This window comes from Robertmurraya dakarensis (genome assembly GCF_900156875.1).
Classification (GTDB): Bacteria; Bacillota; Bacilli; order Bacillales; family Cytobacillaceae; genus Robertmurraya; species Robertmurraya dakarensis.
In genome coordinates this window covers 1,630,187-1,672,590 of record NZ_LT707408.1, presented here as the reverse complement: position 1 = coordinate 1,672,590, position 42,404 = coordinate 1,630,187, and the positions used below count along the sequence as shown (strand labels likewise).

The following is a 42,404-nucleotide window of genomic DNA, read 5'->3' as shown; positions in this document are numbered from 1 at the left end:
TAGGTTCAATCCCGACAATGACTTCCGTTTTTTCGTATTCTTTCATTGCAGCCAAAATGCGTTGATAAAAACTCTGAAAACCATCACTAGATTGTAATACTGAGAAAGATTTTTGGAGCACCCGCCCACGATCATCTACAAAGCAAGCGAAATGTTTTCGCTTAGCAATATCGATTCCGACAACGAGTGTTCTTTCGGTGACTTGATTTATTTTCTGATTTTGTTTAAAATCCACTTTGGAGTCCTCCTTGGTTAACTAAGTTAGGGGTCATTTCGCGCTACGATTTGACACCCCGTAATCATACCAAGAGGGCTCTTTTTTGTTCAAGTCCCCGAAAATCCTTCTAACAGGAATGCTCCTATAAACATTTTTTGGAATAGGCTATTTCTTATACTACGGTCAAAATGAAATAAACTCTTCAATATTAAGTAGTTTACCAAATCACAGCCCTTAATCATGTCTTCACTGCTTTTCCTAAAAATAATAAAAAGGCGATTGCTCTAAGCAACGCCCTATTGAATGCCCCCTATTCTTCCTCAGACAACCCAATTTTCCAGGCTTTAATACTTAGATCTAATAAAAATAAGTCATCCGGGTTAATGAGTGAAAGACCTGTCAGCGATTCAATTTTTCTCAAACGATAAAGCAATGATTGTCTGTGCAAATTTAAGACTCGTGCGGTCTGACTAACATTTCCTTTACATTGATTGTAGGTGCTGAATGTTCCGATTAGATCCATTCTCCGCTGTGAATCATACTGAATCAACGGCTCAATCGTAGATAAAATGATACTTTTTATTTCCGGCGTTTGCGCAATATGTAAGAGCAGCCGGTCCACTCTCGTCTCTTCGTACATTAACCGATAGCCTGCCCCATATTTGCGTCTGCCGATATTTAAAGCAATATTAGCATGGTCATAGCTTCCCTTAAATCCCATCCCTGTTTCGTGATATTGACCGATTCCCCATGAAATGACCACTTCCGGAAGCAAGTTTCGCAGCCTCCGTTCAACCAGGTCAAGAAAGTTGGAGGGATTTTCATTTTGCTCAATCTCCAAAAAGATTAACAGTTTTTCGCCCTGTGATGTCATCATAATGCTTCTTTTTAGTGACTGTGCTGCATAATAAATTTCTTCTTCAATATACCGAATCATATGGTCAAGCCAATGGAGATATGAGTCGTATTCTTTTTTACGCTTCTGGAATAGTAAGTCTAGGTTTTCGGGAAATCCAACAATACAAATATAAGGAAGATGAAGATTGTATCCTAGTAATTTCGCTCTTGAAACGGCTTGGTCCCAAGAATAGAACTCCCCTTTTGCAAGTTCCTGTACAAAATCACTGCGAAGCCGAACCTTCGTTTCTTCAATAGCGTTTTTACGAGTTAGCCATAGGGCTATCGTAGTTACAGAATGCTCCAGCACATTGACACGAAAATCATTTAGAAAGGTTTCATACGTTATATTATGGGGTAATAAGACATAAAGATAACCTTGCGCATCACCTGAAGCTTGTAAAACTGGCAGTTGTAACACAGATTGTTGATTTAAGTACATATTTTGTATCTTCCGAATCATCGGATCATGCTCTAAAATATATTCTTCTTTTCTACATGGAATAAGACCCTGCTGAATATATTGATTCCAGCTTTCAATCATGCTCTTTTGGGATTGATTACTTTTTCCGATGATCATTCCCGCTTTATCCGTAATTACAATGGGGCATCCTAGCTGTCTCTGAATAAAATTTGAAATTTTATTCAGGTCATAATCATTTAAAATCAGCTTTAAGAGCTCTTGCTGCACTCTCTCTGATTTCTTTCGTTCTAAATTATGAAGATCATTTAAACGATTCATTACTCTTTCAATGATATCTGAAAAACGTACTTCCCATGGAATCTCAACAATAATGAATTCTTCCTTCTCTGCTAATTCAATAACCTCTTTCGGGATGTCATAAATATGTCTACCTAAAGCAATCATAAGAGCAGAGGCTTCTGACTCAATGATATCTTGAACATATGCTTTCAATAGCTCAAGATCATGCCCGCAGCCAATTGCGGTACTGAGGACTACTTCATTTTTACGGACAAAATTTTCAACAGGCATTTCAATGGCAGAGACCCACTGGACATATCGATCTGCCAGCACCTCTTTACCCGTTCTTACCCTGGCATTTTCCAAAAAATTAAAATTCAAGACATCCTTGACTGTAAGGATCATTCTTGCTTCACCTCATCCCCCTTTGTTCTTTTCAAATGACTGGATGATTTGCACAAGAACGGAAAAGTCTACGTTGTTTCCAGTAATAACAACGACCACCGCCCCATCTTGATAAGCTAATTTTTCCCCCAGCACAGCTGCCACTCCGGTTGCTGCCGCCCCTTCAATGATCATGCGATGTATATCGATCATAAAGGACATACTGCCGGCAATTTCTCCCTCTGATATAAGAAGGATATCGTCCATATATTTTTGGACCATTCTGAACGTATATTGATTTTGAAGTCCAATTCCTCCTAATAAACTGTCAGCTAGAGTTGGTTTCTCCTCTAATTTTACTGGCTTCCCAGCTTGTAAACTTTCAAACATCACAGCAGAATTCTCCATGGAAACACCTGTTACCCTGATTCCTGAATCAAAAGATTTTAATGCTAAGCCAACACCCGAAAGCAAACCACCGCCAGAAAGGGGAATTACCACGTCACTTACATCCGGGATGCTTTCTAATATCTCTAACCCGATTGTCCCTTGTCCGGCAATGACATATGGATCATCAAAAGGATGAATCACAGTCATCCCTTTTTCTCTTTCTAATTCGTAGCAGTACTCCCCAGCCTCATCTTGGCTATCGCCATATATTTCAATTTTAGCTCCTAACCTTTTCAGCGAATCCACCTTAGCCTTTGGCACATGTCTAGAAATACAAACACGGGCATCGATTCCTAGTCTTTTCGCCAAATAAGCAACCGCCATCCCATGATTTCCCGTTGAAAACGTGGCAATTCCTCTTTTTTTCTCTGCTTCAGTTAAACTTAGAATTTTATTGGCTGCCCCTCTTACCTTAAAGGCTCCTATATCATGGACATGTTCGAGCTTTAAATACACAGGGCGGCCAATTCTTTCAGATAAAACGAAAGATTGGATAAAAGGCGTTGCCGATATAAGCGGGGATATGACCTTTCTAGCTTTCCAAATATCGTGAATACTCATTTCACTTTGCCTAGAATTCTTGTTATCGCTCAAAATTCCCCCTCCTCATTCTTGATAAGACATGGGGATTAGCTTGCAATCTATTATTAATTCATGCAGCACTCTATAAAACATTGATACTCCGTCAGCGAGAGCTTACTCCCTAAATCTGCTATAAAACTAAGAAGGGGCAACCTTGAATTGATTCATAGGTCCCCCTTTACACACATATTTTTCACTTACAAAAAGGATTTATTTATTACAACTTTATGTTATAGGTTTTGAATTATTCCTTAAATCTAGATTTCTTCTAATGGTTTCCGTGAAGATCTTTAACACTTTCACACGGGCATACCATTTATTATTTCCTTCAATTAGTTGCCATGGCGCATATGAAGTGCTCGTTTTTTGAAACATATCCTCTGCTGCCATCTCGTATTCTTCCCACTTTTCGCGATTACGCCAGTCTTCATCAGTAATTTTCCATTTCTTAAAAGGATTTTCCATTCTTTCTTTAAAACGGGCAAATTGTTCGTCCTTTGATATATGCATCCAAAATTTAATGATGATGTAACCATCGTCAGTCAGCCATTTTTCAAATTGATTGATTTCATCATAGGCTCGTTCCCATTCCTCTTTACTGGCAAAGCCCTCCACTCGTTCGACAAGTACTCTACCGTACCATGAACGATCAAAGATTGCCATCTTCCCTTTATAGGGAAGTCTTTTCCAAAAACGATGAAAATAATGATGGCGTTCTTCTTGAGAATCTGGTGCGGATATCGCATGTATTTCAAATAATCGGGGATCTATTCTCTCTACGATTCTCTTAATAGTTCCTCCTTTTCCAGACGCATCCCATCCTTCAAATACTGCAATGCATGGGATTTTTAGATTATCTAGCTCTTTTGCTAATTTTAACAACTCTAATTGATAATTTTTTAATTCCTGCTTGTATTGCTGTTTATCCTCTATATTCTTTGATAAATCAAGCAGTTCCAGCATGAACGATCCCCTTTTCTTTAATATATTCATCCAGCTTTTTCAACAAACAGCCTCTTCGATCTCCATCCACCCCATTTAAAATAGGAAAAAGCAAAGATGCTGCTAATGATAAAGCTGATTCCCATCCCCAGTGCAATCCCATTTTGTCCGAACAAAGTTGAACAAAAATAGGTGAGCGGATATCGCAGAAGCCAGAAAGAAAGAATGTTCAGCACCAACACCTGATACATAGCCCCAGAACCTCTGACAATTCCGTTTAGAATAAAATTGAGACCAATAAAAGGGTAGAAAAAAGCAATCAACTTTAAATAATCTGTTCCGAATACAACAGCGTCACTTTCCTGAATAAACAGAGACGTCAATGGTTCTGCAAAGGCAAACACAATCATGGCAACCGTTATCATTATGATAAAATTATAAACTGCACCTATAATGGCAATTTCGCGGACACGGTCCCAGCGCTTAGCACCGATATTTTGTCCAGCCATGCTATTAACGGCAGTCCCTAACGCCATCGCTGGCAAAGTAATCAAGCTATCGATCCGCTGCGATGCACCGAAGCCCGCAACAACAGCTCCACCGAAAGTATTCACGACTGACATGATCGCTGTTATACCTGCAAAAATAACGGTCATTTGCAGCCCAGCTGGAATACCAAGCTTGAGAATGAGCCACACTTCCGTTCTGCTGGGTATAGTTGGCAAAGAAAACGGAACAAGTTTCAAATATAATGTGTACACCAAACCGGACAAGAACGCGATTCCTTGCGAAAAGACAGTTGCCCAAGCTGCACCTTGAATGCCCCAATCCAATACAGAAATGAAAAAAGGATCTAAGATCGTATTTAAAATGGCTGCGACCATCACAAACTTGAGCGGTGTTTTGCTATCTCCTAATGCTCTTAGTACCGTGCTGATAAAATTGTAGCCAATTAAAAAGAGTATTCCGATGAAGTTAATTCTTAAGTACGTTTGAGCGTCCCCTAACATCTCAACAGGGGTATTCAACATCACTAATATTTGCTGTGAAAAAACAACACCAAACACCCCAACCAAAATCGATAAGGTAGTAAGCAACACGACAAAAGCGTTTAAATATCTTTTAAGTCCATTAACATCCTTTCTTCCTCTTTGTTGAGATAATATGGTCAGAGTAGCATTATTGATCCCGATAATAAAAGCCAATACAGTGGTTACGACAGTAGAAGCAATGGTAACTGCACCAAGGGCGTTAGCCCCAAGGAGATTTCCCACCCATAAGCTGTCAATAAATTGGTAAGATACTTGCAAAAGATTGGTCAGCATAATCGGGCCTGAAAAGAAAAACAACTGCCGGATTATGCTGCCATTCGTAAAATCATGCTGCGACAAAAGTGAAACACTCCCTTATTTTTTTCAAGTATCGATGATATAGTTATCTATAACCAAGGATAAAATGAATAGGTAATTTTTACAAACATAAAGACGTACTTTTCGATCTCAATAGATTCGTAGAATATCTTAAAATACTTATTTCACCTTATAGGAGCTATATTATGTTACGACTAAAAGGAATTATCATGATCATTTCCGGGTCGATGTTGTGGGGAGCAACTGGTCCGCTCATTCAAAAGCTATTAGAAACAACGGATTTATCCGTTCCTTTTCTACTTACCCTTCGCTTGATCATAGCAGGGGTGTTCTTATTAGCATATTTACTTTCTAGGAAAATAGATATTTTTTCAATTCTAAAGATCGCTTCATGGCGAAACCAACTCATTTTGTTTAGTCTTTTTGGCATGCTTGGCATCCAATATACATTCGTCGCTGCTATCGAAGAAAGTAATGCGGTGGTAGCTACATTATTACAATTTTCAGCGCCTATCTTTGTCGCAGTATATGTCTCATTCACACATAAGAAATTTCCCCCGCGCTATCAAATCATTGGCATAGTTGGAACGCTTGCTGGCCTATTTTTATTATTGACAAACGGCTCTTTTGATACTTTGTTAGTCAGCAGAGCAGCTTTGCTTTGGGGTGCAGCTTTAGGTCTCGCCTTTTCTTTTTATACGTTGTATCCTGCCCGTCTTATGAAAGAATGGAATATTTTAATTGTTGTAGGCTGGGCCATGCTTATTGGCGGGATCGTACTAGGCGTGGTTAATGCAGTATGGAATTCTGCAGAATGGCCGATTGTTGCAAAGCCTGAAGTTTCATTAATGCTTGGAATTATTATCCTTTTTGGTACCATTGCATTTGTATTATTTTTAAGCAGCATGAAGTATATAACAGCGGTCGAGACGAGTATTTTATCAAGTGTCGAACCTTTAACTGCTATGGTGATTTCGGTTATTTGGTTCGGTACCATGCTTTATAATATCCAGTTATTAGGCGTGATGATTATGCTGATCTTCGTCACATGGCTGTCTGTAGGAGGTAAGAAACCTGCTCTAGGGAGAAAAAGTAGGAATGCCCTATAAATAACACCCATAAGTTACGTTGCTCGATAACTTTTGGGGGTTAGGAAGGCTTGAACTGACCTACTTTTTAAGCAAGCCAGCAAACTCATCTAGTGTGGTGGAATACTTCACATAAATGCGGGGCAGCAAATAAAGCTCGTCTTTAAGCCCCGTTTCCTTGTATAAGGTTGGAGTTGTTGTCAGACCGAACTTATAATATTTTTTCGTTTCTTCGACGATCTTGCTGTTGAAATTCCCATAAGGATACGCTAATGCGATAACGGGTTTCTTTGTAATAGCTTGGATTTTAGCTTTAGAATCCGCCAGTTCATTTTCTAACACCTCTAATTTCGTTAAATCAGGATGAGTCGCTGTATGTGACTGTATTGAAATCAATCCAGAGTCGGAAAGCATTTTCATTTCCTCTTCTGATAAACGATTCGCCCAGCCAATAAAATCAGAAATGACGAAAATCGTACCCCTTGGTTTAAAATATGGAGTCTGCAGTTTTTGATAAATCTCATATGCATTTAGATTATTCTTATATCCATCATCAAAAGTGATAAAAATTGGCTTCTCTACTTTATGAATATCCTCCCACTGTTCAAAAGTTAATAGAGTATAGCCTTGATCCCGCAAATATCTCACCTGTTCTTCAAAGCTCTCCGGCGTAACATAAAGTTCCTTAGAACCTATCCCCTTGTATTCATCAATAAAGTGATAGACCAATATCGGAATTTCTTTTTTAGCTAGCACTTGCGCAGGAATGATGATATAGAACAAAATCAGAAACACCATGATAGACTTCTTCATATAAATCCTCACTTTTCGCACATTATTTTTTCTTATTCTCCCACCTTAAGTTCAATTTTATTGCAAATAAAAAGCTGATAGAGGAATGCGATCTCCTTATCAGCTCTAATGTATTTAATTTTCTAAAAGCCTATTTATACTTACTCAAGCTTTCCTTATACTTCTCTAAATAATCTTTAATGGGGAAATCCTCAGTATGATTTTCCTCTACCCATTTTTGCTGAAAGCCTTCCCCGATTTCCGTCCATTTCTTCTGTTCTTCTTCCGTTAACTCCACCATCGTTTTAGTGTCCATAAATCCATCAATAATTTCATTCGAAACATCATCATAAATCGGACCGATTGCCTCGGTAACTTCTTGCCCTGCTTGAATCATCGCCTCTTGAATATCAGGAGAAAGACTGTTCCACACCTGTTCATTAATAATTAAACTTTGCAAACTAGTTCCCCAGTGCGGAAAGACTCCGTGAGTTACAACTTCCTCAACACCAGAGGTTCTCAATGGTAATGCATCAATGCTCAATGCGTCTACAACACCTTTATCCAGTGCTTCGTACATTTCCGGGAACGCTACTGTAACAGGAACAGCTCCAAGTGATTGAAAGAACTCATTCGTAATTCCGCCAGCCGTTTTAATTTTTAGCCCTCTTAAATCTTCAGGATCGCGAATTTCAATATCTTTAGACCAAATTTCATATGGAGACGAGAATAAAATCCCTAGTGGTCTCACACCATTATTTAAGTAATCTTTTTCTAAAATTTCCGGGTTACTTTGCAGCAAATCCCAATATCCCATTGTTGCCTGCTTTGCCGATTGGGCTACTCCAGGCATATTTTGCAAGGAATTACTGATCGGCATTTCCGAATTGAAATAGATGGTCGGAAGCATCGCAATATTCATTACATTGTCCTTCGTCAACCCCAGCATATCAGCGGTTTTCCCTAATTGTTCAGAAGGATAATAATCAAACTTTACTTTCCCCTCTGTTAATTCTTCTACTTTCTCCATCCATGGGTTTACAAAGTTGGTATGTGTATTGGAAGTTTCAGGGAAGAACGTAGCAACTTTTAAAGTAATAGGTTCATCTCCTTCAGAAGCTTGCTCTGGGTCTTTACTATCGGTCGAACTAGAGCTTGAATTGCATCCAACTAAAGAAATAATGGCAATAAACATCAAAAAAATAAAAAGGCTCTTAAGTTTGATCATCTCTTCATCTCCAATCAAAAAATATATTTACATCTACTCAGCGATATTAATACAGAGAGAATAGCATAATTTTATAATAATAGTCAAATAATTTTGAATATTTTATTTATTATTAAACACTGTCTATTCACCTGAAAAATCCCAATATTCAAAAGAACAAAAACAAAGAGCAGCAAACCCTTTTCATAAAGAGTTTACTGCCCTTTTTACACTTAGCACCATCTTATATATTGTTCTAGTAGAAATTCATAAGGTAAGTCTTCTAAGTTCGTCTCCAATCGTATCGGCCCCGCCTACGCCAGATACCACGATGGCCACGCATGCCATCCAACCTATTTTTAGTATATTTGAAAACGCTTTCAATTTCAAGGCTTTTTATTCTTCTAGTTTCGACACTTTTCTCAGTTAACGCGTTACTAATAAGAATCCACCTAATTCCTAAAGTCCTATTATCAGGTTCATAACCTGGATCGACTGTCTTTAAAAAATGATTATGTTAAATAAGGACCTAACAAAATCCCTATAAAAGCTAATAATATTCCCCCAGCGTAAGTGATTAATTGATAAATGAAAAATTCTTTTTTCTTATTGCTCAAATGCAACTGTATACCCTCTAATTTAAATGTCGAGAAGGTCGTGAATGCCCCCATAAAACCTGTGCCAATTAATAAGAAGGAATACTCTCCAACACCCATTCCGATTAATAAACCAAGAAGAAATGATCCTAATAAATTAATAAAAAGTGTACCAATGGGAATGGATGCTGAAACCCTTTTATTGATATATTGACTTACAAAAAAACGCGAAATCGCCCCAAAGAACCCGCCAGCTCCCACTAATAAAATTTGAAATATGCTCATCACACTGCTTCCCCTTTACTAAGACTAAAGCCTACCCGGCTCATCACTAATCCTCCAAAAACACTTACTAATACATAAATCAACGCTAGGACCAGATCACCATTTCTAACAAGGGTGACCGTTTCAACACTTAAGGCAGAAAAAGTGGTGAACGACCCAATAAATCCTGTTCCTATCGCAGCTTTAAAAAGCGGTGATAATGAAAACCACTTCACTATACCCGTTGTAAACCAAGCTAACAGAAAACTTCCGATAAGATTAACAGTTAAGGTAGCAAATGGAAAGACAACACTTTCATCGTATAAAACAACACCAGTCATATACCTTAGAATAGCCCCAAAGGAACCAGCTACTCCAATAAAAAGATAAATCATCACTACTCCTCCGAATACAGCATAAATAAAAAAGACTCAGGCCAGTTAAATATTCTGACAAGAGTCACTAGTCTAATTGGCCATCAAAATTGTTTTTCATCACCTGTAAAAGCATACACTATCGTAAATTATAAATTAACTTGACTTAAAATTATAGACCATTATCACAAATCAAAAATCTAATGGAAGGTGCAGGCACCTTCCATTTTCTTCCATCTTCATGATTGGGTTCCTTCTTTTGGTTTTCTTTGACGCAAATAGCGTTTATCATGCATAAATAAGCTCCAAAAATAAATAAATCCAGGAAACAGGATTGCAAAGCCTACGATGTAGGTGACAAATACAGCGCGAAACGAATTGGGATCGGTAAACGCGGATTCAATCGTCACGTTAGGGTAGACAATATACGGAAGATGGGCCTTTCCATACACGTAACCTGCAGCCAAATACTGAATAGTCACTGCTATCATCGCAAGCCGCGGCATCCCGCGGACCCCTTTTTCAAAAAATGAGGGGAGAAATAATCCAGCGCCACCAAGTAAAAAGAAGAACAATGAAAACAAAAGGAGCGGGAAATCTTCCATCATTTTTTCATACAACCAAGGCGCCTCACCACGTAAGGTCAACATAATTAGGAACGCCATCGCTAATGAAATCGGACCAAATATTCTTGCATCGCGAAGATACACTTGATATGCATCCATTTCATTTGAGACCTTTGAATAATCCGCAAGCAAAACAGACGATAGAAATAGAGTACTGCTAATGCCAAACCCAATAAACGCATATACATTAGCATTCGTAAATAATTCTTCGAGATTAAGCTGTGCAAATCCCGATCCATATTCAACAAATTCCCCATGTGTAATTGGGAGCACACTGATTAACAGTCCCGGAATTAAAATCCCTGTAATGCCCGAAATATACGTTAACGGTTTGCGATATTCTGTAGCAATATTAGAAAAGACGAGAAATGCACTTCTTAAAGCAAGTAATAATAAAATCATACTTCCAGGAACTAAAAGAATCGTTCCGAGCGTATAAGCAGCTGCCGGAAACAAGCTGTATACCGCCACGACCAATGCAACAATAAACGTATTCGTAACTTCCCATGTGGGTGATAGGTAGCGGTTGGCAATGTTCGTTGCTTTTGTTTTTTCCCGGTTAATGTAAATCATCGACCAAAATCCTGCACCAAAATCCATTGTCGCCATTACAGCGTAAATAAACACAAACCCCCAAAGTACTGTAATTGCAATTAGTGCGTCCGTCATAACGAAAGCCCCCTAAGAGTTAGAACTAAATAATTGAACATTTTTGTCTTCCGCCCGTCTAATATCATCCAAGACCGTATTTTTCTTAAAGTAATAAAGTAAGACCAACACAACAGCAATCGCGAGGATAATGTAAACCGTTATAAATAAAATAAATAACAAGCCAAGGTCAGTCGCAGTAGTAGCGGCTTGCGCAGTTGAAAGAATACGATAGATTACCCAAGGCTGGCGTCCAGTACATGCAAAAATCCAACCGAATTCAATCGCAGCAACAGCTAACGGTCCCGAAGTGATCAATAACCATAAAAACCATTTTGGAAAACGATCTTTTTTTAGTAACTTTTTCCATACAATCCCAGCAAACGCAATCAAAATCAATAAAGACCCAATCAAGACCATTGCATTAAATAACGTATGTATGAACAAAGGCGGCCACCATTCCTCAGGGAAATCGTTCAAGCCGACAACAACCGTATCAAAGCTGTTTCCAGCAAGGAAACTCAAGGCCCAAGGAATCTCAATTCCCCATTTCACCGATTCCGTTTCGCGGTCGGTAAATCCACCAATAGCTAGCGGAGCATGAGATTGTGTTTCAAATAACCCTTCCGCAGCTGCGAGTTTTTCTGGTTGGTATTCATGTAAATATTGAGCAGCTGTGTGTCCGTTTAACGCTGTTGCAAAAGCAGCAATGCCCCCAACAACTAGACTAATCATCAAAGCTTTTTGATGAAACTGATACAATCTCGAGCCGTACTCATTGCGAAGCATTTTTACCGCAGCCACACTCGCAACAACGAACGCCCCTGTTACATAAGCGGATAAGGCGACATGGCCAGCCGTTACGAAAAAGCTAGCATTGAAGAAAGCAGCCCATGGATTAACATCCACAATGTTGCCGTCTTCAATCCGGAAACCGGCCGGTGTTCCTTGAAACGCATGAACATTGGTAATTAGCACAGCCGATGCAAGCGCTCCCAAAGCCACTAAAATCAAGCTGACAATCCGCATCCACGGAGCAATTCGTTCCGCCGCATATACGTAGATGGACATAAATAAGGCTTCAATAAAAAAAGCATAAATTTCAATTTGAAACGGCAGCGGCATAACTCGACCAATCACTTCCATAAAGCCCGGCCATAATAACGATAATTGCGTACCAGCAATTGTTCCTGTAGGAATCCCAACTCCTAATAACACGGCAAACGCTTTCGTCCAGCGTTTGGCCATCACCACATATTCTAAATCCTTTGTTTTTTGATAAAGGAGCTCTGCTGTCAAAATCATCAGGGGAAGTCCAACCCCAATGGTCGCAAAAATAATATGAAAGGCCATTGTAGTCCCAAACAGGGAACGGGCAATCAATAAATCATCCATATGTGTTCCGTCCTTTCAGGAAACTTTTCCTTTCATATAATTTCCAATAAGGAGATGGTTATGTAGGCTTTTAAAGAAAGACCCTAATTCCTTGCTATACACAAAAAAGCACAGTGCACCTGCTTGAGGTGACTGTGCTCGGAAATTATTGGTCAAATAAGGGAGTGATAACAGACTTTATTAATTAAATATCCGGATGAGGAAGCCATTTTCCTCAACGTTAGGATAGAAAAAGGAAACTCCATAACTTGCTGCAACAGCAGATACAATCGTCCATAACACTAAACTGACAATCATCCACACAGTCACCAAGGTTCTCTTAGCACTAAAGCTCATGGCCATAAAAGCAGAAATATGTGAGCCCACAAAAAATGGCCCGATAATCGTTAATCCAGGCAATCCATATTTTTCAAATAGTTCTCTTGCCCGTTTTTCTTTCTTAGTTTCCGGTTCCACCACAACCTCTTCTGATTCCAAATGGTTATCACCATCGCGGACAATCACTGCGGCTTTTTTCTGTTTTTTTGCTTTCCTCCATAACTTAATTCGATCAATGAAAACAATTAGCAGAAGTACTGTTAGTAAATTCCCTAAAAACCCTAAAATGGAAACTGGAACAGGAGAAAGTCCACCAATAATGGCTAATGGTACAACAGCAATGAGTTCAAATAACGGAATAGCAGCTAACACAAACACGAGTAAATACGAGACAAACATTGTTTCCCCACTTTCTTTTTCAGTTAAGAACCTTTCTCACTATCATAAACTAACTTTGTATATTAATATATGGTTCATGAGAACTTTTTAAAAATCTCAACATTAAGACAAGTCATCTTCGGTACATTCCTTTTGAAAAATAACTGAGAGCTGTTAAGAATTTTAACTCCTCACCAGCTCTCACCTTGATTCAATTCATTTAACTTTTTGCAATTGTCCTTCTTTATTAATAACTCTTATATTAAGTAACTTTTTGTACCTCAAATAAACATAGCAAGCTGCGAAAAAACCTATAGCTGAAAGAACACCATCGAACACAAATATAATCGAAATCGCCCCTCTTTTCGCCATGGCGCCAGTCACGATCGGCATCAGAATGGCTGCAATTCCTGAAGCAGTTGCTAAAATTCCCGTTACTGTGCCTTTGCGCTGCCAAAATAGTTCAGACATAACCGTAATCGCTAGTTGAAAAACTCCAGCTGTTGAAAAACCAATAAAAAAGGCTGTGACTGCAGTAACGATCGGTACTTTTATGGTCAAAATTATAACAATCGATGCCAAAGTAATCATCGGATAAATTATCATAACTGTAATCGGACGCAGAAATTTGTTTAACAAAAAAGACAGCACTAAAACCGAAATAAGTCCGCCGACACTATAATAGCTCAATAACTTTAACGAATCGTTTACCGCCATCCCCACTACCTCTTGACCAAAGGTTGGCATCCAAATTTGTGAAACAGTAAACAAACCTGTCGAAGTAAATCCAATTAACACTAATGCTAGACCTTCCTTGAAGAATATCGGTTTTGTATGAAATTTCCGGTCCTGAGAGTTATCCCGGCTATTAACTTTTTGCATATTTCGATGATCTGGGAAGGAAACAGTGAATAGTAAGATCATATTTACTAAGAAAATCACTGCAGGTACAAAAAACGCATATCCAAAATACATATTATTATTTGAGAAATACAAAATCATGACTGGCAGCAATGTTGCCCCAGCAGATATAAAAGCCTTTACTAAAACATTAGCAGACCCTGCCGACTTCGGGAACATTTCTGTCAAACCAGGGTATGAACTAGCATCCATTGCTGAATTGCCTATTCCTGCAATTAAGGCAAATACGAATGCAAATTCATAGCTTGGAGATAGCGGCGTCCCAATTAAGAAGACAGCCATTGCGATTGTGGAAAAAATGACTAATGGTTTTCTCCCAATTTTGTCTGATAATATACCCGACAACGCATAAGACAACAGCTTTCCGACCCCGATCGCGGAAATTATAAAGCTGATTCCTGCTGCATCTGTATCCCATTGCTCTGTTAAATATGACATATTGGAAGCCAGCATAATATTAACCATTCCAAGCAGGAAGTAATTGATATATACAGCACTCGCTGTTTTCATGTATGAATTTTTCATTGTATGCCCCTAACAAAATGATGATCATTATTATTTTACTTTCAATAATATCACTTTTTTGTGATTGACAACATTGTATTCTTAAATTTCATGTCTCTTGATTATAATAAACCTTTTCATCGGGTGCCAGAAAGCCATAATGTATTACAGCATTACCTTAATTTCACAATAAAAACTATAACATCCAGACTATCTGAGATCTCATCTACGGTGAAAAAACTCATTAATATCGATCTATTTGCTAAAACTAACAGGAAAAAGGGCTGCTCCGTCCGCGTGTGCAGATGGCTCCTATCTTATAGAAACAAATGGAGGAGAAATAATGCTGAACACCCTTCAGAGATGGTTTTATCATCCTAAATACTTTCGATACATGTTTTTTATTCTATTCTTGTTAAGCATTACGATTAATGGAATTATTCTTAAGAAAGACGGAAGTTCCTACATACTCTACATATTTTGTGCCATATTTCTAGGTCTTGGCTTCTATAACCTTTCCCCTTGGGTTATAGCAGTTCTTGCCTTTATGATCGTCGTCTCTAGATTCATGCTGATTCCAGAACCCGCTTCAGGTGCAGGAATATTTATCGCATATTTGTTCACTTATCTATTAATAACATTTATCACTGTTGGCTTAATGAAAAACCTGCAGAAAGTGAGAGAGGACTCTATCGAATTCACTAGAGCCCTTGCAAAAGCGTTAGATTCTAGGGATGCTTACACAATGCACCATTCCGAGAACGTTGCAACATTTTCTGCTGCTATCGCAAAAAAGATGAATCTATCAAATGAATTATGCGAAATTATTCACATCGGAGGTTTACTGCATGATATTGGGAAAATTGGGATTCCTGAAGAGATATTAAACAAACCAGGTAAATTAACAAACGAGGAATATAATATCATCAAAACTCATCCAACAATCGGCTACGATATCGTTAAGCATATTTCTACTTTCAAGGAAAACGGAATACACGACATTGTTTTATACCATCATGAAAGATACGACGGGAAAGGATACCCTAACGGTTTAAAAGGAGAAAAAATCCCCCTCTTAAGCCGCATTGTAGCTGTTGCTGATGCCTTCGATGCAATGTCCTCCATGAGAGTTTATCGAAAGGAACTAGAACTAGACCATATCCTCAATGAAATTCGTAGAAATAAAGGTACCCAGTTCGACCCTCACATTGTTGATGTATTTTTAAGCCTTTTTGAGACCAAAAACGAGAAGCGTTCGGAAGTACTTATCAGGAAAGAATAAGGAACAACTACTGCAAGCCAAATAAAAGCCGTTCCCAAAAATTCCAGGGTTTTCTACCAACAAAAAAGAAAAGGTTATAGGAATCCCTCTCCAATACCTTTTCTCACAAATAGCAGCCTATAAAGCATCTAATAGATGTGCAACGAACCTTCCTAGCATCCTTAAAAACCAATATAAAATTCTAAACGGTAATAAAATTAGCTCTGGAATCCAAGATAGTGTATCAAAAATAAAATCTAGTAATCCATAATTGTTCAAGCATGTTTTAGTAAAAAATAGAATAAAATCAAAGAAAAACTATTTTTTAGAAAGAGCTGAGATAAATGGAACCTATTACTTTTAAAGCCTTTGCAATAACAAATGAAATTGATTTGAACAAAATTGCTAATGATTGCGGCATCCCTAAAAAATTCACTTGGGAAGAACCATTAATCTTGAAAGGCGCCATCCTAGCTTCCATTCTTAATCATAATGTAAGAGAAATGCAGCAAGTATTGATTTTTTCTTTTGGTAGTATCGTATTCATTAATGCTGCCGGTGAAGATGAGATAAGAGGATTCTTAAGATATATCCGCTCATTTGAACCTGATGTTAATCTAGTACAAGCAGATCGATATACGGATGATTACAGTCTCCACATTATAGATAACGAAGATATTGAGTTAAATGATGAATTTGTAGTCGTACCAGAATTTGAAGACTTTTACCCCGAACTGATTTCTACTGTGCTTGCAAAATCTGTTGCCCTACAAAAAACAGAAGACCAGCTTAGTATCATCCACGATAAGCTGGAAAATATGATAGATCGATTGGAAAAAGGGAAGCTTAGGATAGGAAACAAGGAATTAGCGAGAACAACGGCGAAAATTGTCCGCCACGAATATAATACCATTGCCTATATCATGATACTAGATAAACCTGATATAACATGGACAAGCAGCACTGCTGGGGAATTTTACGATAGCATGGTGGAGTTTTTTGAATTAACAGACCGCTATAAAATCTTAAAAAATAAAACCGAAATTCTTTATAACATCATGGACGGATTTTCTAACATCAGCCATTCCATTCGGGGGCTCTTCGTCGAATGGGTTATTGTTCTTCTGATCCTCTTCGAAATTGTCCTGACCCTTTTAGAGTTTGCTGGCGTAATCCCTTAACAACGTTGAACAAAGATGTGAAACAGCCAAACAAAGCAATTTGTTTGGCTGTTTCTTGTTATTTAGAGTTTTAAGCACAATCATCTATAACTTTTCATCAGTGAATACATAATAATGTGAAAGGAGTGATTTACTTGAGAAAAGGGTTAGTGGTCCTGGCCATTTTAGGCGTGGTAGTAATCGGTGCATTGCTAATGGTTATACCTAGCTATAACAACTTTGTTACTTTAGAGGAAAATGTGGATCAATCATATTCTCAAATCGAGAATCAGTTGCAAAGACGACTCGACTTGATCCCGAACCTTGTTAATACCGTTAAGGGGTATGCTTCACATGAAGAGGAGGTCCTCACTGATATTGCCGATGCACGAGCGAGGCTCGCAGGTGCAAATTCACCGGAAGAAGAAGCAACAGCAAACGCTGAATTGACTGGAGCATTAAGCCGCCTTCTTGTAGTTGTTGAAAACTACCCTAATCTGAAAGCAGATCAGCAGTTTACACAGCTAATGGATGAATTATCAGGTACGGAAAATCGGATCTCTGTTGCCCGCAAGGATTACAACGACCAGGTCGCTGAATATAACAAAAGAGTGAAGCGATTTCCAGGTGTAATCATCGCCAACATAACAGGATTTGATGAAAAAGAATATTTTGAGGCAGACCCAAGTGCACAAACAGCGCCCGAAGTTAACTTTGGAGGCAATGACTAATGAGAATGCTTAGGATTTTCTGCATAATGTGTATGTTCTGCGTCTCTTACCTTATTATTGGAACAGCATTTGCTGAAAATCCCCAAATCCCAGCTCCAGTCGGAGATATTTATATCCAAGATTTCGCAGATGTACTAACAGAACAGGAAGAAGCCGAAATTAGAAGGATTGGGAGAAGCATTGAGGATCAGACCTCTGCACAAATTGCAGTATTAACAGTTGAATCAATTGGTGATGCAACAGTTGAGGAATACGCTAATGAAGCGTTTCGTCAATATGGGATCGGCCGTTATCAAGAAGATAACGGCGTATTAATGGTCATTGGTATGAACCCCTCACCCGGTATGACAAAAAAACCATTGCGAATTGAAGTGGGATATGGATTGGAAGGTCGGCTCCCCGATGGAAAAGTTGGCCGTATCCTCGATCAAGTTACACTTCCATACTTGAAATTAGAACAGCCAAACATGGCGGTTTTGGAAACTTATAAAATTTTAGCTAAAGAAGTACTAGCCGAGTATGGAATTGAAGGAGGACAACAATCAGTCCAGCCATATGCAGAAGTCCACACAGAAAATGAAGGGCCTGGCATTCCCTTATGGTTATTGTTTATCATCATTGTCGTTGTTGTATTTCTTGATTTCAAATTTTTTGGCGGATTTCTCACTCATATTCTTCTGTCCATCTTGGCACGCGGAGGCGGCCGTGGCGGCGGTGGATATAGAGGAGGAGGCGGGGGCTCTTCAGGGGGCGGGGGTGCAAGCCGCGGATGGTAACCCACATTAAAATGTTGAAACCGCTTGGAAAAAGCATTTACGTTCCAAGCGGTTTTTGTTTGTTCTAATACGATTTTGTTATTTCCTCCACTTCATAATGAGGAGGTTACATTAGTTTCTAATTTTTTCTAATGCCATTCTTACCGCAACATTTTCAACTTCTTGTGCCACCATTTTATGTACGTTAGGATCTAGCGGGTGTGGAACTAAATCCCCTTCTTTTGTACAAGCAGCAATCGTTTCTGCCGCCGTAACCAGCATTTGATAATTAATTTCCTTCGCCTGGGCATTTAAAGCTCCTCTAAAAATCCCTGGAAAACCGAGGACATTATTAACAATACGTCCATCCGCAGCAAAGGCAGCTCCGGCTTCAAGAGCATCTTCTCTCTCAATTTCCGGCTTAGGATTAGAAAGTGCAAGGATGACCTGACCTTGTTGTACCCATTCTTTTTTGATAAGCCCCGGAACACCAGTTGTGGAGATGACAATATCACTGCCTTCCATCAGTTCTTCAAGACTATCAATTGGTTGACCACCATAATGCTTCAAGAGTTCTTTTGCTTTAGTTGATTTGTCAGCACCCAGCATTGTTTTCACACCATAGGCCATTAACAAGCGGCTTATCGCTAACCCTGCTGCTCCAAGCCCAATTTGCCCAACCCTTGCTTCTTTTAAATCCACCCCAGCACTTTTACATGCAGAAATTGCTGCTGCTAATGTGACCACAGCAGTACCATGCTGATCATCATGCATAACCGGGATATCCAGTTCCTTCATAAGACGTTCTTCCACTTCAAAACAATGTGGAGATCCAATGTCCTCCAAAAGAATACCGCTGAATCCTACAGAAATGTTTTTCACGGTTTGAACAATTTCATCCGGATCTTTTGTGTTCAATAGTATCGGAACACCACTAATTCCAGCAAATTGATCAAATAGAGCAGCCTTCCCCTCCATTACGGGCATTCCCGCAACAGGCCCAATATCTCCAAGACCAAGAATGGCCGTGCCATCTGTAACAATAGCTACTGAATTGCCAATACTCGTATATATCCTTGCTTTTGATGGATCCTCCTCTATGGCCCGACAGACATTGGCTACCCCTGGGGTATATACTCGCCTTAAGTCTGCCAATGACCGAATCGGCATTTTGCTCGTCATGTGAATTTTCCCGCCTGTATGTGCAAGAAGTGCATCATCAGAAACGGTACGAACCTTAAATCCATCTCCTAAATCGTTAATATCATCTATCAATCCCGTCAGCTTTGATTCATTCTCCACGTTCACTGTAATATTCCTCAAAGTAGAAGCTGGTCCTACCTGTACCGTTTCAATTTCTCCAATATCTCCGCCTGCAAGACCAATAGTCGTTGCTAATTTTCCCAGACTTCCCGGAACTGAGGGTATTTCTATCATCAAAGTACGAATTAAATTCTTATGACCCATAGATGGTTGCCTCCTTTGAAATAATTTAGCCCTTCAATCTTCTTAGTCAATTAATCCTAATCTACTCATCAGAATAAGAGGTATTAATTGAGATTAGATTTCCACTTCTTTTAGTATAATGTTTTTTTCTATTATTTAGTATAGTATCACCCTTCACAATGGAATGATCAATCTCTTTGTAACATTCTACAAATAACAACTCCCATCCACTTATTATTTCCAAATATTATTAAGGTTGTACTTGAATAGAAGTAATAAACTTAATCAGCATTTTAAAAATAGTTTTATTTAGACTAATTTAATTAGTACTTTATGAGAGTATTGGGTATAATTACCTCTACTCTATAAATATTGGACGTAATATGACAAAAATCAAGGATAAATGTCACATTTCTATCGTCCCTGTAATGTTTTTCATTAAACTACAATGAAATGTAACGGAATCGTTCTGTAAAATAAGGACAGGGTCGTGTTAGTGTTAATACCATACGAGGTTACAGGAGGTAGCATCTATGAAAAACACTAACATGAAAAAACTAATTGTAGCTTGTGTAGCCGCAATTTCATTTATAGGGTTACAAAATCAAACGTTTGCGGAAACTACAGAAGTTCCAGAAGTTAAAGACGATAATATAGTAGATACGGAGCAGGTTAAAAGTGAGACGAACACTATTGAAGAACAGCTTCAGTTACCTGAAGAAGAGGTATCGCTATCATTACATGCCTCAAAGCCAATAGAAGGTATTGCCAGCAAGACGACTATATCTTTACAAAAACCAATAGAGGTTTCAAATAAAGAAAAAGATCTATTAGCTCGTTTAGTAGAAGCAGAAGCAAAAGGTGAATCTTACGCAGGTAAAGTTGCGGTTGCTGCAGTAGTATTAAACAGAGTAGAGTCATCAGAATTCCCAGACAATGTGACAGATGTAGTTCATGAGGTAGTCGGCAATGCGTATGCTTTTTCACCTGTACAAAATGGTGAAATTAACAAACCTGCTTCAGCAAATTCGAAAAAAGCAGTACAAGATGCTTTAACGAGAAAAGATGACTTAAACGGTTCTATCTATTTCTATAATCCAGAAATTGCAACAGATAATTGGATTCGCACCCGTGAAGTTGTGAAAAAAATCGACAATCATGTATTTGCGATTTAATAATAAATCATAAAATATTGTTACAGCTCAAAAGACTTTATGCACAGTTTTGACATAAACTTGTACATAAAGTCTTTTGAGCATTTTGCTTTTGAATTAAATTACTGAACTGTTTCATTTTAAAACAAAAAAGATATTCCAAAGAAATACTTTTTTATAATCACAATCCAGAACGAGACATTTCTCTCGTAAATAATGTAATTTTTTTAGAATCTTTGTCGAAAGTATTCAATTTTCCATCAAAAATGTAGATACTATATAGTAGTGTTAACAATTAACATTACAAAATAGACTTTTTCAAAGAAGAAAGGGGACCATTTAAGTACATAAAATAAAATTTCCTAAATTCCCGTAACTATAATAATATTTTGTAAAACATTTAGGAGCAGAAAAAATGAAAGTAGATCTAGATTGCCTCGATTTAAACAAAGATATTAAAGATCTTAGAAACCAAATGATTGATTCAGGATTAACAAAAGGGTTATCACATCCAGAAACCATCAAATACAGTCAGAAACTTGACCAGCTAATTAACATACATCAGAAATTCAACCAACAAGAAATTAACCCCTAAAGCCCCTTTCATAGTTCAAGTCTTAAGCTTTCCATATTCTAACTGTTATGAATTAATCAAAAATATCAAATATCAACAGACGCTTACTAACTTTCCAAAGGCAGGACTATTCTCAAGATGAGACGATAAGCCTGCCTTATTTTAAATAAAAAAAAAGCCAGCTAGCATAACTAGCTGACTTCTTATATATAATTTATTGTCTTACCAACCTTACCTTAGATTATATAGAAGAAATATTACTATGAAATAATAGTAATCTTAATAAAGGTATCATTTTTGTTTCGCATAATAGGATTTTTGAAATATTTGATATAAACAGCCCGCGATTAGTTTAGCGGCACATATCCCGTCTGATCTACAATCCACTGGCCTTGTTCAGACTGTATCCAATCAATAAAAGAGTCAATATGAGGATTCTTACTGCCCGCTGTTATACAATAAAATTGATCGACAATTGGATAGGATTCGTTTTGAATATTCTCCTTTGAAGGCAAAACACCTTCAATCGCAATATTTTTTACTTCCCCATTATTTACCATTTCCTGCGAAAAGTGCCTAAAAGAAAACCCAATCGCATTTGTTCTGTTCCGATAATTAGTCGTTTCTTTTATAATACCTCCCATCGCCGATACAATATCCTTTGAAGGAGGCTCCATTAACGGAATTCCGTTCATCACACTAAGTAGAGCCGTTTGACTGCCGCTGCCATCAGGGCGCTGAAATGCACGAATTTCTTCATTATTTCCACCAACTTCTTTCCAGTTCGTGATTTCACCCGAGTAGATTCCTTGTATTTGGTTTATTGTTAGTTCCTCAACGGGATTTTTTTGATGTACGAAAAAGACAAAGGCTTCCCGGCCGATCGGGGTCAGTTTTAAGGAAACTCCTTGCTTCTCAGCCATTCTCATTTGCATTGCAGAAGGATGTGCCATGAAAACCATGTCCACCTCACCTCTTAGGAGACGTTCATATGCATAACTGGTCTGACTAGAGACGACTTCCCCATCATAAAGGGGATACTCTTTCTCCGGATATACTGCTTGTGCAAAAGCCGAATAAACAGGGTACAATGCGGTTGCACCATCTAACATTGGTAAATTGTCTTGTATTTTGAATGATGATGGCTCCTCGAGTACAACCGCTTTTGTCTTTTCTACAAATGGCATGTACTCTGACAAATCGACATCTTGTGTACTTACAACCTCAAGACTCTCTAAATAAGCTTGATATCCCTCATAAACAACGACAGATAAAATACATAAAGAAAAGAAAACAATTCCAAACATTTTCGTTACTTTATTTTTCCATTTCCCATAGATTCCTAGAATGATCATCACTATTAGCCCTGCTGTGACGGTTGGAACAAAAGGCACATAAAACCCAGCATCTCTAGTAAGCGAGGCAATCACTGTCGCTACAAAGCCTATAAAACCAAACACAATCACAAGGACAATTACACCAACTATTCTCATCTCTAGCTCCCTCTCTTCTATTTTTAAACCTGCTCTTTATCATCTCCTACTTGGATTTAAAGATAATCATAATTCCTGCGGATTAGAGATTGAACCCAGGAAAAGTATTGTGCCAGTTAGATTGTCTGTGATACTTATGAAAAACGGACGATTTACTTCCATATAAAATGGCCTATTTGCTGGCGCTGATTCTGTTACCATTTCGACTGATGTTACTGCAGCCGCTTCAGTACCCTTTTCATTTACATCAATATATGTTTTTTGTTTTACTGAATTTATCCATAACGGACCGCTTTCTTCCACCATTTTCGTGAAATCGGCTGTCTTTTTAAAAGCAGTCGGCATCCCCAGCCCCTTAAGTGTTTCATTTAACAACACTTCATATTGCAGCTTAAATTTAGGGAGCATTACTGTACCCTCTTCTTCACGAAAGTCCTCGTTCCATTTTTCCCAATTACTATTTGTCATCATCTTTTCAAACTCAGCTAGACTAGTATTTTCTTTTGGAAGGTATACGTTCATGCTCATTTCTTCATCCCCATAAGGAAGTGAAACAGCTTGAAAATGTTCGGTTTCCAAATAAGGCAAATTCTCTTTAAGTGACATTAATGGTACTTCCTTTGCAGTCCCGTCATTCAAATAGAAAGTTCTATCCTTTGTTTGCTTTTTATCAAATTCAAATTTCCAATCTCCATTGAAATAGATGGCGTTTATCAGCAGCGCCACTAAATCTGGATTCAATGGACTTTCCACAATCTCTTCTATTTTATTGTTGGTCGATTTTTTAACCCAGTCATTGATCATTTCAGCAGACTTGGAGTCAAAAATATCGATTTCCTCTATCTCTGCATTAAAATAATCTTGTGTATTCTGAGAGAATTCAGGCTGAAAATGAAAATCTTCGTTTATCCAGATCGAGTTTGCGATCCTAATTTGAACGCTCTTAGAATTTTGATAGAGGCTGGTTATCAATGAAGCGTTAGCCTTGTTTAACTCCGTTGTATCGATCCCCTTTATCTTAAGGACTTCGGAGATTTCTTCCTTGGTTGTTCCATCCGCTCCATTATAGACCATCGACAAAGCCATGAATAAACTTGCAGGAGAAATAAATATGTTTCCGTTTTGATCTCTCTCGGCTATTGATAGTAAGTCTAGACCTAATTGATTATTGGCTGAGACCACTTTCTGATAATCTTTTTTTCCAAAATCAACATCGCTAGAAATCACAGAATCTGATGGAGTTCCCAAACCACAACCCACAGCTGTCAGTATAAAACTAAAAAAGATAAGTGAGAATATTATTTTTTTCAACATAGTCACCCCCTGCTATATTAGACTGTATACACACAGAAAGGTTACAGATTGCAACTATTTGAAAGCTCACCCCAGTATTCATGCACGCTAAAGAACATAAAAAACAGCCAAGGAAATCTTGGCTGTCATTTTAACGATTTTTTCTGGATGAATTCACTCCAACATTATCGTTTGGAGAGTCACCCGTTCCATTTTTACTCTTACTGTTTGGGGTTCCATAAATTTGATTATCTTTTGTCACTTTAGCCCCTTCTAGGAAATCATCTTTTGTTTTCATGATGTATTCACTCCTCCAATCTAAATTTTAAGTCCATCTTGTAATTTACTGTGGGGATAAGGGTCTGCCCCATGAAATCCTTTACCTAATTCTACCGGTAATCCCGTCATCCCCCATAATGGTCTCACCAATCTTTGGCTGTGTCACAGCTTTTGTTTTCGTCTCTTCCTTCTTATATCCTGCTTCTGTTGTACCAGTAGACATTAGTGGCTGCTTCAAAAGTTCATCATCTTTCTTATTAGTTGACATCTACGCCCTCCTTTCTACCTCCCATATTATCTGTTAAATAAACAGGATACATTCCATTTAAAAAGCACGCATTCTTTGGTGAATATATGGCGGTCAACATTCTAACCCCGCGTGAGTTGTCTACCCTTTATTACATTAAAATTTATAGTATTAGGTAATAGTTACCAATGGGACTTTATATACTTTTACAGATAGAAAATTGTAAATATTGGAGGTGAATCAATGAGATTAGGTATCCTCTTTCTTAAAATTGCAGTCATTTACTTTCTTATTGGCGTGGTAATGGGATTATCGATGGAAATTTTAGGGGACCACAGGCTATCTGGTGCACATGCTCACATTAACCTTGTTGGATGGGCTTCAATGGCTTTATTTGGCGTAGTGTATGTGTTATTCCCAAAAAGTGGAGAGACCATGTTAGCAAAACTCCATTTTTGGCTGCACAATATCTCGTTCCCATTATTTATGCTAGGTTTATCCTTCCTGCTTGTGGGCAATACCTCTTTAATGTTCCTTCTAATGATCTTTCCTAACGTCCTCGTCCTAGGTGTGCTATTATTTGTCATTAATGTGTTTAAGAACGTCAAGGCAGGAAATGTTAATCAGTCCATTCAAAAAAACTAAATAAAAAATTGTAAGAAACTAGGTCACTTCACCCTTCTACTAACTATAGAAGGGCTTTCCTTTTTTAGTAAGGATAAATGACTGGGATTTAATAACCACCTTGACGAACGTAACCCTAATAAGCTTTTTGGATTAACCTGTAACATCCTTGTCACTTGGTTCTCCTTCATTCCTTCTAACAGCAGTTTCTCCACGAATGTATTTAAACCATAAACAGGTGCTTCGTTGTGAGGCTGGCCAAAATCGGTGACTAGAATACAGGACTCAAAACCTATGGTGTCAATCGTCCTCTTCATATCCTCAATGGTTAAATCTTGAAAATCATTGCTGCATGCCAATAAACACTTTTCGATCATGCAGCCCTGTGAAGCAAAAAACTGTTGATCACTAAGCGGGATTTTAGAAATTCCCATATCTGCATGCTGAATAACAATTTTTTCAACACCTGCTTTTTTCGCAGCCTCAACAACCGCATGCTGTTCCTTTAAAGACAAGTGTCCTGTCGCTAAAACAGCATCATATTCTTTAATTAATCTGAGGATTTCTTCCACCTCAGGAAGTAGACGACCCTCTTTCTCAATTGAAACAACAGACTGAGATAACAGCGGACTTCCATTAAATAACTGTGTAGCTTTATTTTTAAAATAATCCTGGTGCTGACGAGCAGAAATCGTTGGAAACCATACAACCTTGCCGCCCATTATCAAAGAGGCTTCAACTACATACGGGTTAAGTCCACCAACATGCTGATTTAAAACAATTCCGCCAAATACATTCACGGAAGGCTCCTTTTCTCTTAACAGGTAAGCACGTTCAACCGTGGATGATTCATGACTTTTTAAAACAAAACCACCCATTTTTGCCTTTTTCGCGTCTTCAAGGAGCTCCCAATCTCTTTGCTTGCGACTGAAAATGCTAGGATAACTGTGAACATGAAATTCATAAGCTCCCTCTAAGAGAGGGTGAAAATTATTTTTCATAGGGACCACCTTTATGAAAGAATTGCGGACAGCTAGATTCTCCATAACACCGAATTATCGAAGAGAAATAAGTCAACTGTCCGTCCATTTAATGTGAGAATCTAATTCTTTATAGCCGGAGTATGTTTTGCCCAATTTTTTCTTATTTCTTTTCCAATCGTATTCTTAAGAATTTCATTGCTTCCTCCAGCAATTTCATAGGCTTTTGCATCCCGTAAATAACGGCCAAATGGTGCATTAACCGTTGTTCCATATGCTCCGCATGCCTGAATGGCTTGACCAGCAACCCGGGTGGCCGTTTCACCAGCAAACAGCTTAGCCTGACTTGATTCAGAGATCGCCGCATCCCCTTGGTCATGAAGGGTAGCTGCTTGATGGGTCAACAATCTCGCCGCATTTATATCTGTCAGCATATTGGCATACATCCACTGAATCCCTTGAAAATCAAACACATCTTGATCAAATGCCTGCCGTTTCATGACCCAAGCAAGACTATCCTCATAAGCAGCCCGTGCAATCCCAACACTGATCGCTGCGGCCAATGTCCGGCTATTATTCAATGTTGTCACCGCTTGTTTGATTCCTTTCCCCTCCACTCCAATTAAACAATATTCGGGAATTTCTACATTTTCGAGATAGACATCGTAGTGCGGACCATTTCGAAGACCTATCGTTTGTGAATAATCACCTACCACTGTTCTAACGCCTGGGAGATCTTTTTCAACGAAGAACGTAGTGACGCCAACATCCGTTTCCGCTAGGATAATAAATACATCCGCAGCTGAAGCACTTGTAATAAAAGACTTTGCGCCATTAATTACCCATTTATCACCTTTTTTTACTGCTTTCGTGTCCAAACTGCGAATATCTGAACCTCGTTTTGATTCTGTTAACGCATAGGACGCAATCAACCCATTCTTAAACTCTTTTAACACCTTATCTTTCAAAGTATCAGTACCATATAAATGGAGAATGGTTTGAGCCTGAAAAATCGTAATCAGTGAAATCCCCGTTGACGCACATCCTCTAGCGACTTCTTCAAAAATAAGACAAGCTTCAAGTTTTGAACCATTCTGACCTCCATATTTTTCAGGCAATGTCCAGGAATTATAGCCTCGTTCTGCCATCTTCTTAATGATGTCTGTGGGATAGACATCATCCTTGTCTCGCTGATCGGCCGTCGGGGAAATATAATCTTGAACAAATTCTCTTAATTCATCTCTAAATTCCATCTGACTCTCCGATAAATACAATGGACTCATCCTCTCATGTAATTAGTTAGATTGCTTGATATCGATCACCTGATCTTCTAAAACCTTCAGTTTGTGTTTTTCAATTTTCTCTGTAGCTGTTTTTGGAAAAGCATCCATTCTTTCAAAATACCTTGGCATCATGATCTCAGGTAAATGTTCTTTTCCCCATTGGACCAATTTCTCTATAGAAAATTCCTTTTCTTCCATAACCAAGCATAGCTTAATTTCTTCCCCGGCTATTTCATCAGAAATCCCAACCGCAGCAGCCTCTTTCACTACGTCCAATTTTTGAAAAACTTCCTCTATATAAGTCGGCGAAATGTTTTCTCCTTTTTTTCGAATAATATCTTTCTTTCTGCCTTCAAAATAGAAGAAACCCTCTTGATCAAACCAGCCTATATCACCCGTATGGAACCAAAGATTTGAAAATACTTCGACTGTTTTTCCAGGTTCATTATAATAGCCATCGAATATCACATTTGGCTGGTTTGGACGAATAGCGATCTCCCCTTTTACATTTGCGCCACAAACTTCATCTTGTTCATTTAAAATGGCTACTTGTACACAATCTCTAGTTATACCGACACTTCCCATTTTGTATTTGCTGACGGAATTGATCGTAACAAAGCCTCCTGTTTCCGACATACCGTATAGTTCATGTATTTTTAGTCCACATTTTGCAGTTAACTGTTCCCACGTCTCTTTCGGTGCCCCACCGCCAACCCCTTTAATCTGATGTTGAAGGGGAGCTTGAAACGGCATTGTTTTTAACAGGATAGAAAGAACGGTTCCAACATATGTAAAAGTAGTGAATTCTTGTTGTTGTGCTTTCTTCCAAAACTCGCTCGCGGAAAACCTCTCATCAATTAGGAGAGTGTTTCCTGCAATTAATGCAGACATGATTCCATAAAACTGTGGATTCGCATGAAACAGAGGTAAAAATAAGTAGGTAACATCGTCCTTTGAAATATTCAAGGCACTGGAGATATCTCTTCCCGCCGCTAAATAGGCACTCTGCGTATTCATAACCCCTTTCGGCCTGCTTGTCGTTCCAGAAGTATAGATAATACTAAAAAGATCATCTTGATTCACATCGGTTGGGAGAAGATCAGCATCTTGAATATGTCTTACAAGGTCAACAATCTCTCCATTATCAATGACGATTTTCTTTACAGATTCCGATGTTTCAAACATCTCCACATCTCGATGGCATATCACAAGAGAACTTTCACTTTGCCCAACCATATACGATAATAAATCTGCTTTGAAATGCGGATTCATCGGGACAACCACTCCCCCTGCCCTCGCAATCGCAAAAAACAACAAAAGAAAATCAATCTGATTAGGAAGAATGATGCTTATATGGGCGCCCTTTTTAATGTCATAATCTCTTAATAACCAGGCAGCCGTTTGATTTACCAATCTATTAAACTCTCGAAATGTGTAGGTAGCCTCCCCAATTTTAATAAAAGGACGATGAGGATGTTCAACTGCTTGTTTTTGTAACATTTCCCCAATTAACATAACGAACCTCCTCTTCATTTACTAGATCCTTGAAGTGACAACGCTTTCAATTCAAATAAATTAGACGTCTATTTACTCTATCTCTATTTATTTTAATACTTTAATATGTATACACACAATTACTTTTTGAATATTAAGAAAATATAGGACTGCTATTTTATTAATTTTCTGTCTAGATTGTTTGAATCCATTCATATATTACTTTATGATCTTATTAATCACTTAAATTCTAAAAAGGAGGTCAAAATGTGAATTCTTTTGCCGATCAACCAACAGGGATTTTCCCATCGGTCTGTTCTTTGGATTGTCCGGATCAATGCGGCCTGCTTGTTCATAAAGAAAATGGAAAAATAATAAAAATAGAGGGTGATCCTAACCATCCTGTCACACAAGGAAATATCTGTAACAAGGTACGAAACATGACGCATCGTATCTATGATCATGAACGTCTCCAATATCCCCTAAAACGAGTAGGCCCAAAAGGTGAAGGTAGATTCGAACAAATCAGCTGGGAAGAAGCTATAGAAACTATTGCAAAGAAATGGAAAAGTCTTATCCAAACAGATGGGCCGGAAAGCATTCTTCCATATAGTTTTTACGGCAATATGGGCTATCTGAATGCAGAAGGAATGGACCGCCGCTTCTTCCATCGCATGGGTGCATCCTTACTTGATCGAACGATTTGTTCATCCGCTGGTTCAAAAGGTTATCAATATACAATGGGCGGCAGCTTTGGTATAGATCCAGAGGAGACCATTCATTCTAAATTGATCATTCTTTGGGGCATTAATGCTGTAAGCACGAATATGCATCAAGTGGTACTTGCTCAAAAGGCAAGAAAGAATGGAGCTAAAATCGTCGTAATTGATGTCCATAAAAATCAAACAGGTCGAATGGCAGACTGGTTTATCCCGATATTGCCTGGAACCGACACTGCTCTAGCACTTGGCATGATGCAAATTTTATTCGCTGAAAATATGACAGATAACGATTTTCTTGAGAAGTATACTGTTGGACACGAGGAATTGCGTGAACATGTAAAACAGTTCGACCCTGCATCGGTTTCAGCCATTACCGGAATACCAGTAGAAGATATCTATAAGCTTGCAAGGATGTACGGCGAAACATCTCCTTCCTTTATTCGCATTGGAAATGGCCCTCAGCATCATGATAATGGCGGCATGATTGTGAGAAGCATTTCCTGTCTTCCTGCCCTGACTGGTCAATGGCTGCTGCAAGGCGGCGGAGCGATCAAAGGCAATGGTCAACATTTGACTCACGATGCAAATAAACTGCAGCGCCCTGATTTATTAAAGAATAAAAACACTCGTATAATTAACATGAACTTACTTGGAAAAGCACTCCTTGAAGCAGATCCGCCTGTTAAATCGCTATTTGTGTACGGGTCAAATCCAGCAGTTGTAGCTCCATCGAGCAATAAAGTGAGAAAAGGGTTAGCACGGGATGACCTTTTTATCGTGGTTCATGATTTATTTTTGACGGAAACAGCAAAGTATGCGGATATCGTTTTACCAGCTACAAGCTCTTTGGAGAACACAGATTTTTATAAATCGTACTGGCATCATTACGTCCAACTTCAACAACCTGTTATTGAAAAATATGGTGAATCAAAATCAAATTTTGAGGTTTTCCAGCTGCTTTCTAAAGCAATGGGCTATGAAGATGAGGCTCTATACGAAACAGAAAGGCAAATGATTTCTGACGCACTGCATACTCCTTACCTTAAAGGCATTGATTATGAAAGACTAGAAAAAGAACAGTACGTAAAGGCTAATGTATCACCGCCGTTGACGAAAAAGCTGTTAACTCCAAGCGGTAAAATTGAGCTTTATTCTGAGCAATTGAAAATAAAAGGCCTTCCTCCTCTTCCTACATATACACCATTAGTCGAGGAAGACCAATTTAAGTTTCATTTCGTACCAGCGCCAAATCATAATTTCTTAAACTCAACATTTTCTAATAATGACAAACATCTCTCGCTTGAAAAAGAACCCCGTTTGCATATCAATTCAAAAGATGCAGAAAAACTGGGTGTAGAGGATGGAGAGACTGTCTTAATTTGGAACAACCGGGGCCAGTGCGAATTGAAAGCAGCAGTCGGTGAAAATGTACTTTCCGGAGTTGTCGTAACACAAGGCCTTTGGGCTGATGTTTCCGAAAAGAAATATTTAGTCAATTCCCTCACACCGGATCGAATTGCTGATATGGGCGGTGGAGCTACATTCTTTTCTGGACGGGTAAATGTTGAGAAAATAGCAAAAGAATAAACCCTCGTTTACTAGAAAACTTTCCAGCAGCTGAAAACTATTTTCGGCTGCTTTTTACTTCAATTCATCCTTCAATCCCAATAGAAAATACACAGCCTCTCCCTTCTTTATTAAAAATATTTTTTATGCTATGATAGAATATATATTTTCTAAATATTTAGAATAGTATATACATATTATTCATAAACCCGGGAGGAATCAAACTTATGACAAATGCAGGTCGCTTTAATAATAAAATAGCCATTGTTACAGGTGGGGCCTCAGGAATTGGCTACGCTATTGTACAACGCCTCATTAAAGAAGGAGCCAAAGTAGTGGCTGCTGACCTAAACAAGGACAGTCTAGAGAACATGCAAAAAGAGCTTGGTTCCAATTTTTTAGGCTTGGAAATCGATGTGACGAAAGAAGATCAAGTAGAGAAGCTCGTAGAATTAACAGTTGAACAATTTGGCGGACTGAACTATTCCTTTAATGTTGCAGGAGCTTCAAGACCTGGGCAGATTGTAGAGCTCTCCGAAACGGATTGGAATTTCACTGTTGACCTTTGTTTAAAAGGAGTTTTTCTCTGCATTAAACATCAGGCTAGACAGATGAAGAAACAGGGCGCCGGTGCTATTGTCAATGTCGCTTCACTAAACGCACATGTACCGATGTATGCCGGCGCGGCGTATTCTTCCGCAAAAGCTGGTGTTGAGATGTTGACAAAAAATGCTGCGCTTGAACTAGCTCGTGAAAATATTAGAGTAAACGCCCTTTTGCCTGGATTAGTCGAATCTCCATTAACGGCTCCTCTGGTGGAAAATAAAGAGATTAAAGATGCTTATTTAGAACGTATCCCGCTTGGAAGAGCTGCACAGCCGGATGATATGACGGGACCAGCTTTATTTCTAGCAAGCGATGACGCTGCCTATGTATCAGGAGCCAGTCTCCTCGTTGACGGTGCTTGGGCAGTAAGTGGATACCCTGATTTAAGCCGTTGGTATTAATTAAAAAAGAGGATCTTGAATCAAAATGGGAGACCATTTATTCAAGATCCTTTCTTTAGATTATTTTTCATAGATTTTCAATCTCTTCCGTTCACTAAACCCTTTTATGACACTTTTTTATTAGGCAAAAATACGAACTTCGCATCAATAATAAAGTGTAATATAATAGGAACCCATAAATCCCCTGTTCCCACGAATAGGAAAAACAAAACAGCTCCTAAGCAGGTAGTCAGCAGTACCCCTTTCCACCCTTGATATAGATGAACAATACCGAATAATAGACTTGAAATAATGCCAATTGCAACGAGTGGTAATTCAAATGGAAGATGACTTAAATAATAAAACATCACTCCACGAAATATGATTTCCTCGCAAACCCCTGCCGTAATGGCTATTAATAGAAAAAACAAACGTTCTCCTAAAGATGACGGTAACAAAAATTGAATACTTTCATCAGTTAAAGCCTCAGAGAGTTTTTGTCTTATTGTTTTTGAGAAAATAATAATCAATGCAAACATTGCAATACTAAGACCTGCTCCCAATCCAAGTGCCAATAAAGATTCAGTTTGAAAAGAAAGTATGGGATTTTCAAGAAAAAATAAGTCGCCAAAAGTTCGGTTAGCGAAGAACCAATACGTTAAAAAGATAATTACACTTACCCATTGGGTAATCATAATTTCTCCATAAATTCTCCATTTACTTATCAGGCTACTATTAATCTTTTTCATATAAAAATAATCCCATATCGGATAACCTACAACGATTGCTAGTAAAAACAGGGTCAGGAAAAGCAAATTTATCACCTCTTAATTGTTATACCCTTGTTTATCATACCATTATAATAATCATAGAATACTATAGATTCTTCGATATCCGGAATAAAAACTAAGACGCACCCTTCCCTTTTCAAAACCAAAAAGCTGCCGCAAAACAGTAGAATCTCTACCCTTACGACAGCCATACCTCATAGAATATCCGCTTTAATAAACGCCAATCTCCGTTTCAGATAAATTATAAATTTCATCAAACTTCTTATTCTTTGCTCTTGCCAGTACTTCCATACGTGCTTGGTATTGCGTAGCAGCAAATTTAGCTAATTTCTCTTTAATTGCTGGATCAAACCCTTGATACACCATCTCTTGAGCAAACTGTGCACGAATCGTTCCCATTAAATAGTTCATTTTTTCAACAGCATAATCATATAAACTTGGATCTTCACTGATCAATCTTTGAATTAGGAAAGTTCCAAATCCTATATGTCGAGATTCATCCCTTTTAATATTGCCAATCCCTTCTAGCAGGCCTGGCATTTTATTGATGGACTTTAAGCACTCATAAAAATAGAAATAGCCTGTTTCCGCCAATACCCCTTCTGCAAACATATTGTAAGTGACAGAAGCGTCAATCAATGCCTTCGGTGATTGATCATAGTTTAGTTTTTCCATCGTTTCCGGCAGCACCTCATGGAATAATCTTCTCCAAGCAGGTACCGGAAGATGACTTAAATCGCGATTTTCTCCGATATGGTGTAAAAATAAATTAAAGAAGTCCGTATGCTTTGCTTCTTCAAAAACAAACGTCGTCAAATACATTTCTTCTTCAAAGTAACCGACTTTTGAAATAGCCGAAATCATTGGCATAATATCAATCGTAACCGATTCCTCCGCCCCATAAAATTGAGAAACTTGCAGCAATAATTCATTTCTTTGTATTTCCGTTAACGACTGCCAATCTGCTTTATCTTTTGAAAAATCAATATCTCTTGGGTCCCAAGTTCCAAATTTTTTCGCCTTTTCATAAAGTTTAAATGGCAAAGAATTCCGATTAATTCCTCTCTCACTATGTGACGCTAATTTTCTCATTTTCTATTCCTCCTATTTTTTCCATTAATACACTTCAACTAACTTACTGATAATCTATTCAACGCCAACCTCTTTTTCTGATAAGTTATAAATCTCTTCAAACTTTCGATTTTTAGCTCTAGCAAGAACATCCACTCTCGCTTGATATTGTTTATTGCCGAATTGTGTTAATCTCTCGTCAATCGTCGGATCAAAGGCACCGAACTTCCTCTGCTCACCAAATTCCACACGAATGGTGCCCATTAAATGGTTTAACTTCTCGATCGCATAATCATAAAGGCTTGGATCTTCACTGATGAGCCGCTGAATCAAGAAGGTACCAAATCCGATATGACGGGATTCATCTCTTTTAATATTGCCAATCCCTTCTAATAGCCCTGGCATTTTATTGATAGATTTTAAACATTCGTAAAAATAATAATATCCAGTTTCAGCCATAACACCTTCCGCAAACATATTGTAAGTTACAGCTGCGTCTATCAATGCATGTGGTGACTGATCATGGTTGAGACGATCCATCGTTTCTGGAAGGATTTGATGGAATAATTTATGCCATGCAGGGATTGGGATATGGCCAAGTTCTCCTTTTACGCCTATATTTTCAAGAAATAACGAGAAAAAGTCAGCATGCTTCGCTTCTTCAAAAACAAAGGTCGTTAAATACATTTCTTCCTCAAAATAACCAACCTTCGAAATAGCTGATATCATTGGCAAAATATCAATTGTAACCGATTCCTCTGCTCCGTAGAATTGAGAAATTAACTGCATTAATTCTTCTCTCTGGGCATAAGTCAAACTCTCCCAATCTTCCTTATCCTGTGAAAAATCAATATCTCTTGGATCCCAAGTACCGAATTTTTTCGCTTTTTCATACAATTTAAATGGCAAGGAATTACGGTTGATTCCTTTTTCACTATGTGACGCTAACTGTCTCATCCAAAAACCCCCATAAAATATATTTAATATTCAAAAAATACAAAACCTAATGATGACCATATCAACATCTCATTTATTAATTGCTAGGCTTCAAGTCCACCACAATTCCTGGGCATACCTCTCTTCTTCTTGCAGTCGAGTCCACGAAATAGCTCCAAATTGACTGCAATAGATCTGCCCCCAAAGGTGTTTCAACTTCTTCTACATATGTCTGGAGTTCAATGAGAAGCTCGTTCAATTCATCATTTGCAGCATCTAAAGCCTTAATGCTTAGGGATGTATCCTTAGACTTAGCTGCTGCTTCTACTTTTCCACGCAGCTCTTGATCCTCCACTAATGTAGAAGCTTCCAAGAATATCTTTCTCATTCTAGCATTCTCTTGAAAACGAATATCTGCAGCCTGGTCATATTCTTTCGCTGCATTTAAAATAAGAAAAGCCATCGTATTCAATTGTTTCGTCTGGTAATCCGACTGTTGACTTGGAGCAATGTCCTTCAGTAATGTTTCGCAGATACTCTCTAACATTTCATTCATACTCGGCTTCATAGCAGTACCTCCCTTGAGAGCGTTGATAACCGTTCTGCTAACAAACGATTATGGACGAGTCTCGGGAAAAAGCCAGACCACGCAAGGACAATATCTTTATTTGTGCCTTGCTGAAATTCATTGCCGGCTGATATCCATATCGCAAGCCCTTTTACCATCGAAAAAATCTCCCACCATCTAAGCGCAGCTGGGTCTATCGTGAATCCACTTGTTTCTTCCCACTGCCGGAATGCTTCTTCTCGTGGTATCATACCACTTGGCCTTTCTGTACTTTCGAATGACCAAAATGGATCAGCTGCCCAGGCAATATCTTCATGAGGATCTCCTAGATGGCATAATTCCCAGTCCAGAATGGCAGTCACGTCTCCTGCGTCATTATAAAGAAAATTACCTGTTCGATAATCACCATGAACAACTGAAAGTCTCGGAGGCGGCGGTGGCGGATTTTTCTTCAGCCAGCGAATGGCAGCACGTGCAATTGGTTCTGAGTGCAGTTGATCTTCATTAATGACATTCTCCCAATACGTAAGTTCCCGCTTCCAACAATTTTCCGGTTCAACTTTTTCCAGTTTATCTGCTAAACCAATTTCAGCAGGATCGGCTCCTGCAATCCGGCCAAGCTCACTCCAAAACTGTCTGCCAACTTGATCAATAATAGATGAATCAGGAGGTACCAGGTACGAACTTACGTTAGAGTTCACAATTCTTTCCATTACAAAAAACGGACGTCCCAGCCACTTAGGATCATTCTCTATATAAAGTGGTTCAGGTACAGGCAATCCTAGAGGATAAAAAGCAGAATAAGCATTATACTCAACTTCACGATCAGTTTCAATTAAACTTCCAACCGGATCGCGTCGAAGGATTAATGGCCTCTCCACCGCTTTTCCTCCATCCCTCCACCTCGCAGTTAAGCTGTAGGTTTCACGGCTTGCTCCCCCATGTATACGAGAAAGTTCAGTTATTTCTACATTTGTAATCCCCGGCATCCTATGTTCAAGATAAGCAGCTAATTGTTTACTGATTTCTTTCATCACGGCGCCACATCCAAATTCGTTTTAAAACCAGATGGTTCATGTGGACCAATGATCGCTTGTTCTAAGATTCCTACTCCATCAAATGTTTCACCGTTCGGCAGCGTCATCACTGCAGTCACAAACGCTTGAATGTGATGATAAGGAGCTTCTGAAGTCGTAATTTCTTCCGTAACAATTTTGTCATAACCAACCGCCAGTTCACCTTTATTTGTTCCATGATTCCAATCAGGGTTATTGTAGCCCATTCCCGTCATGTAATATTGCCACTTAACAGTTAAATCAATGGTCGTAATTTCACCTTTTTATTTTCTAGAAAGAGCTTTGCACTTTCGGCATGCCTTGAACCAGATCTATAAGTAATTTCAGACCAGCACTTTTCCATTCTTTCTGGTTCAGCCCCATGAAGCCCGCACATGACAGCAGCTTGATTCCATGGATAGCCCGCACCATCTTCATTATCATGGTATAGAGTGATCCTATCCCCAAAGTTCAGAGGTGCCCAAAGCCAATAAAACTGCGGCTCCATTGGCGGTACCATCGGCTGAGGATCTTTTTCCCCAATTGGACGTATTCCCCATGAACGATCACGCATACCAAGATAGTCTTCGCGGTTCAATGTAATTCTTTCACCTTGAACATCAATCCATCCATCCCATGTTCCATTTTGCGTAAAACGAGTATAGTCCATAAATGCACGCGGTCCATTTCGCTTTGTAAAACGAGGCTCTTTAATTGGAACCGTACGTGCATTGAACGTAACTTCGGCACGTATTCCATGCTCATTATCATTTACACTGATCTTCAATACTTCTAAAGGTTCTACTACATCAACTTTTATGGGTCCAACCTGTGTGTTTAGGCGTTCCATATTCAAATACCCTGAAGCATGGAGATTATGCTGTACACCCTTATGGACCACACAGAAAGAAGCATCAATGATATTTAGGTGAGGATACACGCCAAACGCTGTTGTGAAGTACACATCGCCTTCTTTTGTATAGCCATTGAAAAAATAACGGTCATAAAAGTTTCGATCCGTCCCTGAAAATGCAATTGGTTCTGGCGTTTGATGAATTGGAAAATCGTCGCCTTTTGTTATCATTAAAAATTCCTCCTTCTTTGTTTTAAAATAACTTTTCTTGTGTAACAGTTACCAATCATTGATAATAGCAACTGGGTAGCACTTCCAAAAAAATGCAGGTGCAAATCTATTAATCTTTCAAAATCTATGTCAAACAAAAACCTTTTATTCAGCCAACACACTCGCAGGAATAACTTCCTTTAAAATCTTCTCAATTACATCTTCCGGAATTCTAAATCCAATACCAGACGGATCCATTTGTACAGCAGGAATCAACTTTGGTATATCAGCAGGATCAATATTGTATTCTGCGAAATCATCCGGCAGACCAATTTCTTTTCTTAACTCATAAATAACCTCTAGACACTGAGCTAAGCAATCTTCCGGATTATTGGACGGTTCCCTCACCCCGATAGCAAACGCAAATTCATGGACCTTTTTAAAATATAACGGAGCTAGATTTCTCATCACAGTTGGAAGCAGAACGGCATTCGCCAAACCATGCGGTATTCCATACTTGGCTCCTAATGTATGTGCAACATTGTGAACAGGATCTTCTCCAAACGTTAAAGTAAAACTATTGATTGCCAGTGTACTAGCTTGCAGCATATTCGAACGTGCGGCAAGATTATCTCCTTGAATGACAGCTGTTTTTAAATTGTTGACGATTAATTTCATCGCATGCAGGGCTAACGCATCTGTCATTGGATTTGCTTTTGATGTAAAATAACCTTCGATCGCATGTGTTAAGGCATCCATTCCTGTAAATGCCGTCACTTTCGGCGGCAATCCTACTGTTAAATCAGGATCCAGCACGGCAATATCAGCATTAATGTATGGATTTAATAGATTACATTTCACGCCAAGCATTTCATTATAGATAACAGCAATTGCCGAAACTTCTGCACCTGTTCCTGCAGTAGTCGCAATCGCTACGTGCGGGATCTGTATAGGTTCTGCTTTTGGCCATAACTCCATCACATTCCCTGACATGGCAAGCGCCATATTGCTTACTTTATTATGAATTCCCCACTTGATTCCTTTGGCAGTATCCAATACGCTTCCCCCGCCAATAGCAATAATGGAATCACCGTTACATTCTTTAAAATATTGAATCGCCCTATTTATATTAGACGTTTTCGCATCTTGCTCAATATCATCAAACACACCTGCAAGCTGAATCCCCGGTACCGCTTCGAAAATATCGATAATTTCCTGCGTCAAGCCTGCCTGTGTTAACCCTCTATCAGAAAAAAGAACAGGCCGTTTTCCTCCTAATCCTTCGATTAAATCTGGAACTAAAATTCGTGTACCCGAACCCATTCGCAATGAAGTACGATGAGAAAACTCGGAGTATGATGTAATTTTCATATTTTCACCTTCTTGTTTTTTTTATTTTCTTAGAATATGAGTTTCAATCCTGCTCTTTGATCATTTTCATTTGTTAGTGCTGTATGAACATGTTTAACTTCCGTGTATTCATCTAATGCGTTCCTTCCTAATTCACGTCCCACTCCACTTTGCTTATAGCCCCCAAATGGTGCATCCATTCTGAACATATGCCAATCATTAATCCAGATGGTTCCGGCTTTAATCTTAGCTGCTAGTTTGTTAGCTTTTACTACATCACGAGACCAGATCCCTGCAGAAAGACCATAGATCGTATCGTTAGCAATTCTAATCGCCTCTTCCTCTGTAGAGTATCGAATCACAGATAGAACAGGCCCAAAGATTTCCTCTTGAGCAATTTTCATATCATTTTGAACGTCTGCAAAGATGGTTGGTTCAATATAATATCCTTGATCCAATCCCGGTCCAGCTGCTCTTTTGCCGCCGCAAACCAGTCTTGCTCCTTCAGAAATTCCAGATTCAATATAAGAAAGAATCGTATCCATCTGCTGTTTGGAAACAACCGGTCCCATTCCAGTTGCAAGATCCATTGGATTTCCAACTTTTATTTTTTTCGTCATTTCCGCTAACTTAGCGATGACTTCCTCATAGATAGAATCATGTACTAGCAGCCGCGTGCCGGATTCACACACTTGACCCGAATGGAAGAAAACACCAAATAGAATTCCCGGGATCGTTACCTCCAAATCAGCATCCGGCAGAACGATTGCAGGTGCTTTTCCACCCAATTCTAGTGTTACTTTCTTTACCGTTCCCGAAGCTTGTTTCATAATGCTGCGTCCAACTTCAGTCGAACCGGTAAATGCCACTTTATCCACTTCTTTATGAGTTACAAGTGCCTCACCAACGGTTGAACCTGGGCCAGTAATGACATTAAACACCCCTGGCGGCAGACCTGCTTCAACCGCTAACTCCGCCAATTTCAATGTTCCAAGCGGTGTGTTAGAAGCCGGTTTTACAATAATCGAGTTACCCATCATTAACGCCGGAGCAATTTTCCACATAGCTAATACCAATGGGAAATTCCATGGCGTAATTGCAGCCACTACTCCTAATGGTTCACGAATTAGCTGATTTCGGCTTGGACCTAAGGCTGTTACGACAGGCAATGTTTCAACATATTTGTACTCAAGAGCTTGCTTAACCGTTTGCTGTAAGCATAGTACAAGCTGCTGGATATCAGCTCCAGCTAACTTTCGAAGGGTTCCTCCTGAACTTATCGCTTCTAGATAGACGATTTCCTGAGCATGTTCAATAATTTTTTTCGAAAATTGCATGAGAACTTGTGCTCTTTCTTCCGGTGTTTTATTCGACCAAACACCTGATTCAAATGTACTGCGTGCATTCTGGACAGCGAGCTCTACCTCTTTTTCAGAGGCTTTCGATACTTTAGCTGATACCTCGGATGTGGCCGGATTGATAATATCGAAAGTTTCACCACTCTCAACTGGTGTCCACTTTCCATTAATAAAAAGGGGAAATTGTTGGACCATTGTTTCTGTACTCACACAGAGCACCTCCTATTATTCTAAAAATTATTCAAACACAACATCCATTTTATAAATGTCCTCTAGTGTCTTTCCTTTTGCTCGTTTCAACACTTCAATTCTTGCATTCAATTGCTTGTGCATGAATGCTTGATTATCCGCTACTGCCACGCCGAACGGGTTGACATCCCCAGTCCGAGTAGAGTTACTGATCTCAAGTGCAAGCGGCATTAATCCTTGAAGCTTGTTCAGAACGTAATCCAATATATCTGAATATTCAGACATTAAACGTTGCAGCAAGAATGTACCAAATCCGATATGCCTTGATTCATCTCTTTTTATGTTCGTGATCCCTTCCAGCAGCCCAGGCATTTTATTTATGTTTTTTAGATTTTCGTAGAAAGTCCAATAACCACTTTCTGCGAGTATTCCTTCCGCGAACATATTATACACAACGGCAGCATCCGCAATAGCTTTAGGTGATTGATCCACCATTAAACGGCCCATCGTTTCAGGAAGAAGCTCATCAAATAGTTTTCGATAGGCTGGAGTATGTAAAGAATTTAACTCGCGTCTCACTCCAATCGTTTGCAGCACTAAACTGAAAAAGTCTGCATGCTTCGCTTCTTCGAATAAGAATGTCGTTAAGTACATTTCTTCTTCAAAATGTCCTGTTTTTGAAATGGCATAAATCATTGGAAGAATATCATTTGTTACCGCTTCTTCAGCACTATAAAAAAAAGAAATTAACGTCAGCAAAGATGTTTGCTGTTCCTTCGTTAATGACTCCCAATCAGCTTTATCCTTGCTAAAATCAATATTTCTTGGATCCCAAGTTCCAAACTTTTTTGCCTTTTCGTATAGTTTAAACGGCAGTGACTCCCGATTGATTCCCTCTTCACTAGTAGATACGTAGTGTCTCAATGTAATACCCTCCTTTTTTCGTAATAAAATTAATCAATAATTAATAGAATAAAACTACTACCTACGGGTATATCACTTCCTTTTACTATTTTAGAAAGCGTTTTCAATATAAAAGCGAATGAGTATTCATTCGCTTTTATTTTAAGTAGATATGAATTAAAAGTCAATCTAATTTATTAAATATTCACAATAATTTGAAAACATTATATAAATGATAGTATTTAAGAACTTACTAGGGTTTTCAAGTTAAGAATTGGGGCTGTCCAAAAAGTCAGGTAACTGACCTTTGACAGCCCTTTATTTTTTAGTAGTTGGTTAAACGGAGTTGTTGATTTCCACTCCAGGCACTTCGCTTTCCGCGGGCGGTACGGGGAGCCTCCTCGGCGCTTAGCGCC

The 42,404-nt window shown here is 38.7% G+C and carries 41 protein-coding genes; 10 read left to right on the top strand and 31 right to left on the bottom strand.

What is annotated here, in order from left to right; all coding sequences use genetic code 11:
* From CZ487_RS27085 to CZ487_RS09155, 5 genes are all read right to left on the bottom strand, one after another.
* Positions 1–235, bottom strand: a 235-nt coding sequence (locus tag CZ487_RS27085; RefSeq protein ID WP_139339546.1) for an IS110 family transposase, incomplete at its 3' end; no start/stop codon positions are given.
* Between the two features lie 292 nt (positions 236–527).
* Positions 528–2,222 carry a PucR family transcriptional regulator gene (locus CZ487_RS09170; protein WP_077211802.1) on the bottom strand — a complete coding sequence of 565 codons (1,695 nt, stop codon included), beginning with the start codon at positions 2,220–2,222 and terminating at the stop codon, positions 528–530.
* A gap of 12 nt (positions 2,223–2,234) precedes the next feature.
* Complete coding sequence (gene eutB, locus CZ487_RS09165) at positions 2,235–3,212, bottom strand: hydroxyectoine utilization dehydratase EutB (protein WP_077211917.1); 978 nt, start codon at positions 3,210–3,212, stop codon at positions 2,235–2,237.
* Positions 3,213–3,458: 246 nt separating this feature from the next.
* Positions 3,459–4,196: a polyphosphate kinase 2 family protein gene (locus CZ487_RS09160; protein WP_077211801.1), complete on the bottom strand. Its 738-nt coding sequence runs from the start codon at positions 4,194–4,196 to the stop codon at positions 3,459–3,461.
* A gap of 26 nt (positions 4,197–4,222) precedes the next feature.
* Complete coding sequence (locus CZ487_RS09155) at positions 4,223–5,566, bottom strand: MATE family efflux transporter (RefSeq protein ID WP_077211800.1); 1,344 nt, start codon at positions 5,564–5,566, stop codon at positions 4,223–4,225.
* A gap of 164 nt (positions 5,567–5,730) precedes the next feature.
* Between CZ487_RS09155 and CZ487_RS09150 the strand changes: the two genes are divergently transcribed.
* Positions 5,731–6,654 carry a DMT family transporter gene (locus CZ487_RS09150; protein WP_077211799.1) on the top strand — a complete coding sequence of 308 codons (924 nt, stop codon included), beginning with the start codon at positions 5,731–5,733 and terminating at the stop codon, positions 6,652–6,654.
* Between the two features lie 60 nt (positions 6,655–6,714).
* Here CZ487_RS09150 and CZ487_RS09145 read toward each other — a convergent pair whose 3' ends face one another.
* From CZ487_RS09145 to CZ487_RS09110, 8 genes are all read right to left on the bottom strand, one after another.
* The gene (locus CZ487_RS09145; protein ID WP_077211798.1) at positions 6,715–7,446 is read right to left on the bottom strand and encodes a polysaccharide deacetylase family protein; all 732 of its coding nucleotides are present in this window, start codon (positions 7,444–7,446) and stop codon (positions 6,715–6,717) included.
* A gap of 130 nt (positions 7,447–7,576) precedes the next feature.
* Positions 7,577–8,653, bottom strand: a complete 1,077-nt coding sequence (locus CZ487_RS09140) for a TRAP transporter substrate-binding protein (RefSeq protein WP_077211797.1) — start codon at positions 8,651–8,653, stop codon at positions 7,577–7,579.
* A gap of 491 nt (positions 8,654–9,144) precedes the next feature.
* On the bottom strand, positions 9,145–9,513 hold the full coding sequence (gene crcB / locus CZ487_RS09135; protein ID WP_077211796.1) for a fluoride efflux transporter CrcB: 369 nt from the start codon (positions 9,511–9,513) through the stop codon (positions 9,145–9,147).
* A complete protein-coding gene (gene crcB / locus CZ487_RS09130) occupies positions 9,513–9,887 on the bottom strand; it encodes a fluoride efflux transporter CrcB (protein WP_077211795.1) in 375 nt (124 codons plus the stop codon). The genes crcB (CZ487_RS09135) and crcB (CZ487_RS09130) overlap by 1 nt, the downstream gene beginning before the upstream one ends.
* A gap of 218 nt (positions 9,888–10,105) precedes the next feature.
* Positions 10,106–11,161, bottom strand: a complete 1,056-nt coding sequence (locus tag CZ487_RS09125) for a cytochrome d ubiquinol oxidase subunit II (protein ID WP_077211794.1) — start codon at positions 11,159–11,161, stop codon at positions 10,106–10,108.
* Between the two features lie 12 nt (positions 11,162–11,173).
* A complete protein-coding gene (locus tag CZ487_RS09120) occupies positions 11,174–12,535 on the bottom strand; it encodes a cytochrome ubiquinol oxidase subunit I (RefSeq protein WP_077211793.1) in 1,362 nt (453 codons plus the stop codon).
* Between the two features lie 180 nt (positions 12,536–12,715).
* Positions 12,716–13,252 carry a small multi-drug export protein gene (locus tag CZ487_RS09115; protein ID WP_077211792.1) on the bottom strand — a complete coding sequence of 179 codons (537 nt, stop codon included), beginning with the start codon at positions 13,250–13,252 and terminating at the stop codon, positions 12,716–12,718.
* Positions 13,253–13,447: 195 nt separating this feature from the next.
* On the bottom strand, positions 13,448–14,677 hold the full coding sequence (locus tag CZ487_RS09110) for an MFS transporter (RefSeq protein ID WP_077211791.1): 1,230 nt from the start codon (positions 14,675–14,677) through the stop codon (positions 13,448–13,450).
* Positions 14,678–14,999: 322 nt separating this feature from the next.
* Between CZ487_RS09110 and CZ487_RS09105 the strand changes: the two genes are divergently transcribed.
* The 4 genes from CZ487_RS09105 (at position 15,000) to CZ487_RS09090 (ending at position 18,584) form a co-directional block, all read left to right on the top strand.
* Positions 15,000–15,938 carry an HD-GYP domain-containing protein gene (locus CZ487_RS09105; protein ID WP_077211790.1) on the top strand — a complete coding sequence of 313 codons (939 nt, stop codon included), beginning with the start codon at positions 15,000–15,002 and terminating at the stop codon, positions 15,936–15,938.
* Between the two features lie 323 nt (positions 15,939–16,261).
* On the top strand, positions 16,262–17,098 hold the full coding sequence (locus tag CZ487_RS09100) for an RMD1 family protein (protein ID WP_077211789.1): 837 nt from the start codon (positions 16,262–16,264) through the stop codon (positions 17,096–17,098).
* Positions 17,099–17,292: 194 nt separating this feature from the next.
* Entirely contained in the window at positions 17,293–17,808 is a 516-nt protein-coding gene (locus CZ487_RS09095) for a LemA family protein (protein WP_419865713.1), read from the top strand.
* Positions 17,808–18,584: a TPM domain-containing protein gene (locus CZ487_RS09090; protein ID WP_077211787.1), complete on the top strand. Its 777-nt coding sequence runs from the start codon at positions 17,808–17,810 to the stop codon at positions 18,582–18,584. The genes CZ487_RS09095 and CZ487_RS09090 overlap by 1 nt, the downstream gene beginning before the upstream one ends.
* A 111-nt stretch (positions 18,585–18,695) precedes the next feature.
* Here CZ487_RS09090 and CZ487_RS09085 read toward each other — a convergent pair whose 3' ends face one another.
* The gene (locus CZ487_RS09085) at positions 18,696–20,030 is read right to left on the bottom strand and encodes an NAD-dependent malic enzyme (protein WP_077211786.1); all 1,335 of its coding nucleotides are present in this window, start codon (positions 20,028–20,030) and stop codon (positions 18,696–18,698) included.
* Between the two features lie 512 nt (positions 20,031–20,542).
* Between CZ487_RS09085 and CZ487_RS09080 the strand changes: the two genes are divergently transcribed.
* Both CZ487_RS09080 and CZ487_RS09075 read left to right on the top strand, forming a co-directional pair.
* On the top strand, positions 20,543–21,184 hold the full coding sequence (locus CZ487_RS09080; RefSeq protein ID WP_077211785.1) for a cell wall hydrolase: 642 nt from the start codon (positions 20,543–20,545) through the stop codon (positions 21,182–21,184).
* A gap of 394 nt (positions 21,185–21,578) precedes the next feature.
* Positions 21,579–21,758 carry an aspartyl-phosphate phosphatase Spo0E family protein gene (locus CZ487_RS09075; RefSeq protein WP_077211784.1) on the top strand — a complete coding sequence of 60 codons (180 nt, stop codon included), beginning with the start codon at positions 21,579–21,581 and terminating at the stop codon, positions 21,756–21,758.
* Positions 21,759–22,084: 326 nt separating this feature from the next.
* On the opposite strand, the gene CZ487_RS09070 is transcribed toward CZ487_RS09075, so the two are convergent.
* The 4 genes from CZ487_RS09070 to CZ487_RS26550 all read right to left on the bottom strand — a co-directional run bounded on the left by CZ487_RS09070 (position 22,085) and on the right by CZ487_RS26550 (position 25,070).
* Complete coding sequence (locus CZ487_RS09070; protein ID WP_077211783.1) at positions 22,085–23,230, bottom strand: PstS family phosphate ABC transporter substrate-binding protein; 1,146 nt, start codon at positions 23,228–23,230, stop codon at positions 22,085–22,087.
* Positions 23,231–23,296: 66 nt separating this feature from the next.
* Positions 23,297–24,544: a serpin family protein gene (locus CZ487_RS09065; protein ID WP_077211782.1), complete on the bottom strand. Its 1,248-nt coding sequence runs from the start codon at positions 24,542–24,544 to the stop codon at positions 23,297–23,299.
* A gap of 130 nt (positions 24,545–24,674) precedes the next feature.
* On the bottom strand, positions 24,675–24,821 hold the full coding sequence (locus tag CZ487_RS27080; RefSeq protein ID WP_202617805.1) for a hypothetical protein: 147 nt from the start codon (positions 24,819–24,821) through the stop codon (positions 24,675–24,677).
* Positions 24,822–24,902: 81 nt separating this feature from the next.
* Positions 24,903–25,070, bottom strand: a complete 168-nt coding sequence (locus tag CZ487_RS26550) for a hypothetical protein (RefSeq protein ID WP_154676016.1) — start codon at positions 25,068–25,070, stop codon at positions 24,903–24,905.
* Between the two features lie 222 nt (positions 25,071–25,292).
* Between CZ487_RS26550 and CZ487_RS09060 the strand changes: the two genes are divergently transcribed.
* Positions 25,293–25,694 carry a cytochrome-c oxidase gene (locus CZ487_RS09060; RefSeq protein ID WP_077211781.1) on the top strand — a complete coding sequence of 134 codons (402 nt, stop codon included), beginning with the start codon at positions 25,293–25,295 and terminating at the stop codon, positions 25,692–25,694.
* 23 nt (positions 25,695–25,717) lie between these two features.
* Here the strand turns inward: CZ487_RS09060 and CZ487_RS09055 are convergent, their stop codons facing one another.
* From CZ487_RS09055 to CZ487_RS09045, 3 genes are all read right to left on the bottom strand, one after another.
* Positions 25,718–26,674 carry a DUF6282 family protein gene (locus CZ487_RS09055; RefSeq protein ID WP_077211780.1) on the bottom strand — a complete coding sequence of 319 codons (957 nt, stop codon included), beginning with the start codon at positions 26,672–26,674 and terminating at the stop codon, positions 25,718–25,720.
* Positions 26,675–26,775: 101 nt separating this feature from the next.
* Positions 26,776–27,906, bottom strand: coding sequence for an acyl-CoA dehydrogenase family protein (locus CZ487_RS09050; RefSeq protein WP_161949607.1), 1,131 nt, complete (start codon positions 27,904–27,906; stop codon positions 26,776–26,778).
* A 42-nt stretch (positions 27,907–27,948) separates the two neighbouring features.
* Entirely contained in the window at positions 27,949–29,451 is a 1,503-nt protein-coding gene (locus CZ487_RS09045) for a class I adenylate-forming enzyme family protein (protein ID WP_077211778.1), read from the bottom strand.
* Between the two features lie 248 nt (positions 29,452–29,699).
* Here CZ487_RS09045 and CZ487_RS09040 point away from each other — a divergent pair, with 248 nt between their 5' ends.
* A complete protein-coding gene (locus CZ487_RS09040) occupies positions 29,700–31,739 on the top strand; it encodes a molybdopterin oxidoreductase family protein (RefSeq protein WP_077211777.1) in 2,040 nt (679 codons plus the stop codon).
* A gap of 206 nt (positions 31,740–31,945) precedes the next feature.
* Entirely contained in the window at positions 31,946–32,725 is a 780-nt protein-coding gene (locus CZ487_RS09035; protein ID WP_077211776.1) for an SDR family NAD(P)-dependent oxidoreductase, read from the top strand.
* A 104-nt stretch (positions 32,726–32,829) separates the two neighbouring features.
* On the opposite strand, the gene CZ487_RS09030 is transcribed toward CZ487_RS09035, so the two are convergent.
* The 10 genes from CZ487_RS09030 to CZ487_RS08990 form a co-directional block, all read right to left on the bottom strand.
* Positions 32,830–33,399, bottom strand: a complete 570-nt coding sequence (locus tag CZ487_RS09030; RefSeq protein ID WP_237562824.1) for a CPBP family intramembrane glutamic endopeptidase — start codon at positions 33,397–33,399, stop codon at positions 32,830–32,832.
* Between the two features lie 306 nt (positions 33,400–33,705).
* Positions 33,706–34,587 (bottom strand): R2-like ligand-binding oxidase, encoded by an 882-nt coding sequence (locus CZ487_RS09025; protein ID WP_077211774.1) that lies wholly within the window; start codon positions 34,585–34,587, stop codon positions 33,706–33,708.
* A 54-nt stretch (positions 34,588–34,641) separates the two neighbouring features.
* Positions 34,642–35,523, bottom strand: coding sequence for a R2-like ligand-binding oxidase (locus tag CZ487_RS09020; protein ID WP_077211773.1), 882 nt, complete (start codon positions 35,521–35,523; stop codon positions 34,642–34,644).
* Between the two features lie 76 nt (positions 35,524–35,599).
* Positions 35,600–36,070, bottom strand: coding sequence for a hypothetical protein (locus CZ487_RS09015; RefSeq protein WP_077211772.1), 471 nt, complete (start codon positions 36,068–36,070; stop codon positions 35,600–35,602).
* On the bottom strand, positions 36,067–37,104 hold the full coding sequence (locus CZ487_RS09010) for a phosphotransferase family protein (protein WP_084783165.1): 1,038 nt from the start codon (positions 37,102–37,104) through the stop codon (positions 36,067–36,069). Before CZ487_RS09010 ends, CZ487_RS09015 begins: the two co-directional genes overlap by 4 nt.
* Positions 37,104–37,361, bottom strand: a complete 258-nt coding sequence (locus tag CZ487_RS27075; RefSeq protein ID WP_202617804.1) for a hypothetical protein — start codon at positions 37,359–37,361, stop codon at positions 37,104–37,106. Before CZ487_RS27075 ends, CZ487_RS09010 begins: the two co-directional genes overlap by 1 nt.
* 20 nt (positions 37,362–37,381) lie before the next feature.
* Entirely contained in the window at positions 37,382–38,209 is an 828-nt protein-coding gene (locus CZ487_RS09005) for an Rv3169 family protein (RefSeq protein WP_202617803.1), read from the bottom strand.
* 144 nt (positions 38,210–38,353) lie between these two features.
* Positions 38,354–39,559, bottom strand: a complete 1,206-nt coding sequence (locus CZ487_RS09000) for an iron-containing alcohol dehydrogenase (protein ID WP_077211771.1) — start codon at positions 39,557–39,559, stop codon at positions 38,354–38,356.
* A 29-nt stretch (positions 39,560–39,588) separates the two neighbouring features.
* Positions 39,589–41,106 (bottom strand): aldehyde dehydrogenase family protein, encoded by a 1,518-nt coding sequence (locus CZ487_RS08995; RefSeq protein ID WP_077211770.1) that lies wholly within the window; start codon positions 41,104–41,106, stop codon positions 39,589–39,591.
* A 27-nt stretch (positions 41,107–41,133) separates the two neighbouring features.
* Positions 41,134–42,039, bottom strand: coding sequence for a R2-like ligand-binding oxidase (locus CZ487_RS08990; protein WP_272914194.1), 906 nt, complete (start codon positions 42,037–42,039; stop codon positions 41,134–41,136).
* Positions 42,040–42,404: the final 365 nt, after the last annotated feature.

Excerpts from the sequence above, each read along its gene's own strand:
- CZ487_RS09170 (WP_077211802.1), bottom strand. The coding sequence starts at position 2,222 with ATGATCCTTACAGTCAAGGATGTCTTGAATTTTAATTTTTTGGAAAAT.
- eutB (WP_077211917.1), bottom strand. The coding sequence starts at position 3,212 with ATGAGTATTCACGATATTTGGAAAGCTAGAAAGGTCATATCCCCGCTT.
- CZ487_RS09160 (WP_077211801.1), bottom strand. The coding sequence starts at position 4,196 with ATGCTGGAACTGCTTGATTTATCAAAGAATATAGAGGATAAACAGCAA.
- CZ487_RS09150 (WP_077211799.1), top strand. The coding sequence starts at position 5,731 with ATGTTACGACTAAAAGGAATTATCATGATCATTTCCGGGTCGATGTTG.
- CZ487_RS09145 (WP_077211798.1), bottom strand. The coding sequence starts at position 7,446 with ATGAAGAAGTCTATCATGGTGTTTCTGATTTTGTTCTATATCATCATT.
- CZ487_RS09140 (WP_077211797.1), bottom strand. The coding sequence starts at position 8,653 with ATGATCAAACTTAAGAGCCTTTTTATTTTTTTGATGTTTATTGCCATT.
- crcB (WP_077211796.1), bottom strand. The coding sequence starts at position 9,513 with ATGAGCATATTTCAAATTTTATTAGTGGGAGCTGGCGGGTTCTTTGGG.
- crcB (WP_077211795.1), bottom strand. The coding sequence starts at position 9,887 with ATGATTTATCTTTTTATTGGAGTAGCTGGTTCCTTTGGGGCTATTCTA.
- CZ487_RS09125 (WP_077211794.1), bottom strand. The coding sequence starts at position 11,161 with ATGACGGACGCACTAATTGCAATTACAGTACTTTGGGGGTTTGTGTTT.
- CZ487_RS09120 (WP_077211793.1), bottom strand. The coding sequence starts at position 12,535 with ATGGATGATTTATTGATTGCCCGTTCCCTGTTTGGGACTACAATGGCC.
- CZ487_RS09115 (WP_077211792.1), bottom strand. The coding sequence starts at position 13,252 with ATGTTTGTCTCGTATTTACTCGTGTTTGTGTTAGCTGCTATTCCGTTA.
- CZ487_RS09110 (WP_077211791.1), bottom strand. The coding sequence starts at position 14,677 with ATGAAAAATTCATACATGAAAACAGCGAGTGCTGTATATATCAATTAC.
- CZ487_RS09105 (WP_077211790.1), top strand. The coding sequence starts at position 15,000 with ATGCTGAACACCCTTCAGAGATGGTTTTATCATCCTAAATACTTTCGA.
- CZ487_RS09100 (WP_077211789.1), top strand. The coding sequence starts at position 16,262 with ATGGAACCTATTACTTTTAAAGCCTTTGCAATAACAAATGAAATTGAT.
- CZ487_RS09095 (WP_419865713.1), top strand. The coding sequence starts at position 17,293 with ATGGTTATACCTAGCTATAACAACTTTGTTACTTTAGAGGAAAATGTG.
- CZ487_RS09090 (WP_077211787.1), top strand. The coding sequence starts at position 17,808 with ATGAGAATGCTTAGGATTTTCTGCATAATGTGTATGTTCTGCGTCTCT.
- CZ487_RS09085 (WP_077211786.1), bottom strand. The coding sequence starts at position 20,030 with ATGGGTCATAAGAATTTAATTCGTACTTTGATGATAGAAATACCCTCA.
- CZ487_RS09080 (WP_077211785.1), top strand. The coding sequence starts at position 20,543 with ATGAAAAACACTAACATGAAAAAACTAATTGTAGCTTGTGTAGCCGCA.
- CZ487_RS09075 (WP_077211784.1), top strand. The coding sequence starts at position 21,579 with ATGAAAGTAGATCTAGATTGCCTCGATTTAAACAAAGATATTAAAGAT.
- CZ487_RS09070 (WP_077211783.1), bottom strand. The coding sequence starts at position 23,230 with ATGAGAATAGTTGGTGTAATTGTCCTTGTGATTGTGTTTGGTTTTATA.
- CZ487_RS09065 (WP_077211782.1), bottom strand. The coding sequence starts at position 24,544 with ATGTTGAAAAAAATAATATTCTCACTTATCTTTTTTAGTTTTATACTG.
- CZ487_RS27080 (WP_202617805.1), bottom strand. The coding sequence starts at position 24,821 with ATGAAAACAAAAGATGATTTCCTAGAAGGGGCTAAAGTGACAAAAGAT.
- CZ487_RS26550 (WP_154676016.1), bottom strand. The coding sequence starts at position 25,070 with ATGTCAACTAATAAGAAAGATGATGAACTTTTGAAGCAGCCACTAATG.
- CZ487_RS09060 (WP_077211781.1), top strand. The coding sequence starts at position 25,293 with ATGAGATTAGGTATCCTCTTTCTTAAAATTGCAGTCATTTACTTTCTT.
- CZ487_RS09055 (WP_077211780.1), bottom strand. The coding sequence starts at position 26,674 with ATGAAAAATAATTTTCACCCTCTCTTAGAGGGAGCTTATGAATTTCAT.
- CZ487_RS09050 (WP_161949607.1), bottom strand. The coding sequence starts at position 27,906 with ATGGAATTTAGAGATGAATTAAGAGAATTTGTTCAAGATTATATTTCC.
- CZ487_RS09045 (WP_077211778.1), bottom strand. The coding sequence starts at position 29,451 with ATGTTAATTGGGGAAATGTTACAAAAACAAGCAGTTGAACATCCTCAT.
- CZ487_RS09035 (WP_077211776.1), top strand. The coding sequence starts at position 31,946 with ATGACAAATGCAGGTCGCTTTAATAATAAAATAGCCATTGTTACAGGT.
- CZ487_RS09030 (WP_237562824.1), bottom strand. The coding sequence starts at position 33,399 with ATGATTACCCAATGGGTAAGTGTAATTATCTTTTTAACGTATTGGTTC.
- CZ487_RS09025 (WP_077211774.1), bottom strand. The coding sequence starts at position 34,587 with ATGAGAAAATTAGCGTCACATAGTGAGAGAGGAATTAATCGGAATTCT.
- CZ487_RS09020 (WP_077211773.1), bottom strand. The coding sequence starts at position 35,523 with ATGAGACAGTTAGCGTCACATAGTGAAAAAGGAATCAACCGTAATTCC.
- CZ487_RS09015 (WP_077211772.1), bottom strand. The coding sequence starts at position 36,070 with ATGAAGCCGAGTATGAATGAAATGTTAGAGAGTATCTGCGAAACATTA.
- CZ487_RS09010 (WP_084783165.1), bottom strand. The coding sequence starts at position 37,104 with ATGAAAGAAATCAGTAAACAATTAGCTGCTTATCTTGAACATAGGATG.
- CZ487_RS27075 (WP_202617804.1), bottom strand. The coding sequence starts at position 37,361 with ATGACGGGAATGGGCTACAATAACCCTGATTGGAATCATGGAACAAAT.
- CZ487_RS09005 (WP_202617803.1), bottom strand. The coding sequence starts at position 38,209 with ATGATAACAAAAGGCGACGATTTTCCAATTCATCAAACGCCAGAACCA.
- CZ487_RS09000 (WP_077211771.1), bottom strand. The coding sequence starts at position 39,559 with ATGAAAATTACATCATACTCCGAGTTTTCTCATCGTACTTCATTGCGA.